This is a genomic window from Mitsuaria sp. GD03876 (assembly GCF_029840635.1).
Taxonomy (GTDB): Bacteria; Pseudomonadota; Gammaproteobacteria; order Burkholderiales; family Burkholderiaceae_C; genus Roseateles.
Map to the genome: position 1 here is coordinate 1 of NZ_JAOCCU010000026.1, position 55,542 is coordinate 55,542.

Sequence of the window (55,542 nt, forward strand, 5' to 3'; positions counted from 1 at the left end):
GCCTGTATCGCGTCGACGCGGCGGCCTCGCAGGTTCGCATCCACGTGTTCCGCGCCGGGCGGCTGGCCAAGGTCGGCCATAACCACGTGCTGGGCGTCGAGCGGCTCGGGGGCCAGGTGTTCGTGCCGGCGGACGGGGTCGCCGGCGCCGGCCTCGAGCTCGCTTTCCGCCTCGACGACCTTGGCATCGACAAGCCCGAATGGCGCGCCCCGCTCGGGGCGGAGTTCGCCAGCGTGCCGTCCGCCGGCGACATCGCCGGCACGCGCGCCAACCTGATCAAGGCGGTCGACGGGGAACGTTTCCCCGCCATCGCGATGCGCAGCACCGCCGTGGCGGGCGCGTTCCCGACGCTGGCGGTGACGCTCGCCGTGTCCTGGCATGGCCAGGTCCGGGAACTGGCGGTGCCGGTGCGCGCCGTCCGCCCTTCGGGGGACGCCGCGCTGCGGGCGCAGGGAGCGCTCGTGCTGCGGCAGAGCGAGTTCGGCATCACTCCGTTCTCGGTCCTGGGCGGGCTGCTCGCCATCCAGGACGAACTGAGCGTCGAGGTCGACGTGACGGCCCGGCCGGCATCGGCCTGCGAGTGAGGCGGACGCGGCCAGGCAGGCCTCGTCGCGTCAGGCGTGCCGCGCGAAGCGGCACACCGGCCGCCGGCGCGGCGGCAGCCAGGGCCAGGGGACGCCGGAGGCCCCCGGGCGCGTGGCCCGTCAGTTCAGCTTGAAGCTCGCGACGGCGTCGACGAGCTGCGCCGACTGGTCCTTGAGGGACTCCGCGGCGGCGGCCGATTCCTCGACGAGGGCGGCGTTCTGCTGGGTCATCTGGTCGAGCTGGCGCACGGCCTGGCCGATCTCGCCCAGCGTCAGCGACTGCGCGGCGCTGGAGGCCGAGATCTCGCCGATGATCCGCGTCACCCGTTCGACGCTGTCGACGATCTCGCGCATCGTCGAGCCGGTCTCGCCGACCAGGCGCGAGCCGCCGTCCACCCGTTCGACCGACGCCGAGATCAGCGTCTTGATCTCCTTGGCGGCCTCGGCGCTGCGCTGGGCCAGCGAGCGGACCTCGCCGGCCACGACCGCGAAGCCGCGGCCCTGCTCGCCGGCGCGCGCCGCTTCCACCGCGGCGTTCAGCGCCAGGATGTTCGTCTGGAAGGCGATGCCGTCGATGACGCCGATGATGTCGGCGATCTTGTTGGACGACTGCTGGATCTCGTTCATCGTCGCCACGACCTGCTCGACCATCTGGCCGCCGCGGCCGGCGACCTGCGACGCGGTCTGCGCCAGGCCATCGGCCTCGCGGGCGGCGTCGGCGTTGAGCTTGACGCCCTCGCCGAGCTGCGCCATCGCGGCGCCGGTCTGCTCCAGGCTGCTGGCGGCCTGCTCGGTGCGGTTGGACAGGTCGGCGTTGCCGGTGGCGATCTCGCTGGAGGCATGGCGGACCTGGTCCGCGGCCGAGCGCACGCCGGCGATGGTGCCGGCCAGCCGGGCCTGCATCTCCTGCAGCGAGCGGCGCAGCGCCGCGACCTCGTCGGTGCCGACGACCTCGCCAGTGCGCTGGCTCAGGTCGCCGTCGGCGATGGCGCGGCTCAGAGACTGCGCCTCGGCCAGCGGCTCGGTCACCGAGCGGGTGATCACCAGCGCGATGCCCACGCCCAGCGCGATCGCCACCACCATCAGCCCGATGACCAGGTGGCGGGTGCTCTCGGCCTCGGCCTGCGCCTCGACCCGCGCGGCCTGCAGCAGGTCGCGGTTGTGCTCGGCGAAGCGGTCGATCGCCACCAGGTAGTCGTTCATCGCCGGGATCAGCTGCGACGCGGCCAGCGGCTTGACGTCGTTGCCGGCGGTCTTCTCCTTGATCACCGCCTCGCGCGCGTCCTGGTACTTCTTGCGCGCCGCGCCGATCTCGTCGATCAGCTTGGAACCGGCGGGGTCGGTGACGTTCTCGTCGAGTTCCTTCTGGATCTTGTCGATGCGCGCCGACAGCTCCTTGGAGCGCGCGGTGAAGGCCTTGACGAAGTTCTCGTCGTCCATGACCAGCTGCACGATGCGGCGCTGGATGTTGCCCTCGGTCAGGCCGGCCCACTGGCGCGACAGCTCCAGCGTGTGCATGTCGACCTCGACCAGGCGCTCGATGCGCTGGTGCAGCACCGACACCCGGACCACGCCGACCGTCGAGGCCACCGCCATCAGCACGATCACCAGCGCGAAGCCGGCCAGCACGCGGCTGCGCAGCCGCCATCGATTCAAGTTGAGCATTTCCAGGTCCTTCTTCTTCGCGTTCGGGGACGGGGCGGGGCCCCGACCTATTTGATAGACGGTCGGAATGCTGCCCGCCAGCGATGAATTCCGATCGGGGGAAATGCGGGGTGGGCCGTGAACTACGGCGCGGAAGCGGCCGGCGCGCGCGGCGCTGTCGGGTTTTCGCGTCGAGCGCGGCATGAATGCGCCGTCAAGGCGGCCCGCCCGGGCAATGAAAGCCGATTGAAAGGCGCCGGAGGCCGACGCCGGCCGATGCCGGGCCGGCGCCCGGCCGCGCGCGCCGTGCAGCCGGCGCGTGCGAGGGCCGTCACCCGCGGGCGGGGGGCGGCGGGACGTCGAACAGGTTGATCGCCTGCGGCTGGTCCAGCACCAGGTCCGCGCGCGCGCAGGCCACGCAGGGCAGGATCCAGCCCTCGGCCTTCTCTTCGCGGGACAGGCCGGGCCACTCGATGCGGTACTCGATCCGCCCGGACACCAGCTTGGCGATGCAGGCGCGGCAGGTGCCGTTGCGGCAGGAATGCGCCAGGCGCAGGCCGTGGTCCAGCGCGGCCAGCAGCAGGGTCTGGTCCTCGGGCGCGTCGAAACGCCAGCCGTGGGGCAGGAGTTCGACCGAGTGGGAGGGCGAGGGAACGGGGGCGCCGCCGGAGTCCCCGGCGGCGTCAGGGGCGTGACTCATGGGCGCATGATGCCTGTGCGCTAAGCTGCCCCGATGCCCAACACCCCGATCCCCGGCTCCGACGCCGTCCCGGCCGCCCAGGCGTTCTTCGACCAGCTCAACCGCGATTACGTCGCGGTGCACAAGCGCAAGGAAGACCTGTTCTGGGCCACCTACATGGCCACCAGCGACGACCACGAGGGCTTCGGCCGCGCCGAGACGGCCTACAAGGCCTTCATCTCCGATCCGGACCAACTGGCCGCGACGCGCGCGCACCTGGCCGCCGTCGAGGCCGCGCCGGCGTCCGACGCGCGCGACGCGCTGGCCCACGGCCTGCGGGGCTGGCTGGGCGTGTTCGACGCCAACATCGTCGACAACGACGAGGGTCGCGCGCTGATGGCCGAGCTGATCGAGGCCGAGCGCATCCTCTTCGCCAAGCGCAAGGACTTCGCGCCCACGCACGTCAACGATCGCGGCGAGACCGAGCCGGCCACGCTGTCGATGCTGGCCACCAACGTGGCGACCAACCCGGACGAGTCGCGCCGCCGCAGCTCCTACGACGCCTTCCATGCGATCGAGCGCTGGGTGCTGGACAACGGCTTCCTGCAGATCGTCTCGCTGCGCAACCGCCTGGCGCGGGCGCTGGGCTTCAGCGACTACTTCGAGATGAAGCTGCGCAAGAACGAGCGCATGTCCAAGGCGGAGCTGTTCGGCATCCTCGACGACTTCGTCGCGCGCACCGAGGCCGCGCAGCAGCGTGCGCACGAGGCGCTGGCGGCCGCGCACGGCCCGTCCGCGCTCGAGCCCTGGAACCTGCGCTTCCACAGCACCGGCGACGTCACGCGGCGCCTGGACCCCTACCTGCCCTTCGGCCCGGCGCTGCGCCGCTGGGTCCGGAGCTTCCGCCGGCTGGGCATCCAGTACCGCGGCGCGACGATGCGGCTGGACCTGCTGGAGCGACCCGGCAAGTACCAGAACGGCTTCTGCCACGGCCCGCTGCCGACCTGGTTCGACGAGCAGGGCCGCTGGCACGCCGGCGAGATCAACTTCACCGCCGAGGCCAAGCCCGACCAGGTCGGCTCCGGCGCGCGCGCGATCAACACGCTGTTCCACGAGGGCGGCCACGCGGCGCACTTCGCCAACGTGACGCAGAACTCGCCGTGTTTCTCGCAGGAGTTCGCGCCGACCTCGATGGCCTACGCCGAGACGCAGTCGATGTTCTGCGACAGCCTGCTGGGCGACGCCGACTGGCTCAAGCGCTACGCCCGCACCGTCGACGGCCAGGCGATCCCGGACGCGCTGATCCGCGACCGCATCGCCGCGGCGCAGCCGATGCGCGCCTTCGACGAGCGCGCGATCGCGGTGGTGCCGTACTTCGAGGCCGCGCTGTACGCGATGTCCGAGTCCGAGCGCACGCCCGAGTCGGTGCTGGCGCTGGCGCGCGCGATGGAGCTGCGCATCCTGGGCGTCGAGCGCGCGCCGCGCCCGATCCTGGCGATCCCGCACCTGCTGAACCAGGAATCGGCCGCCTCCTACCAGGGCTACCTGCTGGCGCACATGGCGGTCTACCAGACGCGGGCCTTCTTCCTGCGCCGCGACGGCTACCTGACCGACAACCCGGCGATCGGGCCGGCGCTGGCCGCGGCCTACTGGGCGCCGGGCAACAGCCTGTCGCACGACCAGACGCTGCGCCGGCTGACCGGCGAGGGCTTCTCGGCCCGCTACCTGGCCGAGGCCTGCGACGAGACCGTCGAGCAGGCCTGGGCGAGCGCGCGCGACACGCTCGAGGCGGCCGAGCGCCGCGGCGAGCGCACCGACGACGGCCTGCCGCTGAACGCGCGGGTGCAGGTCGTGCACGGCGACGAGGTGCTGGCCGACAACGGCGACGGCTCCGAGGCCGCCGAGCGGGCGATGTTCGAGCGCTTCGAGGGCTGGATCGGCGCGCATTACGCCGTGCCGTCGAGCGCGGTGCCGTCGGCCGCGGCGCAGTAAGGCCGGCGCGTGAAGTACCTGCAGGGCTACGCGCCGGCGCTGGTCGCGCAGGCGCGGCAACTGCTCGAGGCCGGCGAGCTCGGGCCGCTGCTGGCGCGGAAGTACCCCGAGCCGCACGAGGTCCGCAGCGACAAGGCGCTGTTCGACTACACGCAGGACCTCAAGCAGCGCTTCATGCGCAACGCCGGGCCGCTGGCGCTGGTCCGCTACGACGCCAAGCTCAAGGTGATCCAGCACGCGCTGGGCACGCACACGCGGCAGACGACGGTGCAGGGCAACAAGCTGAAGTCGCGGCGCGAGATCCGCGTCGCCACGCTGTTCCGCGACGCGCCGGCGGAGTTCCTGCGGATGATCGTCGTGCATGAGCTGGCCCACCTGAAGGAGCTGGAGCACGACAAGGCGTTCTACGCGCTGTGCCACCACATGGAGCCGGCGTACGCGCAGCTGGAGTTCGACGTGCGGCTGTGGCTGAGCGTGAAGGATACCGAGGCCCGCGCCGGCGCGGCCGCGCCGGAGGCTCCAGCCGTTCCAGGCGCGCCGGACGCCTGAGCGGCTCCCGGACTGCCACTTTTTCGGGCAATCCGTAGGAAGCCCTTTGGGATCAACGGCTTGCGCGATTGCTGCGCAGCCTGTGCACGCGTTTATCCACAGGCGGTGTGGACGCCTTCCGCTATGCTCTCGGGCTTTCCAGATCCCGAACCGCGGCGTCACGAGCGCCGCGCCTTCCCCTCGCTCCCAATGATTCTGCTGGCGCCCATGGAGGGCCTGCTGGACCACATGCTGCGCGACACGCTGACCCGTGTCGGCGGCGTGGACCGCTGTGTCTCCGAGTTCATCCGCGTCACCGACCAGCTGCTGCCGCGCCGCGTGTTCACCCGCATCGTGCCGGAGCTGCTGACCGGCGGGCGCACGCGCGCCGGCGTGCCGGTGCGGGCGCAGCTGCTGGGCTCCGACCCGCAGTGCCTGGCCGAGAACGCCGCGCGCCTGGCCGAGCTGGATCCCGAGGGCATCGACCTGAACTTCGGCTGCCCGGCCAAGACGGTGAACCGCCATCGCGGCGGCGCGGTGCTGCTGGACGAGCCCGAACTGGTCGGCGAGATCGTCGCCGCGGTGCGCCGCGCGGTGCCGGCGCGCATTCCCGTGTCGGCCAAGATGCGGCTGGGCAACGAGGACCGCGCCCGCATGCTGGACTGCGCCCGCGCGATCGCCGCTGCCGGCGCGTCGGAGCTGGTCGTGCACGGCCGCACCAAGCGCGACGGCTACAAGCCCCCGGCCTACTGGGACCAGATCGCCGTCGTGCGCGAGGCCGCCGGCATCGACGTCGTCGCCAACGGCGAGGTCTGGACCGTCGAGGACGCGCTGCGCTGCCTGGAGGAATCGGGCTGCGCGTCGCTGATGCTGGGCCGCGGCATGGTGGCCGATCCCGGCCTGGCGCTGGCCGTGCGCGCGGCGCGCGGCGGGCAGGGCGCCGCGCCGCTGCCGTGGGCCGACGTGATCCCGCTGATGGAAGGCTTCTTCGCGCAGGTGCGGCGCAAGGTCGCGACCCGCCACCAGGCCGGGCGGCTCAAGCAGTGGTTGCACTACCTGCGCCGCCGTTATCCCGAGGCCGAGGACACCTACCAGCGCGTGCGCACGATCAATGCGCCGGACGCGCTGGCGCTGACGCTGTTCGGCCGCGCGCTGGATCCGGCCGCGCCGCCGCCCGAGGACGGCGACGACGGTCTCGTCGACGCCTCCCAGGCCTGCGAGGCCGACCTGGAAGCCGGGACCGGCCGCGACATCGACATCCATGGCGACGGCCACAACGACCACGACCTCGACACCGACCGTCCCCCCGTTCCCGATCGACAACAAGACAGCGACTCGCTGATCGCCGCATGACCGCTTACCGTCCGACCCCGCGCCTGCTGGCGCTCGCCGCCGTGCTCGCGCCGGCGCTCTCGATCGCCGCGGCGCCGGCGCCCGCCGCCTCCGCGGCCGCGGTCACGCCGCTGGCGCTGGAACGCGTCTTCGGCGATCCGCCGCTGCAGGGCCGCACGGTCCGCCAGGCCGAGATCTCGCCCGACGGCGCCTGGGTCAGCTACCTGCGCCCGTCGCAGGCCGACAGCGAGCAGCTCGAGCTCTGGGCGCAGCCCGCGGCCGGCGGCGCGCCGCGCAAGCTGGTCTCGGCGGCCGAGGTGCTCGGCGGCCGCAGCCAGCAGCTGACCGAGGCGGAACGCATGGCGCTGGAGCGCAAGCGGATCTCGCAGGGCGGCATCACCGGCTACCAGTGGTGCGGGCCCTCGGGCAAGACGCTGCTGTTCCCGTTGTCGGGCGACCTGTACCTGGTGCGGCTGACCGACCAGGGCCCGCAGGCCCGGCGCCTGACCACCGACGAGCAGGTGCCGGAGCAGGACCCGAGCTGCTCGCCCGACGGCAGCCGCGTCGCCTACGTCAAGGGCGGCGAGCTGTGGGTGCAGCCGGTGGAGGGCGGCGGCGCGGCGCGCGCGCTGACCCAGGGCGCGACCGAGACCCGCTTCTGGGGCCTGGCCGAGTTCATCGCCGCCGAGGAACTGAGCCGCCAGCGCGGCTACTGGTGGTCGCCGGACGGCAAGCAGTTGCTGGCGCTGAACGTCGACGAGGGCGAGGTGCCGGTGAAGACGCGGGCGCAGATCTTTGCCGACCGCACGACGATGACGCAGCAGCGCTACCCCGGCGCCGGCGAGAAGAACGCCCGCGTGACGGCCTGGACGCTGCAGGTGGCCGACGGCCGCGCGACGCCGCTGCCCCTGCCCGCGGACGCGGAATACGTCGCCCGCGCCGGCTGGTTCGGCGACGGCACGCCGTGGCTGCAGACGCTGACGCGCGACCAGCACAAGCTGGCGCTGACCGAGTACGCCAACGGCACCGGCCCGGGCCGCACGGTGATCGACGAACGCGATCCGGCCTGGGTCGAGGTGCACGACGACCTGCTGGAGATCGACGGCCTGACCCTGTCGGGCCAGCCCGCGCTGCTGTGGTCGAGCGAGGCCTCGGGCCGCCGCCAGCTGGTGCTGGTGGATCGCCGCACCGGCGAGCGCCGGCCGCTGACGAACGAGCCGGAGCCGGTCGCGCATCGCGTCTGCAGCGACGGCAAGACGGTGGTCTACGCGGCGGCGCGCGACCGCGGCCGCTCGCGCGAGTTGTTCGCGATCGACCTGGCCGGCGCGAGCCGGATGCTCGACGGCGCGCGGCCGCGCCAGTGGCGCGACGCGCGCGGCGACGGCGATTGCGCGCGCCTGCTGGTGACGCGCGGCGCCTGGGGCGAGCCGCCGGCGCTGTCGTTGCAGGCGGTGAAGCCGGCGACGCCGGGCGAGGCGCCGGTGGCGCTGCCGGGCGACGCGCCCGATCCGCTGCTGGCGCGCGTGGTGCCGGTGCCGCGCGTGGTCGACATCACCGCCGCCGACGGCCGCACGCCGCTGAACGCGCTGTACTTCGCGCCGCTGGACGGCCAGCCCGGCCCGCACGCGGTGATCACGATGGCCTACGGCGGCCCCGGCACGTCGACGGTCAACTGGAACTGGAACCGCGACACCGCGCTGATCGCCTACTGGCAGCGCCGCGGCTACGGCGTGTTCACGCTGGACACGCGCGGCATGCAGAACCGCGACCGCGACTTCACCCGCGCGCACCGGCACGCGTTCGGCGAGGTCGACGTGAACGACCTGTTCGCCGCGGTGCGCCAGCTGCCCAGGCAGGTGGCGGGCGTCGATCCGAAGCGCATCGGTTTCTTCGGCTGGTCCTACGGCGGTTTCCTGGCCGAGCGCGCGATGCTGGACAACGGCACGCCGCTGGCGGCGGCGGTGGCGGTCGCGCCGCCGACGGACTGGACGCTCTACGACACCGCCTACACCGAGCGCTACCTCGGGATGCCGCAGGACGGCAAGGGCGGCCAGACCGCGCCGTACCGGCAGGCCAACCTGGTCGGCCGCGCCAAGCTGCTCGACAAGCCGCTGCTGATCGTGCACGGCACCGCCGACGACAACGTGCTGTTCGAGCACACGCTTCGCCTGACCGAGGCGCTGCAGAACGAGTCGCGGCCGTTCGAGCTGATGGTGTATCCGGGCAAGGCGCACGGCATCGCCGGGCGCGGCGCCAAGCTGCACCTGTACCGCACGATCGACGCCTTCTTCGCGCGGACGCTGGCGCGCTGAGCGCGCCTTCGGGCAAGCGAGGGCAGGCGAAGGCGGGCGAGAGCGGGCGAGGGCAGGGAACGCAAGGCCGAGGCACGCACGCGGGCCGGGCAGCAGGAGTTCAGCGATGGCGCTGGTGTATTCGACGGAGGGCGGGCGCACCTGCCCGCAATGCCGGCAGGCGCTGGCCGACTGCCGCTGCAAGGCGCAGGCGGCCACGGCGGTGCTGGGCGACGGCAAGGTGCGGGTGCGCCGCGAGACGGCCGGCCGCAAGGGCAAGGGCGTCACGGTGGTGCTGGGCCTGGCGATGACGGCGGGCGAGTTGACGGAGGCGGCCAAGAAGCTCAAGGCGGCTTGCGGCACCGGCGGCACCGTCAAGGACGGGACGATCGAGATCCAGGGCGATCACCTGGACAAGGTGATGGCCTGGCTGACGGCGGCGGGATTCGCGCCGAAACGCGCGGGCGGTTGAGGCGGCGCGCCTGAGACGGCGCGGCTGACGCAGCCGCGGCATGGCGCGAGGCGGTGCGAGCACGTCGCCGGCATCGCGGCGGCGGCGCGCACGCCAACGGAGCGAATCCGCCGGGAGGCGGTGGCCGCGGGCCAGCCGAGCGGGCGAGCGCGGCAGGGACGGGGCATTGGCGCGCACGGGACCGGGGCCAAGACTGGCCGTCCCTTCAATGTCCTCGAAAGGACCCGCCATGCAAGCCGCGACTTCCTCCCCGTCCGAGATCGACTCGACCCAACGGCACCCGGCCGTGACGATGCTGCTGGACTGGTACGCGTGGGTGACGGCGCACCTGCCGTTCCTGCCGCTCCCCGCGATGCCGGTCATCGCGCAGTTCCTCGACACGCTGACCGCGCCCGCGGCACCAGCGGCATCCGCGGCATCCGCTGCATCCGCGTCACCGGCGGATTCAGCGGTTGCCACGCAGGCCACGGAGGCCACGGAGGCCACGGAGACCGGGACGATCGTGCCGACTGTTCTTGCGCCCGTTCACGACGATGGCGTGCCCACCGAACCCAACGAACTCAACGAACCCGGCGTTTCCGAGGAGACCGGGCCCGGCCAGGAGCAGGAGCAGGGGCAGGGGCAGGGGCAAATCGTCGAGCACATCGAGATCATTGAGGACGACAGCCCGCTCGGCGGGCTGCTCAACGAGTGGTACGAGGCCAACCGGCAGCACGAGGGCAACAGCCTGGCGCCGACCCTGGACATCGGTGTCGCGCGGGACCAGGCGACCTTCGCGTGGAACGAGCCGATCCTGCTGTCCCTGCGCGACATCCAGACCCTCGACCAGCACCACGTGCCCGTGGAGGAACTCCAGGCCTGGGCGCAGCGCCAGCAGCAGGACCGCGTGTACGAGCTGTCCGGCTACGACGTCGACATGCGTCATGCGCGGATCGGCGTGAGCGGGAGCGCGGGCGACCCGGGCCTCGGCGTGCTGCTGGAGATCCGCGGCGGCAGCGTTCGTCCGCTGGAAGTCCTGTCCAAGGAGGACGATGGCCGCGAGGAGCCCGAGGCCCTCATCTGGATCGCGCGCTCGATCATCGACGCGGGTTTGCCCATCGAGTTCCGCGGGGCTTACCCGGTGATGGGCGACTGGGTGGTCTGAGCCGACATCCGTGAATTCCTTGCGGCCCGCGCCGGCTTCATGGGCCCGGCGGGCCCTTGCCCAGGGGGAACGGCGCGTCGACGCCGCCTGGGCGCTGGTAGAGTGCGCGCCGCCTGAGAGCACCACGAGCGGCGCGACACGCCGCCTCATACCGCCTCACACCGCCTCACACCGCCTCAGGCGGCGCGATGCGCCGTCCCCCCTCACACCACACGCGGCGCGGAGCGCCGCCTCCAGGGAGTTCCCGTGTTCCATCGTTCCTCCGCCCGTCGCACGCTGCGCCGGGCCGCGCTGCTGTCCGTCTCGTCCGCGCTGTGCCTGCTCCTGAATGGTTGCGGCGGCGGTGGTTCCGACGATTGCGACCTCGGCAACGGCTGGGGCTTCAGCTACAGCCCCAGCGAAGTGGCCAATCCCGGCTTCGTGCTGACCTACAAGCAGGGCGTGGCCAACCGCTGGACGCTCAACGCCAACGCGATGAACGCCGCCTGCACGCGCGGCCTGAAGGTCACGATGCGTCCGAACAACGCCGAGCTGCCCGGCGGCGCCGGCCTGCCCAACGGCATCACGCTCAACGCCGGCACCGGCGAGTTCTCCAGCCCGGTGCTGACCGCGCCCATCGAAGGCATCTGCCAGACGCCGACCGGCGGCATCGAGGGCCTGTCCAAGAACCGCGTCTGCCCGGCCGGCCAGGTGCTGACCGACCGCCGCTTCGTCATCGACATCCAGACCGACGTGATCAACACCGGCGCCAACCCGGTGCCGACGCTGATCTACTTCCGCCCGGCGCCCTGAGCGCCACCGCTGGCGAGCGCCGCGCGCCGCCGCCGCCGTGACAGGCGGCCGGCGCCCGCGCGAGCGAGGGGGCCCGCTGGAAACAGGCGGCGCAAGCGCGACGTATGCACGCGCGTACCGCCGGGCGCGGGTCTAAGGTGGACTCGACCGGCCCGACCTCCTCCCCGGGCCTGGGAGTCCGTCCATGAGTCCGTCCCAGTTCGCCGCGCTCCAGCGCGACACCCCCGTCCGCGCCTGCTCCGGCCAAGGCCGTTTCCTGCTGCGCTTCGAATCGCTGTTCCACGCCGGCCGAGGCCTGTCCTTCCCGTGCGACGAGCGCGGCCAGGTCGCGCTCGACCAGCTCAGCGAACACGCGCGGGAGAACTACCTGTTCGCCCGCGCCGTCGTCGGCCACGAGTACGCGACGCCGGTCGTCCAGCGCTGCGACGAATGACGCGCCCGGGCCGGGAAGGCCCGGCGGGCTGGTCTTCCGGCCGACGAGTGGCGCGCCCGCCGTCGGCGCGCGGTCCTCAGCGCGCGGCGTCCCGCGCCGCGTCGTACTGCCCCAGCACCCACTGCAGCCCGGCCAGGTGCTGCTGGTCGTGGCTGCACAGGTAGTGGATCAGCGCCTTGAAGGTCAGCGGGCCGTAGCCCTCGAAGCGCGCCCGGCGCGCCAGCTGCTCCGGCGTGACCGCCGCCAGCATCGCGATCGTCTCCTGGCGCGCCCGCGCGAACGCGGCCAGCGCGGCCGCCGGATCGTCCTCGCCGTAGCGGCGCTCCCGCGCCAGCGCGTCCGTGTCCAGCGACGGCAGCAGCGGATCGTCCTCGGCCAGCGTGCGCCGGATGCGCTGCTGGTAGCCGTCGATCTCGATGTCGCGCACGTGGCACAGCTGCTCGATCGCGGTCAGCGGCTCGCTCGGGACGCCGTCCCACGACGGCGGCGCCCAATGGCGGGCCTCGGCCGGGAACAGCGAGAAATGCGCGGCCAGTTGGGCCGGGAAGGCCGCCAGCGCGTCGAGCGTGACCGCGTCGACCGCCGACGTGGCGGCGGTCGCGGGGAGCGAGGCCCCGGCCGCCGAGGCCGCGGTGGCAAATCCTGCGGTCGCAGATCCTGCGGCGGCGGCGGCGGGCAGGGTGGGGTTGGCGGGGTTGGCGAGCGGCGCTGGCTGACGGGTGTTGGCGTTGGCGTTCATGCGGCTGATGTTAGGACGCCGGACTGCGGGACAATGCCGCGTTTTCCGATTCCCCTGCATGACCCCGCCATGAGCGACACCACCCGCCCCGACCTGCCCGACCACCTGTCCATCGATCCGCGCAGCCCGCATCACAATGCCGCGGTCTTCGAGCACGACATCGGCATCCTCTTCAACGGCAAGGAACGCCGCGACGTCGAGGAGTACTGCGTCTCCGAAGGCTGGATCAAGGTCCCCGCTGGCCGCACGCTGGACCGCAAGGGCCAGCCGCTGATGATCAAGCTCAAGGGCAAGGTCGAAGCCTTCTACAAGTGAGCATGGCGCGCGGCGGTCGCGGCGGTCGATGCCCGCGCCGATCGCCGGCGCCGCGCGCGGATCCCGGGTCGCGGCTCAGGCGCGCGGCCAGCTGATCGCCACCCACAGGCCGCCGCCGTCGCGGTTGCCCATCGCGATGCGGCCACCGTGGGCCTCGGCGATCTCGCGCGCCAGCGCCAGGCCCAGCCCGCTGCCGCTGCGCTTGGTCGAATAGAACGGCAGCAGCGCCTGCGACAGCTGCGTCTCGGTCATGCCGGGGCCGCGGTCGCCGACCTCGATCCGCCAGTCGTCCCGCACCGCGGTCACGGCCAGGCACACGCCCTCGGGCGGGCTGCCCGACTCGTGCGCGTTCTTCAGCAGGTTGATCAGCGCCTGCTCCATCTGCGCCGCGTCGAAGCGGCCCGGCGCCGCGGGCAGCTCGCCCGCCAGCGCGAACGGGTAATGCGCCCCGAGCGACGCGATGAAGGCCGGCCAGTCCACCGGCGCCAGCACCGGCGCCGGCAGCTTCGCGAAGCGCGCGTAGCCCGACAGGAAACCGTGCAGGTGCTGCGCGCGTTCGCCGATGCTGGCGAACACGCCGGGCACGCGCTCGTGCTGGCCGCGCCGCGCCAGCTCCGCGCCGCTGTGCGCCAGCGACGAGATCGGCGCCAGCGAGTTGTTCAGCTCATGGCTGATCACGCGGATCACGCGCTTCCAGCTCGCGACTTCCTGGCGCGACAGCTCGCGCGTCATCCGCCGCAGCAGCCGGAGCCGGTGCGGCTGGCCCTGCAGCCGGAAGTCCCGCATCGACAGGTGGAAGCGCTCCTCCTGCCCGTCCAGCACGATGCTGAACAGCCCGTCCTGCGCGCCCGCGAAGGCCTGGCGCAGGTCCTCGGGCGCGTCGGCCAGCGCCTCCTGGATCGGCCGTCCGGCCAGGCTGCGGCCCTGGTCCATCAGCTGCCGCGCGGCGATGTTGGCGTAGGCGATGCGGTCCTGCGCGTCGGTCAGCACCAGCGCCACCGGCGTGTTCTGCACCACCGTGTCCAGCAGCAGTTCCCGCTGCGCCAGGTGGCGGCGCTGCTCGCGCAGGGCCAGGCCCAGCTCGCTGTGCAGCCGCATCAGGCTGGACAGCTCCGACAGGCCGCCGGGCGCGTCGGCGGCGATCGCGCTGCCGAACTCGCCGTCGCGGTAGCTCAGCACCGTGCTCTCCAGCGCGCGCAGCAGGCTCGCCAGCGGCATCAGCAGCAGGCTGGCCAGGCCCCAGACGATGGGCAGCATCAGCACGAAGGTCAGTCCGAGGGCGGCGGCGCTCCACGGCGCCGGCGCCGCGAGCGCCATCGGGGCGAGCAGCTGAGGCACCGGCCACAGCGTCAGCGTCATGTGAATCAGCATCGCCGCGACCGCCGAGGCGATCAGGCACAGCGCCAGGCGCAGGTGCAGCGAGCGGTGCCAGCCCGCGCGCCGGGGCCGTGGCGCGTCGATCATCCGGCGTCCAGCCCGTAGCGCTCCATGCGCCGGTACAGCGCCTGGCGCGACAGCCCCAGCGTCTGCGCCGCCCGGCTCACCACGCCGGAGGCCGCCTCCAGCGCCGCGACGACCGCCTCGCGGCTGGGTTCGTCGAGATTGCGCGAGGCGGCCGGCGACGCCGCGGGCAGCGCCAGGTCGGCCTCGCCGATCACGCGGTCGCGCGCCAGCAGCGCGGCGCGCTCGATCGCGTTCTTCAGCTCGCGCACGTTGCCCGGCCAGGGATGCGCCAGCAGCGCCTCGCGGGCGCCGTCGCTCAACGCCGCGCGGCCGGCCAGGAAATGCTCGGCCAGCGGCAGGATGTCGGCGGCCCGTTCCGCCAATCCCGGCAGCGCGACCTCGATCACGTTGAGCCGGTAATACAGGTCCTCGCGGAAGGTGCCCGCGCGCACCATCGCGCGCAGGTCCGAATTGGTCGCCGAGATCACCCGCACCGTGGTCTGCCGCGTGCGGCTCGAGCCCAGGCGCTCGAAGCGGCCGGTCTCCAGCACCCGCAGCAGCTTGACCTGGCCGGCCAGCGGCAGGTTGCCGATCTCGTCCAGGAACAGCGTGCCGCCGTCGGCCTTCTCGAAGCGGCCCTCGCGCGCGGCATGGGCGCCGGTGAAGGCGCCGCTCTCGGCGCCGAAGAGCTCGGCCTCGATCAGCTCGCCGGGCAGCGCGCCGCAGTTGATCGCGACGAAGGGACCGTCCGCGACCGCCGAGTTGGCATGCACGATCGCCGCGATGCGCTCCTTGCCGCTGCCGTTCGGGCCGGTCACCAGCACCGACGCGGCCGAGCGCGCGACCTGGCAGGCCAGTTCCAGGCAGCGCAGCAGCGCCGGGGACTCCACCACCAGGCCGTCGAGCCGGTAGCGGCGGCGCAGCTCGTCGCGGCGCTGGCGCTGCTCCAGGCGGCTCTCGCGCAGCGCGCGGCCGTTCTCGGCCAGTTCCAGCAGGTTCTCCACCGTCGCCAGCAGCTTGGCGTCGTCCCAGGGCTTGGCCAGGTAGTCGGCCGCGCCGGCCTTGACCAGCGCCACCGCCTGCTCCAGCTGCGTCCAGGCGGTCAGCAGGATGATGGGCAGGTCCGGGTGGCGCTCGCGCAGCTGGTGGAACAGCGCGCGGCCTTCCTCGCCCGAGGTCGTGTCCGCGCTGAAGTTCATGTCCTGGATCACCAGGTCCACGCGGCGTCGCGACAGCAGCGCGACGCCCTCGGCCGGCGAGGCCGCGTACAGCGGCTCGACGTCGTGCAGCGAGAGCAGCAGCGACAGCGCCTCGCCGACGCCGGCGTGGTCATCGATGATCAGGACGGTCCTCATGGGTGGCGCAGCATATCGGATGGGAAGGGGAGCGCGGCCGGCCCGGACGGGCGCGGCCGCGGAGGCTGGAGAAGGCGCGGAGCCGCGGAGGCGGCCGGGTCCTCAACCGCCGCGCAGCGCGGCGACCGGCGGCAGCGCCGCGGCCCGGCGCGCGGGCGCCAGCACCGCGACCTGGCCCAGCGCCCACAGCACCAGCGCGCCGGCGGGCAGGTAGACCAAGGGCAGGCGCGGCAGCTCGTAATGCGACATCAGCAGCAGGCTGATGCCGTAGGCGCCCAGCATGCCCAGCGCGATGCCGGCGGTGGACAGCAGCAGGTTCTCGGTCTGGAAGTAGCGCAGGATCTGGCCGCGCGTGGCGCCCAGCGCGCGCCGCGTGCCGATCATCCGGGTGCGCTGCTGCACCCAGAAGCTGGCCAGCCCGACGATGCCGAAGGCCGTCACGATCAGCAGGCCCACGCACACCCCGGCCAGCAGCAGCACCATCGAGCGGTCCTGCCGGTAGTAGGCCGAGCGCTGCTTGATCATCGTGTCCTGGTCGCGCACGACGCGGCGCAGCCCCGGGCTGTTGCCCAGCAGCTTGGCCGCGCTGGCCTTGAGCACCGCCTCCGGGTCGGCGCCCGGCGCGACGCGGATCAGGAAGCTGCCGCCGCGGAAGCTGGGCTGCACCGGCATCAGCATCGTGTCGAGCGCGTTGTCGTCCTGCGAGCCCGGGTTGGGCGAGGGCAGTTCCGCCAGCACGCCGACCACGCGCTGCGGCTGCTGGCCGTAGACGTACAGGCCCTTGCCCAGCGCCGATTCGCCGGGGAACAGCACGTTGGCGAGGTGCTTGTTGATGATCACCGCCGGCACGCGCGGATCGGGGTTGTTGTCCAGCGAGGAGCCGGCGACGAATTCCTCGGGCAGGAAGTCGCGGCCCTCGACCAGCTTGAGCCCGCTGGTGGCGATGAAGCCGGGGCCGGCGGTGTAGTGGCCCGCCACCGCGCGGCTGCGCGCCTGCTCGCCGGCCTCGAGCCGCACGCTCGAGTTGTTGGAGTTGCGGCCGTACGGGTACTGGTTGGTCAGTGCCGCCGAGACCACGCCGGGCACCTGCGCCAGCGCGGCGAGGTCGGCCCTGGTCTGCGGCTCGGGGTTCTCGACGCGGGCCATGCTGGACAGGGACAGCGTGATCAGCGCCTCCTCGGCCATGCCGGTGTCGGCGCTGATGCGGTCGATGCGCTGGAAGATCAGGAACAGCGCGTTGCACACGATCGCGCAGGTCAGCGCGATCTGCAGCACGATCAGGCCGGCGGCGGTCTTGTGACGCTTGAGCGTCGAGAGGATCGGGAGGATGTCCATCGAGGTCTCCTTGGCGCTCACTGCGTCTTGAGCTGGATCGCGGGGGTGATCTGGCAGGCGCGCCAGGCGGGCAGCAGCCCGGCCAGCAGGCTGGCCGCCAGCGACACGCCCAGCGTCGTGGCCAGCATCGACCAGTCCAGCTGCGCGAGCTGCGCGTAGTCCGTCGGGCTCTGGCGCACGACCCACAGGCCGCCCCAGGTCAGCACCAGCCCCAGCAGGCCGCCGACGATGCCCAGGCTGCCGGCCTCCACCAGGAACTGCAGGAAGATCTGCGAGCGCGGCGCGCCCAGCGCGCGGCGCACGCCGATCTCGCCGCTGCGGCGCAGGCACTTGGCCAGCAGCAGGCCCACCGTGTTGGTCAGGCACACCACCAGGAAACCGAAGGCCAGCCAGACCTGCAGCTTGATGTCGCTGGGCACCACCTTGCGGATGCTCAGCCAGGTCATCACCGGGCTCAGCCGGGGGTTGGGCGGACGCTCGAAGCGGCCGGCCTGGCGCTGCTGCTCGGAGTACTGCGTCAGGAAGGTCAGGTAGTCGGCCGTCTGCTGCGGCGTGTCCAGCTGCACCCAGTACTGCAGCCAGGCGCAGGGCGCGTTGAGCGAGCGCGGGTCGACGCCGTCGTTGCGGCCCCAGCAGTTCATGTTGCCCGAGCCGCCGAAGCGCAGCCCCAGCGACGTGGACAGCGGGATGTAGACGTCGGCCGCCTTCGCGTACTCGCCCAGCGTCAGGTCGAAGTAGTGGGGCGCCGGGCGCCAGGGCTTGAGCACGCCCACGACGGTGAAGTCCTTGTCGCGCAGCCGCACCGTCTTGCCGCGGCTGTCCTGGCCGCCGAACAGCTTGTCGTTGAGCGTGCTGGAGATCACCGCGACGCGGGCCTCGGCGGCGTCGTCGGCGGCGGTCCAGCCGTTGCCGTAGCGGAACGGCGGCTCGAACATCGGGAAGAAGTCCGCCGACGTGTAGCGCCCGCCGGTGAAGAACGGCGGTTGCGCCGCGTCGCCCGAGCCGGCCGGATCGATCGCGATGAAGGCGCCGGTCATCAGCACCTGGTGCACCGCGCGCTTGGCGCGCAGCAGCGCCTCGCCGTCGAAGCGGGTCAGCTGCTGCATCGGCTCCTCGCCGGGCTGCCAGTCGCGGGTCAGGTCGGCGTCCAGCTGCACGCGGAACAGCCGGGCGCTCTTGTGCGGGATCGGATCGCCGGACATGACGTGGAACAGCGTCAGCGTCGTCATGCAGGCGGCCACGCCCATCGCGATGGACAGCAGCATCAGCGCGGTCAGGCCGCGGTGGCTGCGGAAGGCCCGGAAGGCCAGTTCGAGGTAGTAGGTCAGCATCGTGGGTCCCCTCTCATCTCATTGCCGGGCCGGCGCCGCGGCGGGCGCGGCGCCCAGCAGCGTGTTCACGGCGGCCAGTTGCGGCTCGCCCAGCGCGCCGGCCGCCTGCTGCAGCAGCAGCTTGGACAGCACGTAGCGGTGGCGGGCCTGTTCCCAGGCGTTGCGGGCGTTGCTCTGCGTCTGGATCGCCAGCAGCAGGTCGGTCATCGTGCGCAGGCCCAGGTCCATGCCGCTGCGGGTCGAGGCCAGCGCCTTCTCCGCGGCCTGCACGGCGGTGCCGGCGGTGCGCATCTGGCTCAGCGACGACAGCACCGCCTGGTACTGCGCCTGCGTCTCGCGGGTCATCGCGCGGCGGGCGCCCTCGAGCGCGTCGCGCAGCTGCTCGCGCTGGAACACGGCCTGGCGCTTCTGCGATTCGACGGCGCCGCCGGCGAACAGCGGGATCGTCAGCTTCAGTCCGACGGTGGCGTTGTAGCGGCCCGCGGCGTCGCCGGCGGCCAGGCCCGACAGCCGCTGGCCGTCCAGGCCGGCGCTCAGCGTGGGCAGGTGCGCGGCGCGCGCGGCGGCCACGCGCTGGTCGCCGGCGTCCACCGCCAGCGCGGCGGCCCGCAGCGACGGGTTGTCGCGCAGCGCCTGCGTCACCCAGGCGTCGGGGTCGGCGGGATCGGGCATCAGCATCGCGAGTTCCGGCGCCAGCGGCGACAGCGTGCCGGGCATGCGGCCGGTGATCTCGGCCAGCGCCTGGCGCGCGTCGAGCAGCGATTCGCGCGTCTGCGCGGTGTTGCCGCGGGCCAGCTCGAAGTAGGCGCGGGCCTGCTCCACGTCCAGCGACGCCGACAGCTTGGCCTCGAAGCGCGACTGCGCCTGCGCGACCTGCTGGCCGTAGACGTCCTCGATCGCCTGCGCGGTCTCCAGCGCCGCCTGCGCGGTCAGCACGCCGAAGTAGGCGCGGGCGACGCGGGCGCACAGGTCGGCCTCGGCGGCGCGCACGCGCTCGTCCTCGGCGTCCACCAGCGTGCGGGCGGCGTCCCAGCTGCGCAGCCGGCTCAGGTCCACCAGCACCTGGCTCAGCGAGTGGGTCAGGCCGTGCTGGCGGGCGCCGGTGTCCTGGCGGCGTTCCTCGCTGAGCTGCGCGGACCACTGCGGCAGCAGCGGCGCGCGCGCCTGCACGGCGAGTTCCTGCTGCTGGCCGAGCACCGTGCGCGCGCCGGCCAGCACCGGGTCGGCGGCGCGGGCCTGCGCGTAGACCTCCAGCAGGTCCTCGGCGGCGGCCGGCAGGCAGCAGCCCACGCACAGCAGCGCCACCGATGCCAGCAGCGACAGCCGGGCCGCGCGTCGGCGCGCGCCGTGGGCCGGGGCCGCGCGCTCGGGCGCGGCGGGCGAAGGGGAAGACGGCTTCATGGCAGGGGAGCGGGGCAGCGTGTGGGGCGGTGTCGGCGTCATCAGGCCGAGGCCGGCGTGGCGGCGCGCAGCAGCGCGGGGTCCATGTGCAGCTCCGCGGCGATGTCGACGACCTGGCCGTCGATCACGTGCACGTTGCGCTGGGCGCGGGCGGCCAGCTGCGGATCGTGCGTGACCATGACGATGGTGGCGCCGTCGCGGTGCAGTTCCTCGAGCAGGTCCATCACGCTGCGCGCCATCGCGCTGTCCAGGTTGCCGGTGGGTTCGTCGGCGAGCAGCAGGCGCGGCTCGCCGGCCAGCGCGCGGGCGATGGCCACGCGCTGCTGCTGGCCGCCGGACAGCTCGGCGGGGTAGTGGCGCTCGCGGGCGGACAGGCCGACGCGGGCCAGCGCGTCGCGGGCGCGGCGCTGGCGTTCGGCGGCCTTCATGCCGCGGTAGCGCAGCGGCACCTCGATGTTGTCCAGCACATTCAGGTCGGGGATCAGGTTGAAGGCCTGGAAGATGAAGCCGATCTTCTCGTTGCGCATGCGCGAGCGCTGCGTGTCGTCCATGCCGCTGACGTCGACGCCGTCGAGTTCGTAGCGGCCGCCGGTGAAGGCCTCCAGCAGCCCGGCGATGGTCAGGAAGGTCGTCTTGCCCGAGCCCGACGGCCCGGTCACCGCGACGAACTCGCCTTCGCGCACGTCCAGGTTGAAGTCGCGCAGGGCGTAGGTCTCGATCATTTCGGTGCGGTAGACCTTGGAGAGCGATTGCATCTTCAGCATGAGGTTCCTCGCGGGCGTTGGTTCGGGGATGAAGGAAGAGGAAGGGGGAGGGCGCGGGCGCCGGGATCGATGTCGGTGGACGGGGGCATGGGCTCCGGGGCTCAGGGGCTCAGCGTCACGCGCTCGGCGCCGTCGAAGGCCTGCGTGCCGGACACGACGATGCGTTCACCGGGCTTCAGGCCGTCCAGGATCTCGACCTTGGACAGGCTCTGCGCGCCGAGCCGGATCGGGCGTTTCACCGCCTGGCCGTCCTGCACGACGTAGGCGAAGCGGCCGCCGCCGTCCTCGACGAAGGAGCCGCGGTTGACGCTCAGCACCTTCTCGCGGCGGTCCAGCAGCACGCGGACCGACAGGCGCTGGTTCTGGCGCAACTGGTCGGGCGTGGCGCCGTCGAAGCGGATGCGGGCGGCGACCTCGTTGTTCACCACCTCGGGCGACACCGAGCTCACCAGTCCGCGCCACTGGCGGCCGTTGCCGGCGATCTCGCCGGGCATGCCGATGGCGAGGTCGCGGGCGAAGCTCTCGGGCACCTGCATCTGCACTTCCAGCGCGCTCAGGTCCACGACGGTCAACAGCCCGGTGCCGGCGCCGACGTTGGCGCGCTCGGCCACCAGCAGCTGGCCGACCTGGCCGTCCACCGGCGAGCGCAACGCGAGCTCGGCGACCTGGCGTTCCAGGTCCTTCACCAGCAGCTGCTGGCGCTGCAGCGCCTGCTGCTTGGACTGCAGCTCGAACTTCAGCGAATCGTCCTTGAGGCCGAGGCCCGACTGCGCGTGGGCGGCGGTGATGCGGGCTTTCTCGAGCGCGTCGCGGGCCTTCTCCACCTGCATGCCGGCGACGGCGCCGGCGTCGTAGGCCTTGGTCTGGCGGTCGAGGTCGTTGCGGGCGGTCTGCAGGTCGATGGCGGCGTTCTCGTAGGTCGAGCGCAGGGCGGCGCGCTGCTCGCGGCCGTCGACCTCGGCGCGCAGCGCCTCGGTGCGCAGCGCGTCGGCGTTGCTCTGCTCCTGGGCTAGCTTGGCGCGCAGATCGGGGCTGTCGATCTCGCCGAGCAACTGGTCCTTGGCGACCTTGTCGCCGGCCTTGACCTTGAGCACCAGGTTGCCGCCGTGCAGCGCGTAGACGGTGGGGCTCATCGCGGCGACGACCTTGCCTTCGCCGGCGATGTCGCGCACCAGGGGGCCGATCTCCACGGTGGCGACCGACAGGCGCTGCAGGCTGACCGAGTTGCCGCTGCCCATCATCCGCTGCACGGCGGGCGCGGCGGCGAACGCGGCGGCGAGCAGGCCCGCGCCGCCCACCGCGAGCCAGAGGCGGCGGCGTCCGCGGGGTCGGGCGATGGGTTGGTCCTGGGCGGAGGTGTCGCGAATCATGGGGTGTCCGGGGGGCGTCTCATGTGATCGATGCCGCACTTGTTTGCAAGCCCCATGCCACCCCGCGCCAGCGAGGAAATCCCTTTCAGATCAACCACTTGTGCTACAGCCACCCGACGACCGGAGTGTCCGCGGACACTCGCACGGACAGCGCCGGACAGCGCCGGACAGCGCGGACAGCACGGACAGCACGGACGGCGCGATGCGGCGGCCACCGCAGCGGCGTGGCGCACGCGCACGGCGCGGTGGTGTTCAACGGGGAGTCAGCGAGCGTGTGTGGGGCCGGAATGGGGCTTGGGGGTCCAGGAGGGATCCCCCATGCCCCGTGAAGAGCCCGCGCTTGGCCGACCGGGGTGATCGGGGTGATGGGGTGTCGCGAGTTCCAGTCACCGTGGCTACTGGAGTCCGTGCTGGTTCCCCTGACGGCTACTGTTCGAGGCAGATGCGCGAAGTGGCTGAGGGGCAAACACTGGCGGTTCCCTGTTGCAACCTTTCTGGAGCTGCGATGAACCGATTCCGGGTGTTGAGGAAGCCGATGCTGGTGGTGGTGCGAGGCGAGGGTGGGAATGCCGGCGATGCCGCCGATCAGGGCGACGTCGCCGAGGAGGCCGAGGAGGCTGAGAAGGCCGAGTGGCCCGCGGACGTATCGCCCGACGAGGGGGATGGCGGCCCCTCGCTGGCTTGGCTCGCGCTGGGCGGGCTGGGCCTTGGCGCGGCGATGGCCGCGGGCGTGTCTGGCGGTGGCGGTGGCGGTGGCGGACGCGGCACCGGACTGCCGTCGACGAAGCTGATCTCGGAGGGCCCGGGCGCGTCGTCGACGCTGATGCCGTTCGATCCGGACGCGCGGATCCCGTCGTCGCCCGGAGGCACCGTGGTGCTCGGCCTGCAGGTGATCGCGCCGGTCACGCGGCCGGACGGGCTGCCGGTGACGAACGACGGCACGGTGCTGGTCCGGGGGCTCGTGCCGGGCGCGCGCTGGTGGTACCGCTTCGAGGGCGACGCCGACTGGACGCCCGGCAGCGGCGACCGCATTCCCGCGGCGGTCACGAAGGCGGCCGGTGGCGGCGGCGACGGCGTGCGCCGGGTGGCGGTCTACCAGCAGGACGTGGCGGGCCTGGACAGTCCTGCGGCGGGTTTGCCGTTCGCGCTGGACCAGACGCCGCCGGTGCGCCCGGCGCTGCGGCTCAAGAACGATACCGGCGTCGATCCGTCCGACGGCCACACCACCGATCCGACGATGGTCATCGACCGCCGCGATCCCGAGGCGACGCTGCAGTTGAGCATCGATGGCCGGCCCTTCGTCGACTGGGCCGGCGACGAGGTGCCGAAGTCCGCCTTCGACGGCCTCCAGGGCGAGGTGGATGTCCGCGCCCGCCTGGTGGACGCGGCGGGCAACGTCGGCCCGACCCTCAGCCTGCCGGTCTCGCTGCACGTGACGCCGCCGCCGGCGCCGCTGCTCGTCCTGGTGACGGCGCCGCCGCTGGCGGACGCCGTGCTGCCGGTCTGAGGCTTACTTGCCGAAGCTGTCCTTCAGCCCGGTGATCTTGTTGAACACCGGCGCTCCCGCGCGGTGGTCGACGCGGTCGGCGACGAAGTAGCCGTGGCGCTCGAACTGCACCTTGGTGTCGGGCGCCACGTCCTTGAGCGACGGCTCCAGGTAGCCGCGCGCGACGCGCTTGGCGTTCGGGTTCAGCAGCTCCAGGAAGTTGCGCTCGCCGGCATCGGGCTGTGCCTCGGTGAACAGGCGGTCGTACAGCCGCAGCTCGGTGGCCACGCCCTCGTGGACGCCGACCCAGGTGATGACGCCCTTGACCTTGACCGCGTCCGCGCCCGGCGTGCCGCTCTTGGTGTCGGGCACCAGTTTGGCCAGCACGGCGGTGACGGTGCCGTCGGCGTCCTTCTCGCAGCCGGTGCATTCGATCACGTAGCCGTACTTCAGCCGCGCCTTGTTGCCGGGGAAGAGCCGGTGGTAGCCCTTGGGCGGCGTCTCCATGAAGTCCTCGCGCTCGATCCACAGCTCGGGTCCGAGGCTGAACTGGCGGGTGCCGAGTTCGGGCACATGCGGATGGGCCGGCGCGGCGCAGGGCTCGCGGTGGTCGAGCGAGCCGAAGATCTCGGCGTAGTTCTCGAGCTTGAGCCGGACCGGGTCCAGCACCGCCATCGCGCGGGCGGCCTTGCCCTCGAGGTCGGCGCGCAGGTAGCCGTCCAGCACCGCGTAGTCGATCCAGGCGTTGGTCTTGGAGGCGCCGGTGCTCTCGACCATCGCGCGGATGGACTCGGGCGTGTAGCCGCGGCGGCGCATGCCGACCAGGGTGGGCATGCGCGGGTCGTCCCAGCCGTCGACGTGCTTGTCCTCGACCAGCTGGCGCAGCTTGCGCTTGGACGTGACGACGTAGCTCAGGTTGAGCCGGCCGAACTCGTACTGGTACGGCAGCGGGCGGGCCAGCAGGCCGCCTTCGGCCAGGCGCTCGAGCAGCCAGTCGTAGAACGGGCGCTGGTCCTCGAACTCCAGCGTGCAGACGCTGTGGGTGATGCATTCCAGCGCGTCCTCGATCGGATGCGCGTAGGTGTACATCGGGTAGATGCACCACTGGTCACCGGTGTTGTGGTGCGTGGCGCGGCGGATGCGGTACAGCGCCGGGTCGCGCAGGTTGATGTTGGGCGACGCCATGTCGATCTTGGCGCGCAGCACCATCGCGCCGTCCGGGTGCCGGCCGTCGCGCATCTCGCGCAGCCGGGCGAGGTTGTCCTCGGGCGAGCGGTCGCGGAACGGGCTGTTCTTGCCGGGCGTGCCGAAGTCGCCGCGGTTGGCGCGCATTTCCTCGGGCGTCTGCTCGTCGACGTAGGCCAGGCCTTGCGACACCAGGTACTCGGCGGCGCGGTACATGAAGTCGAAGTAGTTGCTGGCGTAGAACAGGTGGCTGGTCTCGTGGCCGGCGCCGTCCGGCGCGTCCCAGCTCCAGCCCAGCCACGCGACCATCTCCTTGATCGCGTCGACGTATTCCTGCTCTTCCTTCTCCGGATTGGTGTCGTCGAAGCGCAGGTGGCAGACGCCGCCGTAGTCCCGGGCCAGGCCGAAGTTCAGGCAGATCGACTTGGCATGGCCGATGTGCAGGTAGCCGTTGGGTTCGGGCGGGAAGCGGGTGCGGATGCGGGCCGGGTCCAGCGGGCCGGCGGCGTGGTGCGCCGCGTCGCCCGGGCTGCCGCCGAAGTGGCGCGCCGGCTGGAAGCCCTGCTCCAGGTCGCGCTCGATGATGGCGCGCAGGAAGTTGCTGGGCTTGACGGCGGGCTCCGTCTTGTCGGACGCGTGAGCGCCGGCGGTCTTGTCGTGGCTGGACATCGATGAATGGGGGCTCGAATGAGGCCGTGGATTCTACGTGGGGCCGTCGGGTCGATCCGGGGACAGGGACGTCCGCGACCCAGAGGGGTTTGGTCGCATCGCGGACGTGGTTGACTTGCTTGTTGAATCGACGACTTCGATGGGTGGAAGCTGTCGATAGGGTGGGCAGGTCGAGGTGATGGAACGGGCCGGGTGTCGTTTTGATACTCGCGGCTCCTCACAGAGCGATCCGTTGACAACCCATGTTGCACCCTGACACCCCGCCGACACCCCCTGGCCCTTCTTCCCCCGCACCTGCCGCGACGCCTGTCGCCGCGCGCCGCAAGCCGAAGCGACGTCATGACGCGGCGGATGACGACCCGGCGACCGACGCCTCGCCCGAGGAGGGCGGCGAAGGCCGCGAGGGCGGCGAGGGCCGCGAGGGCCGCGAGGGTGCCGAGGCTGGCGTGGCGGCGGTTGCCGCGTCGGACGACCGCTCCACCGAGAAGTCCATCGCGGCGATGGTGACCTGGCTGCTGGGCGCGGCGATCGCGGCCGGTTCGGCGGCGGCCCTGTCCGGCGGCAATGGCGCCGAGGCCAGGCCCGAGCCCGAACCGGGGCCCCGTCCGGAGCCCGAATCGAGGCCGAAGCCCGATCCGGAACCCCAACCGAAGCCGAAGCCGGATCCCGACCCACGGCCCACGCCCGATCCGCAACCGAAGCCGGAACCGGAACCGGAACCCGTGCCTCAACCGAAACCCGATCCGGAGCCTCATCCCAAGCCGGATCCCGATCCGAAGCCCGAACCCGAACCCGAGCTGAAACCGGATCCGAAACCGGACCCGCAGCCGAGACCCGATCCGGAGCCTCAACCCAAACCGGACCCCGATCCGAAGCCCGAACCCGAGCCGAAACCGGACCCGAAACCGGACCCGAAGCCCGATCCGGACCCTCAACCGAAGCCGGATCCCGACCCGCAACCGGTGCCCGCGCCCGCGGCACCGGGCCTGACGCTGGTCTCGCCGAAGGCGGTCCGCGCCGACTTGCTCGGCATCGCCGGCGAGATCCGCGTCGAGGGCCTCGAACCGGGCGCGACCTGGACCTACTCGCTCGACGGCGGCAAGACCTGGCACCCGGGCGCCGGGACCGCGCTGGCGCCGGCCGCGCTGGGCGCCGACGGCGCCAAGTCGCTGCTGGTCGCGCAGGTCAACGCGCAGGGCGGCCGCAGCGCCGAAAGCCCCCTGCGGTTCGACCTCGACACGGTCGCCCCCGGGGAGCCCGGCGTGTCGCTGGTGTCGGACACCGGCGTCTCGGCGTCCGACGGCGTGACGCGTGACGGCACGCTGCGCATCGACGGCCTGGAGCCCGGCGCGCGCTGGTCCTTCAGCGTCGACGGCGGGACGACCTGGCCGGAGGGCGTCGGCTCGACGATCGAGGCGCGCCACCTCGGCGCCGATGGCGCGAAGGAGATCTGGGTCCGCCAGACGGACGACGCCGGCAACGAAGGACCGGTCGCCAGGCTGCCCGTGGTGCTCGACCGCGTCGCCCTGGCGCCGGTGGCGACCCTGACGCGCGACACCGGCGCCAGCGCCACCGACGGTGTCACCAGCGAGGCGCGGGTGAGCGTGACGGGCCTGGAGGCGGGCGCGACCTGGAAGTACAGCCTCGACGGCGTGACCTGGACCGAGGGCCAGGGCGACTCGATCCCGTCGGCGGCGTTCGGCGCGGACGGCCTCAAGAGGGTCTGGGTCCAGCAGACCGACCGCGCCGGCAATGTCAGCGCGACCCAGCCGCTGGACTTCACGCTGGACCGCTCGGCCGAGGCGCCGACCGCGACGCTGCGCAGTCCGGCGCGGGACCATTTCGCCGCGAAGCTGCCGGACGGGTCTGACTTCTACGTGAGCAACCGGGTGAATGACGACACCTGGATCCAGCTGGGCCTGGCGCCGGGCGCGACCTGGTCATGCAGCGTCGACGGCAAGGCCTACGCGACGGGCAGCGGCGACCGGCTGAACCTCGCGGCGCTCGCCGACGGCGCGCATGAGCTGAAGATCCGCCAGCAGGACCTGGCCGGCAACTGGAGCGGCGACACGGTCCTGAACCTCACGATGGAGAACCAGGCGCCGACGGTGTCGGGGCTCTGGACCCATGATCGAACGAACCGGGAGATGTACTGGCGGCTGCAGACCGATGAGCAGGTACAGGTCGCGGTGATCCCGGTGGGCACCCCTAACACCGGCAGCGCGGAAAGCTATCTCGACGTTGGCCGGGCCGCGATGACGCAACTGGTCGTTCCAGGCCAGGATGCCAAGGCCCATGTCCTGACCTTGCCGAGCGACATGTACATGGTCGTCGCCATCGACCAGGCGGGCAACGCCGCCTTCGCCTCGATGCGCGGCGAGTCCACCCCCGCCGGCCTGTCCGCCAACGCGATCGAGGCGACGAAGCAGTCGTCGCCGCCGAACATGCAGATCGCTCACGCGGCGTTCAACGCCGGCCTCACTGCGTGGACCGCGACCTCGAGCCTCGACACCGACCACCTGTACGGCAGTGTGAACGCCGACCGGTTCATCTGGCAGCAACTGTCGAGTCGCGGCGGGATGGACTGGGTGCACGGCTACGACAAGCGGCAGGGCGACGTGCTCGAGATCGGCGGCCTGCGGGCGAACCCGAACGACACGTCCCCGGCGCAGCTCGCCCGGTTCTTCCGCAAGGAGGTGCTGGCCGACGGCACGGTGTCGCTGTGGATCGACAAGGACGGCCTGGGCCAGACCTATCCCGGCGACGACCGCACGCTCTTCGACCAGCGGATCCTGGTGTCCTCGGACAGCGGTCCGGACCTGACGATCCGCCTGTCGCAGACCGGCGCGACCTTCGTCCTTTGAGCGCCAAGGCGGCGCCCGGCGCCCTCGCTCAGGGAGCCGGGTTCACAGCGCCTTGAACAACGAGGCGTACATGCGGCTCACTGCCAGCCGCTCGGGCCGGCGGCGCAGCCGCAGCGTGAGCTTGCCGGTGTCGTCGCGGTGGACGCGGTCGATCGCGTCGACATGCACGATGTGGCCGCGGTGGACCTGCCAGAAGCGCTGCGGGTCGAGTTGCGGGAGCAACTCGCGCAGCGAGATCCGCACCAGGTACTCCTGGTCCGCGGTGAGCACGCGGACGTACTTGTCCGCCGCCTCGAGGTAGACCACCTCGTCCACCGGCAGCATCACGATCGCGTCGCCGACGCCGACCTGCAGGTGGCGCAGCGGCGCGGTCGCCGCCGGTCCCGCCACGGCGGACGCGACAGCGGGCGTCGCCCCGGCCGCGCCGCCGAGCAGGCCGCGCAACTGCTCGATCGCCGAGGCCAGCGCCGCCGGCGGCGCCTGCCGCTGCGCCAGCGCCGCCTGCAGCCGCGTCACCGTCTGGCCGAGCCGCTCGCGCTGCACCGGCTTGAGCACGTAGTCGACGGCCGCGCGCTCGAAGGCCTGCAGCGCGAACTGGTCGTAGGCGGTGACGAAGACCAGCAGCGGGAACGGCGTGTCGTCGGGCCAGTCGTCGGCCAGCTGCGTGGCGGCCTCCAGGCCGGTCATGCCGGGCATGCGGATGTCGAGGAAACACACCGCGGGCCGGTGCCGCAGGGCCAGGTCCACCGCTTCCTCGCCGTGGGTCGCCATCGCGACCACGTCCAGCTCGGGCCACAGCGCCCGCAGTTCCTGGCGCAGGTGGGCGGCCAGCAGTTCCTCGTCTTCGGCGATCAGGGCGGTGGGCATCGGGGACCTCAAGTCGGCGTGAAGGGGGTGGGCATCGGCAGGCGGATGCGCGCGATCGTGCCGCCGCCGTCGCGGCGGCGCACGTCCAGCGCGGCGTCCGGCCCGCAAGCGACCGCGAGGCGTTCGCGGACCTGCGTCGTGCCGAAGCCGCCGCCCGGCGTCGGCGCCGCCGCCGGGTCGAAGCCGGCGCCGTCGTCCTCGACGTCCAGCACCAGCCGGTCGCCGTCGCGCGCGGCGCGCACCGTCAGCGAACCGCCGCCGACATGCGGCTCCAGGCCGTGCTTGATCGCGTTCTCCACCAGCGGCTGCAGCAGCAGCGGCGGCACCGCGACCTCGGCCAGCGCCGGCGGCAACTCGAAGGCGAAACGCAGCCGCGCGCCCATGCGCACCTGCATCAGGGCCAGGTAGTCGGCCAGGCGCGCGAACTCGTCCTTGAGCGGGTGGCGCTCGGCCCGCGAGGCCGACAGCGTCGCGCGCAGGAAGGCGATCAGGTGGTCGAGCATCGCCTGCGCCCGTTCCGCGTCCAGGCCGATCAGCACCCGCAGGTTGGCCAGCGTGTTGAACAGCATGTGGGGCTCGAGCTGCGATTCGAGCAGCCGCAGCTGCGTCTCGGCGGCCTGGCGGCGCAGCGTCTCGGCGCGGGCCTCGGCATCGGCCAGGCGATGGCGGTGCAGGAAGAAGCCGGTGGCGGCGAAGCCCGGGATCAGCGACACCACCATCACGCCGACCGCGCGGCGCAGCGAGATCGACATCAGGCTGTGCTCGCGCAGCCCGGTGACGGCGTTGGCGATCTCCACGCCGAGCGAGTAACCGACCATCGTGCCCAGCACCAGGCTGACCACCATCAGCGGCCAACCCGGCCAGCCGTCGCGGTCGGCCGGTTCGGCCGGCGCCCGGCCCAGTCGCCGCAGCACCGCGCGGCGGAGCGCGCTCAGCGCGAAGCGCAGCCCATTGATGCAGGTGCTGCAGCACAGCGAGATGAAGAAGCAGTAGACCAGCGTCGAACCCAGCGGCTGCCCCAGCACCGCCACCAGCGCCAGCGAGATGACCACCGCGATGATCGAGACGACCATCAGCTGCTTGAGCCACCAGGCGAGGGTGAGGGGGCGGGCGGAAGCGGTCATCGGGTCGGTCGGGTGGTCGCGGGGGACGGCAGGCGGGCGGGGGCGGTTTCAGGCGTCAGGCGTCGGGGGCAAGGGCGTCCGCCTCAGGCGGCGACGGCGGCGGCCGGGCGGGGACGGGCGCTCAGGATGCTCAGCGAACGGCCCAGGAAGCAACCGCTGAGGAAACCGAAGGCGGCGCTGGTGCCGACGGCGAAGCCGAGCTGGTGGGCGACGGCCGGATGCACCGCCAGCGTCATCGCGGCATAGGCCTTGAGCACGAAGATGCTGAGCATCAGCCCCATCGGGATCCAGCTGCCGGGCACGTGGAAGCGGCGCTCGGCCACGTCGTAGCGCACCTGGCCGGGCCAGCGCAGCGCGCGGACCAGGCCCGCGCCGGCCAGCAGGCCCAGGGCCCAGGCGCCGCCGGCGGGGCTGAACAGGCCGGCGCCGCTGCGCACGCCCATCAGGCCGATCACCAGCCAGACGATGGGCAGGATCACGACGCGGCGGGTGGCCATCGTCGTGGCGCGGCTGAGCTTGAAGCCCATCGCCAGGATGGCGGCCAGGATGGCCCAGACGAACAGCGGGATGTGGTTCAGGATGTCGAGGAGGGAAGGGGCGGCGTGTTGCATGGCGGGCTCCAGGTCGTGTCGGAATGGACGCGACTGTCCCGCGCCGGGCGGGTGGGAACCATCGGGTTGCGACGAGTCGCCGGGCGGCGGCGCCAACGGCGGCCGGCGTTCGCCAGCGGTGCTCAATGGGAGGCGGCGATGCCCCCGCCCAGGCGTTGCTGGCGCTGGCGCAGGAAGGCTTCGGCCATGCTGGACTCGGGCTGCAGGCGCTGGCCGATGTAGAGCTCCTGGCGGCGCTCGGTGATCTGGGCGCGCAGCCGGTTGGCCATGATGCCCAGCGGGTCCAGGCCTTTCTTCTCGGCGCGTTCGATCGACTCGCCGAGCTCGTGCATCGTGTGGCTCTTCAGCAGCGCCAGGTGGGCCTGGACCACCCGCAGCCGGCCCTGGACCGCGCGTTCGGCGCCGCGCAGCCATTCCATGACCGCGTCGGCGTCGCCGCCGCGGACCTTGACCGGGCTTTCGCCGGCGGTCAGCAGCAGGGCTTCCAGCCGGCCGCGGTCGCCGGCGGCGTAGGCCTCGTTGACCTCGGCCATCTTGCGTTCGCGGTGGATGCGTTCGGCGTCGTCCGGCGCCAGGTCCGGATGCAGCCGCTTGGCGGCGCGCCGGTACAGCGTCTTGAGCGGCGGCGGGCCCACCTGGACCAGCCCGCCCTCGGGCTCGGCCGGGAGCGGGGCACCGGCGGGCAGCACCGGCAGCTGAGGCATCGCGCTGGCGCGGGGCGGTTCGGGCGCGCGGGTGTCCAGGCCGTTGCGGGCCAGGGCGTCGTGCAGGTAGCGCATCGCGCAGTAGAGCTGCGATTCGAGCGCGTCCAGCTCCATGTACAGCGGGCCCAGCGCGGCGACGTAGCGGTCGACGAAGCGCTGCATGCGCGCGCGGCAGTCGGCGTAGTCGGCTTCCAGGGACGACAGGTAGCGCTGGAGGTCGGCCAACTGCTCGCGGCGGCGCTCGAATTCGCGCGGCGTGATGGCCTGGCTGAGCATGTGGATCGGGTCCCTGGACGATGTCGTGTTGACTGCCGATTTTGCCGCGCGGCCATGACCCTTCAAAGCGCAAACAGGCCGCCGCCGGGCTGTTTTTCTCAGCGTTTTCACCAGGGGCCGGGCGAGCCTCGCCCAAGTCGGGTGGCGGATCCTCAGCGGGGAAGCTCGTGGATCAGGTCGATCAGGGCGCGCAAGGCCGCCGGGATGTGGCGGTGCCCGGCGTAGTACAGGCACAGGGGCGGCAGCGGGGCGGCCCAGCCGTCCAGCACCCGGCGCAGCCGGCCGGCGCGGAGGTCCTCCTCGACGTACCACTCGGCGACCTGCGCCAGCCCGAGTCCGGCGCGGGCCGCCTCCAGCATCAGCAGCGGCGAGTCCAGCACCATCGGCCCCGGGACGTCGACGGCCTGCGTGGCCGGCGCCTTGGCGCGCCGCGCCGTCCCGCCGTGCGTGGCGGCGAACTCCCAGGGCGACGCCAGCCCGCTGGGCAGGCGCGCCCGGATGCAGGCGTGGCGCGTCAGTTCCGCCGGCGCCGCCGGGGTGCCATGGCGTTCGAAGTAGTCCGGCGATCCGACGACCGCCAGCCGCGGGGGCGGCCCGATCGGGACCCGGATCATGTCGCGCGGCACCTGCGGCGCGAGGCGCAGGCCGGCGTCGAAGCCCTCGGCGACGATTTCCACCAGCCGTCCTTCGGTGACCACGTCCAGCGTGACGCCGGGATGCCGGCGCAGGAACTCAGCCAGCACCGGCCGGAACACCATCTGCGCCGCGCCCAGCGAGCTGTTGATCCGCAGCGGGCCGGTCGGCGGCCGCGCCCGGTCGCCCGCGGCGGCGACCGCCTCCTGGATCTGCGAGACCGCCGGCGCGATGCGCTCGACGAATCGCCGGCCCGCCTCGGTCAGCGAGACGCTGCGGGTCGTGCGATGGAACAGCCGCGCGCCCAGCCGCGCCTCCAGGCCCGCCACCGCGTTGCTCACCGCGGAGGTCGACATCTCCAGCTCCACCGCCGCCGGCCGGAATCCCTGCCGGCGCGCGACGGCCAGCACCACTTCGAACTCGGTCAGGCTGTCCTTGCGCATGCGGCGATTGTTCCGTGATCCGGGACGACGCGTCCAGCATTGACTGGCTTATCGGAATGGTGGCCGCTGCCTACAGTGGCGGCACCGATCCACCCGACCAGGACTTGCCATGCGGACTTTCGACCAGCACTACATCGACGGCGCCTTCGTGCCGGCGACCGGCGACGAGGTCGTCGAACTCCTGAACCCGGCCACCGGGCAGGCGATCGGGCGGGCCCGCCTCGGCCGGCGCGAGGACGCGCGCCGCGCGATCGAGGCGGCGATGCGGGCCCAGGCCACGTTCGGGCGATCGACGGTGGTGGCGCGGGTCGCGCTGCTGGAGCGGCTGCGGGACGCGATGCTGGCCAACGCCGACGCGTTGCGCGAGGCGTCGATCCTGGAGTACGGCGGCCCGATGGCCCGCTCCCAATGGGTCGCCCAGTACGCGGCGCAATGCTTCGGCGACGCGGCGCGCCTGCTGGCCGGTTACGCCTTCGAGCGGCCCGTGGGGGCCGACGGCGCCTCGACGCTCGTGATGACGCCGGTCGGCGTGGCCGGGCTCTTCGCGCCCTGGAACGCGGCGGCGGGAACCCTGGCCAGCAAGCTGGCCGCGGCGATCGCGGCCGGCTGCGCCAGCGTGCTCAAGCCCAGCGAGCTCAGCCCCTGGCAGGCCGAGATCTTCGCCCGCGCGGTCCACGAGGCCGGCGTGCCGCCCGGGGTCGTCAACCTGGTCATCGGTCGCGGCGAGGAGGTCGGCGACGAGATCGTCACCCATCCCGGCGTGGCCAAGCTGTCGTTCACCGGCTCGACGGCGACCGGCAAGCGCATCGCCCGCGCCGCCGTCGACACGATGAAGCGCGTCAGCCTGGCGCTGTCGGGCAAGTCGGCCTCGTTGTTGCTCGACGACGCCGACCTGGCCGCCGCGATCCCGCTGGCGCTGGGCGCCGCCTTCATGAACAGCGGGCAGGCGTGCGTGGCGGGCACGCGCCTGCTGGTGCCGCGGGGCCGGATGGACGAGGTCGTCGAGCGGCTGCGCGGCGCCGTCGCCGCGATGCGGGTCGGCGACCCCGGCGATCCCGCGACCACGATCGGCCCGATGGCCAGCCAGGCGCAGTTCGACCGCATCCAGCAGTTCATCGGCCGCGGCCTGGCGCAAGGCGCGACGCTGGTGGCCGGCGGACCGGGCCGGCCGGACGGCTTGCCGAAGGGCTGGTTCGCGCGGCCCACCGTCTTCGCCGACGTGCGCAACGACATGGACATCGCCCGCGAGGAGATCTTCGGTCCGGTGCTGTCGGTGTTGCCGGTCGACTCGGAGGACGACGCGATCGCGGTGGCCAACGACTCGCCGTACGGGCTGCAGGCCTATGTCTTCTCGGCCGACGCGGCCCGGGCGCGGCGCGTGGCGTCGCGGCTGGAGGCCGGGACCGTGCTGATCAACCGCGTGGCGCCGGACCTGCTCGCGCCGTTCGGGGGCGTCAAGCAGTCCGGACAGGGGCGCGAGTTCGGCCTGGCCGGCCTCGAGGCCTTCCTCGAGCCCAAGACCGTGACCCTGGGCTGAACGGCGGCCGCGGCGGGATCGGTGAAACCGAACCGCCGGCAAGGAAGTTCGGCATTGAGCCGCGGCGGGCGTCCGCCCACACTGCGGCCCGTCGTCCATTCCTTGATCGAAACGCCTTGAACGAGCTCAGTACCCCTGTCATCGCCGGCCTGCTGTTCACCGCCACGCTGGCCATCGTCGCGCTGATGGCCTGGAAGGGCGACAGCGAACGCCGCGACGTCACCTTCCTCGCCTCGGCGGCCAGCGTCGGCGGCGTGTGCACCGCGATCGCCGCGGTGTTCTGAGACCGCGCGGTCCGGCGCGGCCCGCGGCGCCGGCCGCGGCGACCCCCTCGGATACGCCCGGTTGCGAACTGGACGTCCCTGCCGCTGCCGGGTGATTCGGCCCCGGGCCAGAATCACGGCCGTTCCGGCTCGAGCAAGGGGAGGGCATGCGAGTTCTGCTCGTCGAGGATTCCGAGTTCGTTCGCACGCAGTTCCTGCGGCTGTTCGAAGGCCTGTCCTTCGTCGAGGTCGTCGGCTACGCGGACAGCGAGGAGGACGCGGTGCAGGCGATCGCGGCGCTGGCGCCCGACGTCGTGCTGGTCGACCTGAACCTGGAGGTGGGTTCCGGCATGCATGTGCTGCGGCGCGCCCGCCAGGGCGGCTACACCGGCAAGCTGTGGGTGCTCAGCGGCCGCGATCCCGATTTCTATCGCACGCTGTGCGAGAAGCACGGCGCCGACGGCTTCTACGACAAGGCGCATGAGCAGCTGCAGCTGATGGACGACCTGCGCCGGCTGGCGGGCGAGCCGCCGGTGTTCTGACCCGGCGGGGGCGCAACGCCTCCCGACGTCGCGGCGTCGATCGCGTCAGGGGCCGCAGCCGGCCATCGCCATCACGCCGTCCACCTGCAACAGCGCCACGCTGAGCGGGTCCGCCACCAGCGACGCGGCCATCGCGACCAGCCCCACGCCCAGCCGCAGCACGCGAGCCGCGCGCGGCAACGGCCGCAGCGCCGCGATCAGGAAGGGCGCGCTCACGCCCGCCATGAACAGCAGGTTCATCAGGGCATGCATCGCGGCGTCCACGGAAGCTCCGCCGCTTCAGCTCAGCGACGCGAGATCGCGGTGCTGCGCGAGCGGCACCGCCGATGCCGATGCCGGCTCCGGCGCCGGCTCGGGCAGCCCGTCCATCGCGCGGTCGAGGTCCTCCATCAGGTCGGAGACGTTCTCCAGCCCGACCGACAGCCGCAGCAGGTCCTCGCCGATGCCGGTCCGCTGGCGCTCGGCCAGCGAGAGCTTGCCGTGCGTGGTCGAGGCCGGGTGCGTGATCATCGTGCGGGTGTCGCCGATGCTGGTCGCGATGGAGATCAGCCGCAGGCCGTCCACCACCGACCAGGCGGCCTCGCGCCCGCCGCGCACGCGCAGGCTCAGCACGCCGCCGTAGCCCGACTGCTGGGCGACGGCCAGCGCATGCTGCGGATGCGTCGCCAGGCCCGTGTACGCCACGTCGAGCACCGCCGGCGAGGCCTTCAGCCAGCGCGCGAGCTGCAGCGCGTTGGACGAGATCGCCGCCATGCGCAGGTGCAGCGTCTCCAGGCTCTTGAGCAGCAGCCACGCGTCCATCGCGCCGAGCGACGCGCCGGTGACGCGCAGCACGCCGCGCAGGTCCGCCATCGGCCGCTCCGCGCCGACGACCAGGCCGGCGACGACGCGGCCATGGCCGTCCATGTACTTGCCGGCGGAGTGCATGACGACGTCGGCGCCCAGGCGCAGCGGGTTCTGCTGGTAGGGCGTGAGCAGCGTGTTGTCGACCACCAGCAGCGCGCCGCGCGCATGCGCCAGCAGCGAGACCGCCGCGATGTCGCCGACGCTCTGCAGCGGATTGGACGGCGTCTCCATGAAGGCGAAGGCGGTGGCGTCGTCGATCGCCGCGTCCCATTGCGCCAGGTCGGTCAGGTCGACGATCCGCACCTCCACGCCCAGCTTGCCGAAGTACTGCCGGAAGGCGGTGAGCGTGGTGCCGAAGACGTCGCGGGAGCAGACGATGTTCTTGCCGATGGCCACCCAGGCATGGGCCATCGCGACGATCGCGGCCATGCCGGAGGAGAAGGCGACCGCCGCCTCCGCCCGCTCCATCGCGGCCAGGCGGCGCTCCAGAGCCTGCACCGTCGGATTGGAGAAGCGCGAATAGACGTTGCCCGGCGCCGCGCCGCTGAACTTCTGCGCGGCGTCGGCGGCGGAGCGGAAGACATACGCGGCCGTCATCGCGATCGGCTCGCAGTGCACGTCGCCCAGGTCCTGGAACTGCGCGGTGCGGACCGCGGTGGTGAACGGTTGGTGATCCAAGGGACGGTTCCTCGCAAGGACTTCAACGGGATCGGGGCTCAGGCGGACGTGCCGTGGAGCGCCGGATGCGGGACGGGCGGTGCGGCGGCATCGCGCAGGAACAGCCAGTTCACCAGGCCGCCCAGCGCGGTCAGCGCCGCCAGCCCGACGATGAAGGGCTGGTAGCTGCCCCACAGGTCGTGGCTGAGCGCGCCCAGCTGCACCGAGGCGAACGCGCCGAGTTGGTGCGCCAGGAACAGGAACCCGAAGGCCTGCCCCTTGATCGCGGCGCCGTAGCGCTCCATGCAGAACATCGAGGTCAGCACGACGGTGCCCAGGTAGGTCGCGCCGAACAGCACGGCGAAGCCCAGCGTTCTCATGTCCTGCGACGCGCCCAGGAGCAGCAGCACCGCGCAGGCCCGCAGCAGGTAGAACGCGCCCAGCAGGCCGCGCTTGGACAGCCGGATCGCCAGCCAGCCGGTCAGCAGGCCGCTGATCAGTTCCAGCACGCCGAGCAGGCTCAGGCTCAGGCCCATCAGCGCGCGCGGCGCGCCCTGGTCCTGCCAGAACGCGACCAGGTGGACATCGATGAAGGCCATGCTGGCGCCGCAGCCCATGAAGCCGATCGCCAGCGCGTAGAAGCCGGGATCGCGCCGCAGCGTGGCCCAGGCGCGCGGCTTGGGCGCGGCGGTGCCGGACGTTGCCGCCGATGCCGGGGCGTCGAGGCCGGCCGCCCGGGACTTGGCCGCGGCGAACCAGGCCAGCCCCGCCAGCGGCAGCGCGAGGAAGGCGCCGGTCAGCACGAAGGTGGTTTCCCACGGCACCTGCGGCGCCAGCCACAGCCAGAACGGCGACAGCACGATGAAGCTGATCGCGGTGCCGTTGGTGACCACCGCGTAGGCCAGGCCGGACTTCTTCTGCTCGAAGAGCCGGTCCACTAGCACGCCCATCGGCACGTAGGTCATCGCCGCCAGTCCGAAGGCCGCCAGCAGCCCGTAGCCGAGGACGAAGACCGGCAGCGAGCGGTCGAACACGCTCGCGCCCGCCAGGGCCGCGCCGGCGGCCAGGCAGCCGATCACCACGGTGCGCAGCGGGCCGTGGCGGTCGCTCAACGCGCCCACCAGCGGCGACACCAGTCCGGTGACCAGCATGAAGACCGAGCCCGACCAGGCGAAGTCCGCGCGACCGCGGCCGAAGTGGGCGGCGAGGTCGGCGAAGTAGACCTGGTAGACGCTCTTGATGCTGGTGGAGAAGAACATCACCAGGAAGCCCACCGCCACGAGGCGGTAGACCAGGCCGCGGCTGGGCAGGGACGCGCTCATGCGGTCACCCCCGTCGCGTCGCGGCGCGCGGCCGGGCGGCAGTACGCGCGGTACATGCCGTCGTACATCGCGTAGAACAGCCGGCAGGTGTGGTCCACCGCGTGCAGCGCCTCCTGCTGCATCTGCTCGGTGGTGCACAGCTCGGCGACCAGGTTCAGTCCCTGCTCGACGTGGCCGACGTCCTCCGCCTGGTGGACGGAGAAGAACAGCAGGTCCTTCTCCGTCAGCCCGTAGGCCTTGCCCAGCAGCTCGTGGCGCGCCTCGCCGGCCTTCACCTCGAGGTTCTGGCCCTCGCTGGCGATCATCACCGCGGCGGCGGCCACGTGGTACCGGGCGCGGTCGCGCACCGCGAGCAGCCGGTACTCGATCAGGTCATGCGTCGCCGGCAGGGGCCGCGCGGCGTCGCGCTGCTCGTCGCCGATGCCCAGCGCGCGGATGAAGTCCTGCATCAGCGTCACGTGGTTGTCCGTCCTGGAGAGCCGGCCGGTCTCCTCCTCGTAGACGTTGATCAGCAGGCCGCGCTTGAACTTGGGCAGGGGGCAGTAGAAGAACAGGTGCTCGACGTAGTCCAGGAAGTGCTTCGTCAGCTGGTAGCCCTGCAGGGCGACCTGGCGCAGCAACTCGATGTCCCGCTTCCGCGGGTCCATCAGCGGCTCGAAGATCGGATGCGACAGCGTCAGGTGGCTGTTGAGCAGCGATCGCAGCTGCTCCTTGAAGACGGCCTTGGGTTGCAGCACGGTGCGGGGTCCTTTCATGGTCAATGGATCGGGGCGCCGTCGACGCGCTGGCGCAGCGATCGCACCGCCTGCGCCATGAAGTGGCCGCGATGGACCGCGCCGTCGGTGCGGGCGTAGTCGTCGAGGACGCCGTAGGTCTCGAAGCCGAAGAACTGCCACAGGCGATGCGCCCGGGTGTTCTCGCGCACGTCGAGCACCAGTTGCTCGACGCCCAGGCGCTCGGCGCGCCGGGTGATCTCCCGGAAGGCGAGCTGCACGAAGCGCAGGCCGCGGAAGTCCGGATGCACGACGCCCTTGGCCAGCTCGGCGCGGTGGCGGCAGTTGGCCATGGCGTTCAGGTGCAGCAGGGCCATGAAGGCGGGCCGGCCGTCGACGTGGCCCAGCAGCAGGTGGGTGCGGCCCGAGGCGAGGCCGTCGCGCAGGCCGGCAATAAACTGGACTTGCTGGTGCGGCGTCAGCGCGCGCTCGTAGCCTAGGGTGCCGCCGTCGGCCACGGTGCTGTTCACCAGTTCCACGATCTGCCCCGCGATGCGGGCATCGATCACCTCGATCCAGTAATAACTGGCGATGAATGGCAGTTCTGTGTGCATGCTTCCTCCTCCCCCGCAATCCTTGTTAAAGCCAGATTAACGAGGGCCCCGCGTGCTGCACAGCAACAAAGGCGCTCAGAACGACAAAAAACCGGACATGATCGGGGAGGGCAAATCCCGAGGAGCCGGCCGGCGATGAAGAGCGTCTATTTCCTGATGATCCCGTCGACGCACCTGCTCGACCTGGCGGGGCCGCTGCAGGTCATCCACTCGGTGGGCGAGGTCGGGGCCGGCACGGTGGAGCTGCGCTGCATCGGGCCGGAGGTCTCGGTCGGCGCGTTCCAGCCGCTGACGCTGACCGACATCCGTCCGTTGCCGCGCGTGTTGCCGCCGGACTCGGTACTGTTCGTCATCGGCAGCAAGCTGACGCCGGCGCTGATGCGTTCGCCCGCGTGGCGCAAGTCGGTCGACTGGCTGGCCCGGCTGCACCGCGACCGGCCCGCTGGGCTGCGGATCTGCGGCGTGTGCTCGGGTACCTTCCTGCTGGCGGATGCCGGCCTGCTGGACGGGCGGCTGTGCACGACGCACCACCGCTTCATCCCGCGGCTGCGCGCGGCGAGCCCGACCGCGACGGTGCTGGAGAACCGCGTGTTCGTCGAGGACGGCGACCTGCTGACCTCGGCGGGGGTGACGTCGGGGATCGACCTGGCGCTGCACCTGGTGTCGCAGGCCTTCGGGGAGGACGTGGCCATCCAGGTCGCGCGGGAGAACGTGGTGAGCTTCCGGCGCTTCGGCGCCGATCCGGCGTTGTCGGCGGCGACGCGCTACCGCTCGCATTGCAACCAGCGCATCCACGCGGTGCAGGACACGATCGCGGGCCGGCTGGACGACCGGGTCACGATCGACGACCTGGCCGCGCAGGCGGGGGTGAGCGGCCGTCATTTGGCCCGGTTGTTCCTGGCGGAGACGGGGGTGAGCATCAAGCAGTACCAGATCGCGCTGCGGATGGACCTGGCGCGACGGCTGATGACGAGTTCGCGGCTGTCGCTGGAGAACATCGCCGCCGCCTGCGGCTACAGCAGCGTGCAGGCCTTCCGCGCGAACTGGAACAAGCACGAGCGGGTGCCGCCCTCGCTGCTGCGCCGGGGCGAGCCGGATCCGCAGCGCCGCGAGGGCGCCGGCGAGACAGCCGGCGCGCGGGTACCCGGTTAGTCCTTCCAGCGATTCAGCAACCAGCGCAGCAGGACGGCGGCCGCGATGCCGCCCAGCATCACGCGCGCACGGTGCGTCGAATTGGCGGCGGCGAGCGCCACCGCGAAGAGGAAGCAGGTGAGGACAAGGTCTCTGTTCATCGCGACGTGGGTGGCCGGGCGTCGGATCGGCGGTTCGATGAGCAGGTGGCCTCGCGGAACCGCCGGGTTCCGTTCTCTCCTTAGAATCCCCGACTCCCAAGCGATGACGCCCCGATGACCGGGCGATGACGATGACAGCAGCTGTTCGGACCGACGCGGCGCGGGCGCCGGTGGTGATCGTGGGTGCCGGCCTGGCCGGATTGACGGTGGCGTTGCACCTGGCGGACCGGGTGCCGGTGATCGTGCTGGCCAAGCGCGAGTTGACCGAGGCCGCCACTGCCTGGGCGCAAGGCGGCATCGTCGGCGTGCTGGGCTCCGACGACAGCATCGACAGTCATGTCCGCGACACGCAGGAAGCCGGCGCCGGCCTCGTCGACGAGGCCACCGCCCGCTACATCGCCGAACGCAGCGCCGAGGCCGTCGGCTGGCTCGTCGACCAGGGCGTGCCCTTCACCCCCGACGAGCAGGGCCCGCTGGGCCTGCACCTGACCCGCGAGGGCGGCCACGCCGTGCGCCGCATCGCCCACGCCGCCGACGCCACCGGCAAGGCGATCCACGACGCGCTGCTGGCCAAGGCCCGCGCGCATCCCAACATCGAGCTGCGCCAGCGCTGGATGGCGCTGGACCTGATCACCTCGCGCCACGTGCAGCGCGAGGAACCGTCGCGCTGCTACGGCGTCTACGCGCTGGACATGGACGCGCAGCGGGTCGAGGCCATCGCCACGCGCGCGGTCGTCATGGCCACCGGCGGCGCCGGCAAGGTCTATCGCTACACGACCAATCCGGACACCTCCACCGGCGACGGCATCGCGATGGCCTGGCGCGCGGGCTGCCGTGTCGCCAACATGGAATTCATCCAGTTCCACCCGACCTGCCTGTACCACCCGCAGGAACGCAGCTTCCTGATCACGGAGGCGCTGCGCGGCGAGGGCGGTCACCTGAAGCTGCCGGACGGCACCCGCTTCATGGCCGCGCACGACGAGCGGCTCGAGCTCGCGCCCCGCGATGTCGTCGCCCGCGCGATCGACTTCGAGATGAAGAAACACGGCCTGGACCATGTGTGGCTCGACGCCACGCACCTGGGCGAGGCCTTCCTGAAGGAACACTTCCCGACGATCCACGCGCGCTGCCTGGCCCTGGGCATCGACATCGCGCGCCAGCCGATCCCGGTCGTGCCCGCCGTCCACTTCACCTGCGGCGGCGTCGTGTCGGACCTGCGCGGCCGCGCCGACCTGCCCGGCCTGCACGCCGTCGGCGAGACCGCCTACACCGGCCTGCACGGCGCGAACCGGCTGGCCAGCAACTCGCTGCTGGAGTGCGTGGTGCTCGGCCGCAGCTGCGCCACCGACATCCTCGAGCAGCCCGAGCCGGACCCCGCGCCGCTGCCCGCCTGGGACGAGAGCCAGGTCGAGGACGCGGACGAGCAGGTCGTCATCGCCCACAACTGGGACGAGCTGCGGCTGCTGATGTGGAACTACGTCGGCATCGTGCGCACGACCAAGCGGCTCGAACGCGCGCTGCACCGCATCGACCTGCTGCGCGCCGAGATCGACGACTACTACGCCAACTTCCGCGTCAGCCGCGACCTGCTGGAGCTGCGCAACCTGGTTGATTGCGCCGAGCTCATCGTGCGTTCGGCGCTGCTGCGGCACGAGAGCCGCGGGCTGCACTACAGCCGCGACTACCCGCGCACGCTGCCGGCCAGCCTGCCCACGGTGCTGGTGCGCAACGGCAACGCGCGCTGATCAGCGCGGCTTGGCCCGCAGCGCCATGCGCGACTGCACGAAGGTGAAGGCGTAGCTGACCGCCTCCTTGATCGCGGCCTCGACGTCCTCGCGCTCCTGCTCGGTCAGGTAGAACGAGTAGTCGACCTCATGCCGGATGTAGCGCGGCGGCAGCCGGTTCAACGCCACGCAGGCGATGTCGGCGAGCAGCTCGCCGTCGTTCTCCGATCCCGGGAGGTGCTCGTGCGCGTACGCCTGCACCGCCGCGATGACTTCGCGTTCGTGATGGTTGTAGAGCGAGGTGAAGTCCATGGGCGCGTCCTGCGGAAGAAGCCGGGATGACCGGGGGTGAACCACAGCATCGCGCGCGGGCGCCCAAATGAAAAGCCCCCGCGGACACTCGTTCACGCGGGGGGCTTCGAGGGACCGGGGACTCAGGCGGCGCCGATGCCCGGCACCAGCGCGCCCGCGGCGTGGGCGGCCTTGCGGGCCTTGAGCTGAGCGGTGAAGTCCAGCATGCGCTCGATGCACGACAGCGCCTGCGCCCGGGTCGGTTCCTCGACGAAGATCTCGCCGGTGCCGCGCTCCAGGCAGTCGACCAGGCCCTGCAGGCCGTTCATCGCCATCCACGGGCAGTGCGCGCAGCTCTTGCAGCTGGCGCTGTTGCCGGCGGTCGGCGCCTCGATCAGCACCTTGTCCGGCGCCAGCTGGCGCATCGCGTGCAGGATGCCGTTGTCGGTGGCGACGACGTATTCGCGGGCCTTGCCCTCGACCACCGCCTTGATCAGCGCCGAGGTCGAGCCCACGACGTCCGCCTGCGCCACGACCGAGGCCGGTGACTCCGGATGGACCAGGATCAGCGCGTCCGGATGCTGCTCGCGCAGCAGTTCCAGCTCCAGGCCCTTGAACTCGTCGTGCACGATGCAGGCGCCGTTCCACATCAGCATGTCGGCGCCGGTCTGCTCCTGGATGTAGCGGCCCAGGTGGCGGTCGGGCGCCCACAGGATCTTCTCGCCGCGGGCCTTGAGCTCGCTGACGATCTCCAGCGCGCAGGAACTCGTGACCATCCAGTCCGCCCGCGCCTTCACCGCCGCGCTGGTGTTGGCGTAGACGACGACCGTGCGGTCCGGATGCGCGTCGCAGAAGGCGGCGAACTCGTCGGCCGGGCAGCCCAGGTCCAGCGAGCAGGTCGCGTCCAGGTCCGGCATCAGCACGCGCTTTTCCGGGCTGAGGATCTTGGCGCTCTCGCCCATGAACTTCACGCCGGCGACGACCAGCGTCTGGGCCGCGTGATCGCGGCCGAAGCGGGCCATTTCGAGCGAATCGGAGACGATGCCGCCGGTTTCCTGCGCGAGGTCCTGCAGGTCGCCGTCGACGTAGTAGTGGGCGACCAGCACGGCCCCCTTGGCCTTGAGCAGTTCGGCCGCGCGGGCCTTGAGCTGTTGGCGCTGGCTGGGCGTCAGCGGTGCCGGCACCTTGGCCCATGCGTGGGCGGTGCAGGTGGCGCCTTGCGCGTCCTGGCGGGCGAAGTCGTAGAGAACCTGTTCCATAGGGCGCGAATTCTAGGTCTGGCCGAAAAACCGGCTCGGCGGCATGCCCACCGTCCGGGTCACCATCGCGGTGAAGGCGCTGGCGCTCGCGTAGCCGAGTTCCGCGGCGATCAACTGCATCGGCTTGCGCTGCGCGGCCAGGCGCAGCGCCTCGGCCAGCAGCGCCTGCTGGCGCCACTGGGCGTAGCTGCTGCCCAGCTCCTGGCGGAAGAGCCGCGAGACGGTGCGCGCGCTGGCGCCGACCTCGGCCGCCCAGTCGTCCAGGCTGGCGTGGCGCATCGGCGCCGCGAGCACCGCCTCGCACAGCCGGCGCAGCCGCTTGTCGGTGGGCAGCGCCACGCCCAGCTGCAGGCTGCGGGCGCGGCCGATCTCGTCCAGGATCAGCCGGCCGATCCAGACCTCGCGCTCGAGCACGGCATCGCCGTTCTGCGGATCGTCCAGCGCCAACTGCACCACCAGCTCGCGCAGCAGCGGCGAGACCTCCAGCACGCGGTTCTCGAGCCAGACCGCGGCGCCGTCACCATCGCCGCCCCGCGTCGCCGGCGGCCGCAGCAGGTAGAGCGTGCGCAGCTCGCAGCGCTCGACGGCGGTGACCGCGTGGACCACGCCGGCCGGGATCCACACGGCGCGCGAGGGCGGGACCAGGAAGGTCGCCCGGTCGGTGCTGACGCGCACCACGCCCGAGACCGAGAACACCAGCTGTCCCCAGGTGTGGAAATGCGCCTGGATGTCCATGTTCCCGTCCATCGAGCGGGACTTGGCGCGCACCGGCCGCTGCTCGCTGGGGGCGTAGCGGCGCGGGTCCAGCGGCGGCACGCTGGCGCGGCCGGGCACGAGGCCGTCGCGAGACGGCACCAGCTTGCGCGGGCGGATCGGCGCGGGACGGCAGGTGGCGCCGGCGGGGCCGGGGGCGGAAGCGGAGGAGGGCGAGGGCGAGGGCGAGGGCGAGGCGCGGGCCATGGCTGGAACTCGACAGAAGTTGTCCGGCTATCGTAATTCCGACGCCGAGGCCCTGTCACCATTCCGGCCATGAACACCGCCACCACCACCGCCGACGGGGCCGGCCTCGCGGCCGGCGCCGCGCAGAGCGCCAAGCAGGACATCCAGACGATCAGCCTGATCGGGCTGGCGCACGGCACCTCGCATTTCTTCCACATGCTGCTGCCGCCGCTGTTCCCGGTGTTCATGAAGGAGTTCGGGCTGAGCTATTCGGAGCTCGGCCTGCTGGTGACGGTCTTCTTCGTCATCTCCGGGGTGGGGCAGGCGCTGTCGGGGTTCCTGGTGGACCGGACCGGCGCGCGGCCGGTGCTGTTCGTGGCGCTGGGCTGCTTCGTGGCGGCCTCGCTGGCGGCGGGCACGGCCCAGGGCTTCGCCGGGCTGGCGCTGGCGGCGGCGCTGGCGGGGCTGGGCAATTCGCCCTTCCACCCGGTGGACTTCACGATCCTCAACAAGCGGGTGTCGCAACAGCGGCTCGGCCATGCGTTCTCGGTGCACGGCATCACCGGCAACCTGGGCTGGGCGGTGGCGCCGGTGCTGCTGATCTCGATCCACCAGGCCACCGGCCAGTGGCGGCTGGGCTACGTGGCGACGGCGGCCTGGGCGCTGTTCGTGATCGCGCTGCTGGCGTTCAAGCGCGACGCGATCGACGACAGCCAGGGGTCCTGGGGCCACGAGAAGGCCGGCGCGGCGAAGGCGCCGGTGGACGAGCATCCGATGGCCTTCCTCAAGCTGCCGTCGGTGTGGCTGTGTTTCTCGTTCTTCTTCTTCAGCACCGCGGCGCTGAGCGCGATCCAGAGCTTCGCCTCGCCGGCGCTGTCGGCGATGTACGGCGTGAGCCTGGCGAGCACCGCCTTCGTGGTGACGGGCTACATGCTGGCGGGCGCGGCGGGGATGATCGTGGGCGGCTTCCTGGTGGCGAAGTCGCAGAACCTGGAGCGCAACATCGCCGGCGCGATGTTCGTGGCGGCGGCGCTGCTGGCGCTGACGGCCACCGGCTGGCTGCCGGCGACGGCGGCGCTGATCGCGGCGGCGACGGCCGGTTTCGGCACCGGCCTGGCAGGCCCGTCGCGCGACATGCTGATCAAGCGCGCGGCGCCGCCCGGGGCGACGGGCCGTGTCTACGGCACGGTGTACTCGGGCCTGGACACCGGCTTCGCGGTCGCCGCGCCGGTCTTCGGCGCGCTGATGGACCGGCATTGGACCAACGGCGTGTTCTTCGGCGCGGCGCTGGCGCTGCTGATGGGCATCGGGGCGGCGAGCCTGGTGCGCGGCGGAAAGCGTTGATCACCCCTGGGGAGGCGCGGGATTCGTGCCTCTCAGTCCGAGGGATCGGATGACTGGGACGAGGAACGTCCGGGTCGAATCAGATGCATCGAGGCCGGTCGTCCGGCCTGTATCGCATCGCGCGCGCAACAGCGCAGCAGCCTTCGTTTGCGACGGAATGGCAGGGGACTAGAGTCGTCGGCTCTGTCCAGGAGCCAACCGGCCATGCCCCATCCCGCCGTCATCGTCGCCAATGCGGTCCTCTATCGCGCGAAGCTCAGGGGCCTGGCCATCAGCCATCTCAAGCTTCAGAAGCTGGTCTTCTTCACGCATGCCTGGCGCCTGGCTGTCCACGGCGTTCCGGCTGTCGACGAGCGTCCCGAGGCGTGGGAGTACGGGCCTGTCTTCAACTCGCTGTACTACCGGCTCAAGGGCAGCGGACACGAGCCGATCACGACGTTCATCCAGTCCGTCGATGTCAGCACCAACGCGTATGCGGCCCTGATGCCATCGCCCGAGGAGAAGGATTTCTGGAGCATCCTCGACCAGGTCATGGACCGGTATGGCCACATGACGCCGTTGGAGTTGTCGACGTTGAGCCACGAGCCGGGCGGCCCGTGGGATCTCGCCAGGCAGGCGAATCAGGCGTTGATCCTGGATGACGCGGTGAGTCAGTTCTACAGGGGCAAGCTCAAGTGATCGAATCGCTCCATACGCCGGCCTTGCCCCTGCCTCATGTCGCGGTTCCGCCGGTGGACACGCCGGCGACGAAGGAGTCGACCAAGTTCGACGATCGCGTGCTGGACTACAAGATCAAGCGCGCGGGCACTTTCGGCGGCCTGGGCGTCGCGGGATGTCTCTACCTGGTCGGCGTGATTGCCATCCTGAAGGTGCTCGGGATCTGGCCATTCGATTGCTCGCCGTTCGTCGAGGTCACGGAAGACTTCTCTCGTGTCCTGGAATGCGCCGTGCCAATGATTGGGGAGAACTCGTGGCATGGATTGGCCGGGGTCATGCTCGCGTTGTTCTCGGTGCCGACAGTGCTGCTGATCTCGATCCTTCGCACGATTTCGCCAAAGCGGGAACCGCTGCCGGACACGCTCTACACCGCCGTGGCCGACAAGCTGTCCGTCGTCCTGGAGCGGTTTTTCGACGCAAGGAAATAGCGCCCGCAAGGCCTGACCCCGACCGACTCGGATCGGGGATCCGACCGCGCGATCCGATGGATCGAGGTCGGTCCCCAGCGGCCGACGCATCCGCGCCGCAACAGGGGACATCGCTCCGGCTTGCATTGACGGGCCTGCTCGCTACAGTCGGCGGCCATGGATCAGCACAGCACCGTCTCCCGTCCCGCCGGTCACGCGCTCGTCGAGGCGCTGATCGAACAAGGCATCACCGATGTCTTCGGCGTTCCCGGCGAAAGCTACCTGGCCGTCCTCGACGGGCTGCATGAGCACCGCGACCGCATCCGCTTCGTGGCCTGCCGGCAGGAAGGCGGCGCCGCCTTCATGGCCGAGGCGCAGGGCAAGCTGACCGGCCGCCCCGGCATCTGCCTCGTCACCCGCGGACCCGGCGCCACCAACGCCAGCATCGGCCTGCACACCGCGTTCCAGGACTCCACGCCGATGATCCTGCTCATCGGCCAGGTCGCCTCCGACCAGCGCGACCGCGAAGCCTTCCAGGAAGTCGACTACCGCCAGATGTTCGGACCCGGCACGCTGGGCATGGCCAAGTGGGTCGGCGAGGTCCACGACCCGCACCGTCTGCCGGAGTACGTCGCCCGCGCCTTCCACACCGCGATGCAGGGACGCCCGGGGCCGGTCGTGTTGGTGCTGCCCGAGGACATGCTGACGCAGCCCACCGACGCGCCGGTGCTGCCGCGCGCCAGGCCGGCCGTGGCCTGGCCGTCGCCGGCGGACCTGCTCGAGCTGCAGGCGCGGCTGGAGGCGGCGCAACGGCCCTTCGTCATCGCCGGCGGCGGCGGCTGGACGCCGCAGGCCTGCGCCGCGCTGCAGGACTTCGCGCACGCCTGGCAACTGCCGGTCGGCTGCGCCTTCCGCTTCCAGGACCTCTACGACAACCGCGACCCGCTGTATGCCGGCGACGTCGGCATCGGCATCAACCCGGCGCTGGCCCGCCGCATCGGCGAGGCCGACCTGGTCCTGGCCATCGGCCCGCGCCTGGGCGAGATGACCACCGGCGGCTACACGCTGCTCAAGGCGCCGCGGCCGGCGCAGCAACTGGTGCACATCCACGCCGGTCCCGAGGAACTGGGCCGCGTCTATGCCGCCGACCAGATGATCCAGGCCAGCATGAGCGGCGCCGCGCTGGCGCTGCAGCAGCTGCGCCCGCCCGGCGGCGCGCAGGAACTGCCCTGGCTCGCCTGGACGCGCGAGGCGCATGCCGACTACCAGCGCAACCAGCAGGCGCTGCCGGTCGGGCCGATGGACCTGGCCGAGGTGATGCACCTGCTGGACCGGCTGCTGCCCGCGGAAACGATCTTCACCAACGGCGCCGGCAACTACAGCGGCTGGCTGCACCGCTTCCACCGCTACACCGCGCTGCACCAGGGCGGTCGCACCCAGCTCGCGCCGACCAGCGGCGCGATGGGCTACGGCTTCCCGGCCGCCGTCGCGGCCAGCCTGCTGCAGCGCGACCGCTGGGTCGTCAACATCGCCGGCGACGGCGACTTCCTGATGACCGGGCAGGAGATGTCCACGGCGATGGCGCAGGGCGCGAAGCGGCTGATCTGCGTGGTCGTCGACAACGGCAGCTACGGCACGATCCGCATGCACCAGGAACGCGAATACCCCGGCCGCGTCAGCGGCAGCGAGCTGCACAACCCGGACTTCGCCGCGCTGGCGCGCGCCTACGGTTGGCAGGCGTTCAGCGCCTCGCGCACCGAGGAGGTCGAGCCCGCGTTGCGCCAGGCGATCGCGACGCAGGTGCCCACGCTGATCCACCTGACGCTGCCGGTGGAGATCTCCACCAGCCGCGCCACGCTGAGCAGCATCCGCGAAGCGGCGCTGAAGCGCCGCGCCGGCTGACGGACAATCCGCGGATGTCCGCATCCGCCATCCCCTTCGCCCTGCGCGGCGACTTCATCGAACTCGACAAGCTGCTCAAGGCCACCGCGCTGACCGGCAGCGGCGGCGAGGCCCGGCACTTCATTTCCGAAGGCCAGGTCCGCGTCGACGGCCAGGTCGAGCTGCGCAAGACCGCCAAGATCCGCGCCGGCCAGGTCGTCGAGTTCAACGGCGAGCGCATCGAGGTCCAGGCTCCGGCCTGAGCCCCGCCGGCCCGCCGGTCCACCGGTCCGCGAGGGCCGGCGCTTCCGCGCCGCGTGTCGCCCTCCGGGACGACCTGCCTCAACTTCAAGGAGTGACCCGATGACCAGCCCCAGCGCCGCCAGCCGAGCCGCGATCCGTTTCTCCACCTGCGACCTCTGCGATTCGCTGAAGGCCGACACCAGCGGCGACACCCGCTGGCTGCCCGGCAGCCGGTACCGGAGCTACGGCGCGCATCCGCGCTTCGCCGGCCCGGTGGCGACGGTGCGCTGCCTGGAGGACAACTCGCAGGTCAAGGCCGCGGTCGAGAGCTTCGGCGCCGGCCGGGTGCTGGTGGTCGACGGCGGCGGCTCGCTGCGGCGTTCGCTGCTGGGCGGCAACCTCGCCGCCAGCGCGGCGAAGAACGGCTGGGCCGGCGTGCTGGTCCACGGCGCGGTGCGCGACCTCGAGGAGCTGCGCGCCGCCGCGATCGGCCTCTTCGCGCTCGGCCACGTGCCGATGCCGACCGAGCGCCGCGAGCAGGGCCTGGCCGATATCCCGGTCCAGGTCGACGGCGTGTGGATCCGCCCGGGCGACTGGCTCTACGCCGACGAGGACGGGATCGTCATCGCGTCCAAGCCGGTGCATCCGGCCGGTTGAGCAAGGCGCCGGCCCGGGCGACGGTCAATCCCGCCGGACCAGCCGGCGCAGGGCCGTGATCAACGGCGAGCCGCGGGTCCTGCCCACCACCCGGCCCTCAGCGTCCACCCAGTCGACATCGAGCAGCCGCGACCGGCACAGGCGCCGGAAGTCGTCGTCCCTGGCCCACTCGCGGGGCGCCGTCACGCGCCGCAGGTGCCGCATCGCGGCCAGGTCCGCGCGGAACGACGGCAGGTGCGCGCGGAGGTCCAGGCCGCCGTCCTTCAGGGCCGACAGGTCCAGCCGATGGACATGCGGGGCGGCGACGCCCCGAGGCAGCCGACCCTGCCGGGTGGCCGCCACCTGCACCGTGGCGCGCGACACCGCCCGAAGGCTCCGCGCGAAGTCCGCCGGCGCCTCCACCGCCTCGCCGTTGACCCGCAGGACCAGCGGCAGCCGGGCCTTGACCAGGCGGCTGCGCGCCAGGAGTTCCGGCGGAGGCAATTCGAGGCGATAGGCGACGTCCTCCCCGACGACGTCCTGGATCGTGACGTGGCGGACCGCGTGGCCGCCTTCGGCCGAGTCCAGCGCCAGGGCCGTCGCCAGGCGGCCATAGCAGCGGCGGACCGGCAGCGTGCCCTCCTGCTGCGCGAGCGCCCAGCAACACAGGTCGTCGATCAGTCGATCCGCGGATCGGGCGCGCGGGCCGCCACCGCCCTGGGCCAGCCGCTTGTCGACGCTGGCCTTCACCGCGTCCAGCAGCAGGCCCAGGTCCTCCCCCCGGGGCTCGCGCGCGGGTCGCCGGCCGACCTCCGCCAGCCGCAGCCCGATGCTCGACAGACGGGGGTAGGGCGCGGGCGACGGCGGCGGGCTGGGCTCGCGCGGCCCCGGCGCCTCGATCGGACGGACGTCCCGGCGCTCCGCGACCGGGCGGTCCGTCCGGGCGGCGGCCGGCGCGGCGTCCGCCGCGATGCCGGCGCGCGGGACCCACACCGGCTCCTGCCATCGGGGATGCGCCGCGGGATTCGTGCGGATGCGCGTGGGCGTCACCGCGCGGAAGGTGGGACGGGGCGACCCGGAACTCGACGCGCAGGAGGAGCGGCTCAGGCTCGGCGACGAGTCGCGGTCCGGGCAGGCGTTCTGAAGCGCACCGGGCAGGCGCCGGCGGGTCATCGGATCGGTCCGGACCAGGCGCGGCCGGAACGTGGGGTTCAGCGCCAGCGCCGCGTCGCCGCCGACGCCTCGCACCGACAGCGATCGCAGATCGGGCAGCGCATACGACAACAGGCGCAAGGAGTCGCTGCTGATGCCGGTGGGCAGGATCAGCGATTCGGCGCGGCGGAAGGGGTCGAGGTCGGAGACGCGCAACTGGTCGAAGAACCCGCCGGGAATCGCGCTGAAGTCGACCTCCGGCGAGGGATCCCGTCCCAGCCGTCGAAACAGCTCGGCGGCCTCGGCCTCGGGGTCGGGCGGGTCCGGCCAGGGGTCGGCGGGGGAAGACAGGGCGCCGGTCGAGGCGCCGACGTGGTGCTGGACGCGATGGTCGTGCATGGGACCCAAGGGATGGGGGGATGACAGGCCGCTCAGGCCGAGGCCGAGCGCATGAACTGCACGGCGCGGGCGATCCGCCCGGGCTTCTTCGTGCTGGCGATCTCCACGCCCTCGTCGAGGACCCAATGCACCCTGAGCTTGCACTGCTGGAGCGTCCTCCCGAGGACGTCGTCGGCGGTGTTCCAGGAGGCCGGTGCGTAGACGTCGGCCAGTTGCGGCATCGCGAAGAGGTCCTTGCGGAACGCGCGGGTGTGATGCCGAAGATCGTCGCCGTCGTCCTCGAGCTTGTTCAGCCACAGGCCGTGGACACGGGGAACGGCCGTCCCATGCGGCAGCTGGCCGAACTGCGTGCGGTCCACGAAGAGCATGGTCCGGTGGCTGGCGCCCAGGCTGGCGGCGAAGGCCCGGGGATCCCGCACGCGATCGTTGTGCACGCGCAGCAGCAAGGGCAGATGGTCCCGGCACAGGCGGGAACGCGCCAGCATGGCCTTGGGCGGCAGGTCGATCAGGTGCCCGGCGTCGCCGCGCGCGTCCTCGATCGTGACGGACCCGTCCTGGCCGCGCTCCGCCTTGTGCAAGGTCAGCGCCGCGTGCAAGCGATCGAGACCCTGGGGTGTCACCACGTCCCCTTCGGTCGCGCCGAGGGCCCAGCGCAGGAGCTCGTCGCTCAGCGAGGTGGCCGGGTCGGAGCCCTTGGCGCCGGACGGGCATTCCGCCTGCCGCAGGGACTCCGCCAGGTAGTCGTCGATCAAGGCGCACAGGCGCTGCTTCGAGTCGTCGCGCGCGATCTCGGATCGAGCCGCGGGTCGCGGCGACGGCGGCGAGGTCGGCGAGGTCGGCGAGGTCGGTGAGATCGGTGAGATCGGTGAGATCGGTGAGATCGGCGATGGCGGCGACGGCGGCCGCGGGCCTGGATGCGCGATGGGTCCCTGCGGAGATGGACCGCGCGTTGGCGCCACGGGGCCGGTGCGGACGGCGCTCGGGGACGGCGCGCGCGCGATCGGCGGCGCGTCCAGGCTCAGTCGGGGCAGGCGCAGGCGAATCGCCTGGAGCCGCGCCAGCGTGTCCTCACGCAGCTGTTTCAGATCGGCAGCGGCCGGCCGGAGCGGCTCGCAGGTCGGTGAGGAGTCGGGGTGGAAAAAGCGCGCGGTGGCGATCTGATGGACGACGGAGGCCATGGGAAGGAAGCCGGGAGCCAAGGAAGGCCGCCTCAGTCTGCGACCGCTCCGGGATGTTCCCGGCTGCCATCGGCCGTGACCGGCCCGCGATCGGCCCGTCACCGGTCCGTGATCGACCCGTCATCGGTCGGGCGCGCCCGCGTCGGCCGGGCGTCGCGCGTCAACCGGGCGCGCGCGGCGCGGCCCACTCGGCCAGCGCCTCGGCCGCCATCGGCCGGCCGAAGAGCCAGCCCTGCGCCGCGTCGCAGCCCATGGCCAGCAGGATCTCGCGCTGGCCGTCGGTCTCCACGCCTTCCGCGACCACGACCAGCCCCAGCGAGCGCCCGATGCCGATCACCGCGCTCGACAACGCGCGGTCGTCCGCGTCGTGCTCCAGGTCGCGCACGAAGCTCTTGTCCAGCTTGAGCTCGGTCACCGGCAGCCGCTTCAGGTAGCTCAGGCTCGAGTAGCCGGTGCCGAAGTCGTCCACCGACACTCCGACGCCCATCTCGTGGAGCTGCTGCAGCTGCTCGCGCGGCCGGCTGGTGTCGTCCAGCATCAGCCGCTCGGTGACCTCCAGCGTCAGGTCGGCGGCGGCCAGGCCGTGACGGGCGATCAAGGCGCGCGCATGCGCGGCGACGTCGTCCTGGTGGAAGCGCTGCGGCGAGACGTTGACCGACAACCCCGGCACGTCGACCCCCTGCGCGCGCCAGGCGGCCAGCTGCGCGCAGCCCTGTTCCAGCACCCAGGCGTCCAGCGCGTTGATCAGGCCGCTTTCCTCGGCCACCGGGATGAAGCGGTCCGGCGGCACCCAGCCGCGCTCGGCGTCGTGCCAGCGCAGCAGCGCCTCGACGCCGACCAGCCGCCGGTCCGACAACCGCACCTTGGGCTGGAAATGCAGCTGCAGCTGGCGATGCGACAGCGCATGGCGCAGCGCCGCCTCGATGTCCAGCCGCTCGTCCAGCGCCTGGTTCATCGCATGCAGGAAGAAGCGCGCGCAGTCGCGGCCGGCGCGCTTGGCCTCGTACATCGCGATGTCGGCGTTCTTGAGCAGCTGGTCCAGGTCCTGGCCGTCCTTGGGGAAGGCGCACACGCCGATGCTGGCGGTCATCTGGACGCGCGCGTGGCTGCCGTCCAGCGGGATCGGCGCCTCCAGCGCCGCGCGCAGCTTGTCGGCGACATGCATCGCGTCCTCGGCGTTGCAGCCGGGCAGCAGCGCGACGAACTCGTCGCCGCCCAGCCGCGCCAGCGAGTCGCTGTCGCGCAGCGCGCCCAGCAGCCGCCCGGAGATGTGCTTGAGCACCTGGTCGCCGACCGCATGGCCGAGCGAGTCGTTGACCGTCTTGAACCGGTCGATGTCCAGCAGCAGCAGCGCCGCCGGCGCGTCGGTGCGCGAGGCCAGCAGCAGCGTCTGGCGCGCGCGGTCGGCCAGCAGCGTGCGGTTGGGCAGGCCGGTGACGCCGTCGAAGTAGGCCAGCCGCTCGATCTCGCGCTGGTGGCGGTCATGCATGAAGGCGATCTGGCACAGCTGGGCGCAGGCCTGCACCATGCGGCGGTGGAAGGGCGCGGCGCCGCGGGGCTCGCGGTAGTACAGCGCGAAGGTGGCCACGACCTGGTCCGCGCCCAGCAGGATCGGCGTCGACCAGCAGGCCGCCAGGCCGTGCGGCAGCGCCAGCGCGCGGAAATCGGCCCACAGCGGATCGGAGGCGATGTCGGTGACCTCGACCGGCTCGCGCCGCCAGGCCGCCGTGCCGCAGGAGCCCGCCTGCGGGCCGATCGAGAAACCCTCCAGCGCGGCGCTGAACGCGGCCGGCAGGCTGGGCGCGGCCAGCGGATGGACGTGGCCGTCGGCGTCCACCGCCAGCACCGAGCAGATCACCTCCGGCGCCAGCGTCTCGACGCCGCGGCACAGCAGGTCCATGACCGCCGCCAGCGGACGGCCCAGCGCGACCGCCTCCAGCACGTTGCGCTGCAAGTGGTCGATGACGGCCTGCTCGTCGGATCTCGTCGCGTGCTGTTCCCGCATCGCTGCTCCCTGTCAACCCGGAAAGCATCGCAGGGAAGGCGCGGCGGTTCAAGTCGGTACTGTGACGAATGGCGCGTTGGCCGCCATGGCATGGGGCCTTGGCGGCAAGCGCCAAAACCCCGCGCCATGCCGTCCCCGGCCAGCGCCGTGCGTCCCCGGTTCGGGACCGGGGCTGGCGAAGGTCGAGCGAAGCGTGTCAGCGAAGGACGTCGAGCAGCCGGTCCAGCCCGCCGTCGTTGATGGCGACCATCGCCTGCGCGCGGACCTTGGGCTTGGCGTGGTACGCGACCGACAGGCCGGCCGCGCCCATCATGGGCAGGTCGTTCGCGCCGTCGCCGACGGCGATGCACTGCGCGGGCGTGGCGCCGACGCGGTCGGCGCAGGCCAGCATCATGCGGCGCTTCTCCTCGCCGTCGCAGATGTCGCCCCAGTCCTGCATCACCAGGCCGCCGGTGAGCCGGCCGTCGACGATCTCCAGCTCGTTGCTGCGCACGAAGTCCATGCCGAGCTCGGCCGCGACGAAACGCGTGAAGTAGGTGAAGCCGCCCGAGACCAGCACCAGCGTCAGGCCGGCGGACTTCAGCGCGGCGCAGAGCTCGCGCGCGCCGGGATTGAACCGCAGCCGCTCGCGCAGGACCTGCGCCAGCGCGTCCTCGCCGACGCCTTGAAGCAGCGCGAGCCGGCGGCGCAGGCTGTCCTTGAAATCGGTGATCTCGCCGCGCATCGCGGCCTCGGTGATCGCGGCGACCTCGTCCTTGCGGCCCGCGGCGGCGGC

At 72.2% G+C, this 55,542-nt stretch carries 51 protein-coding genes and 1 pseudogene (1 of these 52 only partly in view); 23 read left to right on the forward strand and 29 right to left on the reverse strand.

Annotation, left to right across the window (positions count from 1 at the left end; translation table 11 throughout):
- Positions 1 to 584: YceI family protein (locus N5D62_RS16820; RefSeq protein WP_279759011.1), on the forward strand; the 584-nt coding region annotated here is incomplete at its 5' end.
- Positions 585 to 704: 120 nt separating this feature from the next.
- On the opposite strand, the gene N5D62_RS16825 is transcribed toward N5D62_RS16820, so the two are convergent.
- A complete protein-coding gene (locus N5D62_RS16825; protein ID WP_279759012.1) occupies positions 705 to 2,249 on the reverse strand; it encodes a methyl-accepting chemotaxis protein in 1,545 nt (514 codons plus the stop codon).
- Between the two features lie 310 nt (positions 2,250 to 2,559).
- Positions 2,560 to 2,928, reverse strand: a complete 369-nt coding sequence (locus tag N5D62_RS16830) for a 2Fe-2S iron-sulfur cluster-binding protein (protein WP_279759013.1) — start codon at positions 2,926 to 2,928, stop codon at positions 2,560 to 2,562.
- Between the two features lie 33 nt (positions 2,929 to 2,961).
- Between N5D62_RS16830 and N5D62_RS16835 the strand changes: the two genes are divergently transcribed.
- From N5D62_RS16835 to N5D62_RS16870, 8 genes and pseudogenes are all read left to right on the forward strand, one after another.
- Positions 2,962 to 4,899, forward strand: a complete 1,938-nt coding sequence (locus tag N5D62_RS16835; RefSeq protein WP_279759014.1) for a M3 family metallopeptidase — start codon at positions 2,962 to 2,964, stop codon at positions 4,897 to 4,899.
- Positions 4,900 to 4,908: 9 nt separating this feature from the next.
- Positions 4,909 to 5,448 carry a M48 family metallopeptidase gene (locus tag N5D62_RS16840; RefSeq protein WP_279759015.1) on the forward strand — a complete coding sequence of 180 codons (540 nt, stop codon included), beginning with the start codon at positions 4,909 to 4,911 and terminating at the stop codon, positions 5,446 to 5,448.
- A gap of 207 nt (positions 5,449 to 5,655) precedes the next feature.
- A pseudogene (locus tag N5D62_RS16845) lies at positions 5,656 to 6,546 on the forward strand (tRNA-dihydrouridine synthase); the annotation flags it as partial.
- A gap of 230 nt (positions 6,547 to 6,776) precedes the next feature.
- Positions 6,777 to 9,071 (forward strand): DPP IV N-terminal domain-containing protein, encoded by a 2,295-nt coding sequence (locus tag N5D62_RS16850; RefSeq protein ID WP_279759016.1) that lies wholly within the window; start codon positions 6,777 to 6,779, stop codon positions 9,069 to 9,071.
- Between the two features lie 106 nt (positions 9,072 to 9,177).
- Positions 9,178 to 9,522, forward strand: coding sequence for a translation initiation factor Sui1 (locus N5D62_RS16855; protein ID WP_279759017.1), 345 nt, complete (start codon positions 9,178 to 9,180; stop codon positions 9,520 to 9,522).
- A 229-nt stretch (positions 9,523 to 9,751) separates the two neighbouring features.
- Positions 9,752 to 10,666, forward strand: coding sequence for a hypothetical protein (locus N5D62_RS16860; protein WP_279759018.1), 915 nt, complete (start codon positions 9,752 to 9,754; stop codon positions 10,664 to 10,666).
- A 246-nt stretch (positions 10,667 to 10,912) separates the two neighbouring features.
- Positions 10,913 to 11,458, forward strand: coding sequence for a hypothetical protein (locus N5D62_RS16865; protein ID WP_279759019.1), 546 nt, complete (start codon positions 10,913 to 10,915; stop codon positions 11,456 to 11,458).
- Positions 11,459 to 11,642: 184 nt separating this feature from the next.
- A complete protein-coding gene (locus N5D62_RS16870) occupies positions 11,643 to 11,891 on the forward strand; it encodes a hypothetical protein (RefSeq protein ID WP_279759020.1) in 249 nt (82 codons plus the stop codon).
- 76 nt (positions 11,892 to 11,967) lie between these two features.
- Here N5D62_RS16870 and N5D62_RS16875 read toward each other — a convergent pair whose 3' ends face one another.
- Complete coding sequence (locus N5D62_RS16875) at positions 11,968 to 12,630, reverse strand: DinB family protein (protein WP_347881820.1); 663 nt, start codon at positions 12,628 to 12,630, stop codon at positions 11,968 to 11,970.
- Between the two features lie 69 nt (positions 12,631 to 12,699).
- Between N5D62_RS16875 and N5D62_RS16880 the strand changes: the two genes are divergently transcribed.
- Positions 12,700 to 12,945 carry a DUF3297 family protein gene (locus N5D62_RS16880; RefSeq protein ID WP_279759021.1) on the forward strand — a complete coding sequence of 82 codons (246 nt, stop codon included), beginning with the start codon at positions 12,700 to 12,702 and terminating at the stop codon, positions 12,943 to 12,945.
- Positions 12,946 to 13,020: 75 nt separating this feature from the next.
- Here the strand turns inward: N5D62_RS16880 and N5D62_RS16885 are convergent, their stop codons facing one another.
- From N5D62_RS16885 to N5D62_RS16915, 7 genes are all read right to left on the reverse strand, one after another.
- Positions 13,021 to 14,409, reverse strand: coding sequence for a HAMP domain-containing sensor histidine kinase (locus tag N5D62_RS16885; RefSeq protein WP_279759022.1), 1,389 nt, complete (start codon positions 14,407 to 14,409; stop codon positions 13,021 to 13,023).
- Positions 14,406 to 15,743 carry a sigma-54 dependent transcriptional regulator gene (locus N5D62_RS16890; RefSeq protein WP_279759023.1) on the reverse strand — a complete coding sequence of 446 codons (1,338 nt, stop codon included), beginning with the start codon at positions 15,741 to 15,743 and terminating at the stop codon, positions 14,406 to 14,408. Before N5D62_RS16890 ends, N5D62_RS16885 begins: the two co-directional genes overlap by 4 nt.
- Positions 15,744 to 15,845: 102 nt before the next feature.
- Positions 15,846 to 17,078: an FtsX-like permease family protein gene (locus N5D62_RS16895; protein WP_279759024.1), complete on the reverse strand. Its 1,233-nt coding sequence runs from the start codon at positions 17,076 to 17,078 to the stop codon at positions 15,846 to 15,848.
- A gap of 17 nt (positions 17,079 to 17,095) precedes the next feature.
- Positions 17,096 to 18,409, reverse strand: coding sequence for an ABC transporter permease (locus N5D62_RS16900; RefSeq protein ID WP_279759025.1), 1,314 nt, complete (start codon positions 18,407 to 18,409; stop codon positions 17,096 to 17,098).
- Positions 18,410 to 18,427: 18 nt separating this feature from the next.
- Complete coding sequence (locus N5D62_RS16905) at positions 18,428 to 19,810, reverse strand: TolC family outer membrane protein (protein ID WP_279759026.1); 1,383 nt, start codon at positions 19,808 to 19,810, stop codon at positions 18,428 to 18,430.
- Positions 19,811 to 19,851: 41 nt separating this feature from the next.
- Complete coding sequence (locus N5D62_RS16910) at positions 19,852 to 20,574, reverse strand: ABC transporter ATP-binding protein (RefSeq protein ID WP_279759027.1); 723 nt, start codon at positions 20,572 to 20,574, stop codon at positions 19,852 to 19,854.
- A gap of 101 nt (positions 20,575 to 20,675) precedes the next feature.
- Positions 20,676 to 21,944, reverse strand: coding sequence for an efflux RND transporter periplasmic adaptor subunit (locus N5D62_RS16915; RefSeq protein ID WP_279759028.1), 1,269 nt, complete (start codon positions 21,942 to 21,944; stop codon positions 20,676 to 20,678).
- Positions 21,945 to 22,449: 505 nt separating this feature from the next.
- On the opposite strand from N5D62_RS16915, the gene N5D62_RS16920 reads away from it, so the two are divergent.
- Positions 22,450 to 23,451 carry a hypothetical protein gene (locus N5D62_RS16920; RefSeq protein ID WP_279759029.1) on the forward strand — a complete coding sequence of 334 codons (1,002 nt, stop codon included), beginning with the start codon at positions 22,450 to 22,452 and terminating at the stop codon, positions 23,449 to 23,451.
- Positions 23,452 to 23,454: 3 nt separating this feature from the next.
- Here N5D62_RS16920 and N5D62_RS16925 read toward each other — a convergent pair whose 3' ends face one another.
- Entirely contained in the window at positions 23,455 to 25,284 is a 1,830-nt protein-coding gene (locus N5D62_RS16925; protein WP_279759030.1) for a glutamine--tRNA ligase/YqeY domain fusion protein, read from the reverse strand.
- Positions 25,285 to 25,526: 242 nt separating this feature from the next.
- Between N5D62_RS16925 and N5D62_RS16930 the strand changes: the two genes are divergently transcribed.
- Positions 25,527 to 28,148 (forward strand): Ig-like domain-containing protein, encoded by a 2,622-nt coding sequence (locus N5D62_RS16930; protein ID WP_279759031.1) that lies wholly within the window; start codon positions 25,527 to 25,529, stop codon positions 28,146 to 28,148.
- A 42-nt stretch (positions 28,149 to 28,190) separates the two neighbouring features.
- Here the strand turns inward: N5D62_RS16930 and N5D62_RS16935 are convergent, their stop codons facing one another.
- From N5D62_RS16935 to N5D62_RS16955, 5 genes are all read right to left on the reverse strand, one after another.
- Positions 28,191 to 29,015, reverse strand: a complete 825-nt coding sequence (locus N5D62_RS16935; protein ID WP_279759032.1) for a LytTR family DNA-binding domain-containing protein — start codon at positions 29,013 to 29,015, stop codon at positions 28,191 to 28,193.
- 8 nt (positions 29,016 to 29,023) lie between these two features.
- A complete protein-coding gene (locus tag N5D62_RS16940) occupies positions 29,024 to 30,139 on the reverse strand; it encodes a histidine kinase (protein WP_279759033.1) in 1,116 nt (371 codons plus the stop codon).
- Positions 30,140 to 30,222: 83 nt separating this feature from the next.
- Positions 30,223 to 30,750, reverse strand: coding sequence for a DUF6622 family protein (locus N5D62_RS16945; RefSeq protein ID WP_279759034.1), 528 nt, complete (start codon positions 30,748 to 30,750; stop codon positions 30,223 to 30,225).
- Between the two features lie 122 nt (positions 30,751 to 30,872).
- On the reverse strand, positions 30,873 to 31,730 hold the full coding sequence (locus N5D62_RS16950) for a hypothetical protein (protein ID WP_279759035.1): 858 nt from the start codon (positions 31,728 to 31,730) through the stop codon (positions 30,873 to 30,875).
- Between the two features lie 152 nt (positions 31,731 to 31,882).
- On the reverse strand, positions 31,883 to 32,806 hold the full coding sequence (locus N5D62_RS16955) for a LysR family transcriptional regulator (protein ID WP_279759036.1): 924 nt from the start codon (positions 32,804 to 32,806) through the stop codon (positions 31,883 to 31,885).
- A gap of 109 nt (positions 32,807 to 32,915) precedes the next feature.
- On the opposite strand from N5D62_RS16955, the gene N5D62_RS16960 reads away from it, so the two are divergent.
- From N5D62_RS16960 to N5D62_RS16970, 3 genes are all read left to right on the forward strand, one after another.
- Positions 32,916 to 34,343, forward strand: coding sequence for an aldehyde dehydrogenase family protein (locus tag N5D62_RS16960; RefSeq protein ID WP_279759037.1), 1,428 nt, complete (start codon positions 32,916 to 32,918; stop codon positions 34,341 to 34,343).
- A 116-nt stretch (positions 34,344 to 34,459) separates the two neighbouring features.
- Complete coding sequence (locus N5D62_RS16965; protein WP_279759038.1) at positions 34,460 to 34,627, forward strand: hypothetical protein; 168 nt, start codon at positions 34,460 to 34,462, stop codon at positions 34,625 to 34,627.
- A gap of 146 nt (positions 34,628 to 34,773) precedes the next feature.
- Positions 34,774 to 35,148, forward strand: coding sequence for a response regulator transcription factor (locus tag N5D62_RS16970; RefSeq protein WP_279759039.1), 375 nt, complete (start codon positions 34,774 to 34,776; stop codon positions 35,146 to 35,148).
- Positions 35,149 to 35,193: 45 nt separating this feature from the next.
- Here N5D62_RS16970 and N5D62_RS16975 read toward each other — a convergent pair whose 3' ends face one another.
- Genes N5D62_RS16975 through N5D62_RS16995 form a run of 5 tightly spaced genes read right to left on the reverse strand, consistent with a single transcriptional unit; the run spans position 35,194 to position 39,300 of the window.
- Positions 35,194 to 35,400: a hypothetical protein gene (locus N5D62_RS16975; protein ID WP_279759040.1), complete on the reverse strand. Its 207-nt coding sequence runs from the start codon at positions 35,398 to 35,400 to the stop codon at positions 35,194 to 35,196.
- A gap of 27 nt (positions 35,401 to 35,427) precedes the next feature.
- The gene (locus N5D62_RS16980; RefSeq protein ID WP_279759041.1) at positions 35,428 to 36,672 is read right to left on the reverse strand and encodes an aminotransferase class I/II-fold pyridoxal phosphate-dependent enzyme; all 1,245 of its coding nucleotides are present in this window, start codon (positions 36,670 to 36,672) and stop codon (positions 35,428 to 35,430) included.
- A 38-nt stretch (positions 36,673 to 36,710) separates the two neighbouring features.
- Positions 36,711 to 37,973, reverse strand: coding sequence for an MFS transporter (locus N5D62_RS16985; protein WP_279759042.1), 1,263 nt, complete (start codon positions 37,971 to 37,973; stop codon positions 36,711 to 36,713).
- Positions 37,970 to 38,728 (reverse strand): iron-containing redox enzyme family protein, encoded by a 759-nt coding sequence (locus tag N5D62_RS16990; protein ID WP_279759043.1) that lies wholly within the window; start codon positions 38,726 to 38,728, stop codon positions 37,970 to 37,972. The genes N5D62_RS16985 and N5D62_RS16990 overlap by 4 nt, the downstream gene beginning before the upstream one ends.
- A gap of 2 nt (positions 38,729 to 38,730) precedes the next feature.
- Entirely contained in the window at positions 38,731 to 39,300 is a 570-nt protein-coding gene (locus tag N5D62_RS16995) for a GNAT family N-acetyltransferase (RefSeq protein ID WP_279759044.1), read from the reverse strand.
- A 135-nt stretch (positions 39,301 to 39,435) separates the two neighbouring features.
- Between N5D62_RS16995 and N5D62_RS17000 the strand changes: the two genes are divergently transcribed.
- Positions 39,436 to 40,452, forward strand: coding sequence for a helix-turn-helix domain-containing protein (locus N5D62_RS17000; protein WP_279759045.1), 1,017 nt, complete (start codon positions 39,436 to 39,438; stop codon positions 40,450 to 40,452).
- Here the strand turns inward: N5D62_RS17000 and N5D62_RS17005 are convergent.
- Entirely contained in the window at positions 40,449 to 40,592 is a 144-nt protein-coding gene (locus N5D62_RS17005) for a hypothetical protein (protein WP_279759046.1), read from the reverse strand. The genes N5D62_RS17000 and N5D62_RS17005 overlap by 4 nt on opposite strands.
- Positions 40,593 to 40,723: 131 nt before the next feature.
- Here N5D62_RS17005 and nadB point away from each other — a divergent pair, with 131 nt between their 5' ends.
- Entirely contained in the window at positions 40,724 to 42,337 is a 1,614-nt protein-coding gene (gene nadB, locus N5D62_RS17010) for an L-aspartate oxidase (protein WP_279759047.1), read from the forward strand.
- Here nadB and N5D62_RS17015 read toward each other — a convergent pair whose 3' ends face one another.
- The 3 genes from N5D62_RS17015 to N5D62_RS17025 form a co-directional block, all read right to left on the reverse strand.
- Complete coding sequence (locus N5D62_RS17015) at positions 42,338 to 42,628, reverse strand: late competence development ComFB family protein (protein ID WP_279759048.1); 291 nt, start codon at positions 42,626 to 42,628, stop codon at positions 42,338 to 42,340. It abuts the gene before it with no gap.
- A 122-nt stretch (positions 42,629 to 42,750) separates the two neighbouring features.
- On the reverse strand, positions 42,751 to 43,866 hold the full coding sequence (gene nadA / locus N5D62_RS17020) for a quinolinate synthase NadA (protein ID WP_279759049.1): 1,116 nt from the start codon (positions 43,864 to 43,866) through the stop codon (positions 42,751 to 42,753).
- 12 nt (positions 43,867 to 43,878) lie between these two features.
- On the reverse strand, positions 43,879 to 44,826 hold the full coding sequence (locus N5D62_RS17025; protein WP_279759050.1) for a helix-turn-helix transcriptional regulator: 948 nt from the start codon (positions 44,824 to 44,826) through the stop codon (positions 43,879 to 43,881).
- Between the two features lie 69 nt (positions 44,827 to 44,895).
- On the opposite strand from N5D62_RS17025, the gene N5D62_RS17030 reads away from it, so the two are divergent.
- The 6 genes from N5D62_RS17030 to rraA all read left to right on the forward strand — a co-directional run bounded on the left by N5D62_RS17030 (position 44,896) and on the right by rraA (position 50,054).
- Positions 44,896 to 46,149 (forward strand): MFS transporter, encoded by a 1,254-nt coding sequence (locus N5D62_RS17030; RefSeq protein ID WP_279759051.1) that lies wholly within the window; start codon positions 44,896 to 44,898, stop codon positions 46,147 to 46,149.
- A gap of 204 nt (positions 46,150 to 46,353) precedes the next feature.
- The gene (locus N5D62_RS17035) at positions 46,354 to 46,827 is read left to right on the forward strand and encodes a type II toxin-antitoxin system antitoxin SocA domain-containing protein (RefSeq protein ID WP_279759052.1); all 474 of its coding nucleotides are present in this window, start codon (positions 46,354 to 46,356) and stop codon (positions 46,825 to 46,827) included.
- Positions 46,824 to 47,294: a hypothetical protein gene (locus N5D62_RS17040; protein ID WP_279759053.1), complete on the forward strand. Its 471-nt coding sequence runs from the start codon at positions 46,824 to 46,826 to the stop codon at positions 47,292 to 47,294. Before N5D62_RS17035 ends, N5D62_RS17040 begins: the two co-directional genes overlap by 4 nt.
- 156 nt (positions 47,295 to 47,450) lie before the next feature.
- Positions 47,451 to 49,175 (forward strand): thiamine pyrophosphate-binding protein, encoded by a 1,725-nt coding sequence (locus N5D62_RS17045; RefSeq protein WP_279759054.1) that lies wholly within the window; start codon positions 47,451 to 47,453, stop codon positions 49,173 to 49,175.
- A 14-nt stretch (positions 49,176 to 49,189) separates the two neighbouring features.
- Entirely contained in the window at positions 49,190 to 49,417 is a 228-nt protein-coding gene (locus tag N5D62_RS17050; RefSeq protein ID WP_279759055.1) for an RNA-binding S4 domain-containing protein, read from the forward strand.
- 100 nt (positions 49,418 to 49,517) lie between these two features.
- Positions 49,518 to 50,054, forward strand: a complete 537-nt coding sequence (gene rraA / locus N5D62_RS17055; RefSeq protein ID WP_279759056.1) for a ribonuclease E activity regulator RraA — start codon at positions 49,518 to 49,520, stop codon at positions 50,052 to 50,054.
- 24 nt (positions 50,055 to 50,078) lie between these two features.
- On the opposite strand, the gene N5D62_RS17060 is transcribed toward rraA, so the two are convergent.
- The 4 genes from N5D62_RS17060 to serB all read right to left on the reverse strand — a co-directional run.
- Positions 50,079 to 51,584, reverse strand: a complete 1,506-nt coding sequence (locus N5D62_RS17060) for a hypothetical protein (RefSeq protein ID WP_279759057.1) — start codon at positions 51,582 to 51,584, stop codon at positions 50,079 to 50,081.
- Between the two features lie 32 nt (positions 51,585 to 51,616).
- Positions 51,617 to 52,336: a hypothetical protein gene (locus tag N5D62_RS17065; protein ID WP_279759059.1), complete on the reverse strand. Its 720-nt coding sequence runs from the start codon at positions 52,334 to 52,336 to the stop codon at positions 51,617 to 51,619.
- A 586-nt stretch (positions 52,337 to 52,922) separates the two neighbouring features.
- Positions 52,923 to 54,767, reverse strand: coding sequence for an EAL domain-containing protein (locus tag N5D62_RS17070; protein ID WP_279759060.1), 1,845 nt, complete (start codon positions 54,765 to 54,767; stop codon positions 52,923 to 52,925).
- A 196-nt stretch (positions 54,768 to 54,963) separates the two neighbouring features.
- A protein-coding gene (gene serB, locus N5D62_RS17075) for a phosphoserine phosphatase SerB (protein WP_279759061.1) crosses the window boundary here: on the reverse strand, positions 54,964 to 55,542 show its 3' portion. It continues 156 nt past the right edge of the window; 579 of the gene's 735 nt are visible here — the last part of the coding sequence; its start codon lies off the right edge, out of view — the gene reads right to left on this strand; its stop codon occupies positions 54,964 to 54,966.

Bases quoted from the DNA above. Each gene is read 5' to 3' on its own strand.
- N5D62_RS16825 (WP_279759012.1), bottom strand. From the start codon at position 2,249: ATGCTCAACTTGAATCGATGGCGGCTGCGCAGCCGCGTGCTGGCCGGC.
- N5D62_RS16830 (WP_279759013.1), bottom strand. From the start codon at position 2,928: ATGAGTCACGCCCCTGACGCCGCCGGGGACTCCGGCGGCGCCCCCGTT.
- N5D62_RS16835 (WP_279759014.1), top strand. From the start codon at position 2,962: ATGCCCAACACCCCGATCCCCGGCTCCGACGCCGTCCCGGCCGCCCAG.
- N5D62_RS16850 (WP_279759016.1), top strand. From the start codon at position 6,777: ATGACCGCTTACCGTCCGACCCCGCGCCTGCTGGCGCTCGCCGCCGTG.
- N5D62_RS16855 (WP_279759017.1), top strand. From the start codon at position 9,178: ATGGCGCTGGTGTATTCGACGGAGGGCGGGCGCACCTGCCCGCAATGC.
- N5D62_RS16860 (WP_279759018.1), top strand. From the start codon at position 9,752: ATGCAAGCCGCGACTTCCTCCCCGTCCGAGATCGACTCGACCCAACGG.
- N5D62_RS16870 (WP_279759020.1), top strand. From the start codon at position 11,643: ATGAGTCCGTCCCAGTTCGCCGCGCTCCAGCGCGACACCCCCGTCCGC.
- N5D62_RS16875 (WP_347881820.1), bottom strand. From the start codon at position 12,630: ATGAACGCCAACGCCAACACCCGTCAGCCAGCGCCGCTCGCCAACCCC.
- N5D62_RS16880 (WP_279759021.1), top strand. From the start codon at position 12,700: ATGAGCGACACCACCCGCCCCGACCTGCCCGACCACCTGTCCATCGAT.
- N5D62_RS16885 (WP_279759022.1), bottom strand. From the start codon at position 14,409: ATGATCGACGCGCCACGGCCCCGGCGCGCGGGCTGGCACCGCTCGCTG.
- N5D62_RS16890 (WP_279759023.1), bottom strand. From the start codon at position 15,743: ATGAGGACCGTCCTGATCATCGATGACCACGCCGGCGTCGGCGAGGCG.
- N5D62_RS16895 (WP_279759024.1), bottom strand. From the start codon at position 17,078: ATGGACATCCTCCCGATCCTCTCGACGCTCAAGCGTCACAAGACCGCC.
- N5D62_RS16900 (WP_279759025.1), bottom strand. From the start codon at position 18,409: ATGCTGACCTACTACCTCGAACTGGCCTTCCGGGCCTTCCGCAGCCAC.
- N5D62_RS16905 (WP_279759026.1), bottom strand. From the start codon at position 19,810: ATGAAGCCGTCTTCCCCTTCGCCCGCCGCGCCCGAGCGCGCGGCCCCG.
- N5D62_RS16910 (WP_279759027.1), bottom strand. From the start codon at position 20,574: ATGCTGAAGATGCAATCGCTCTCCAAGGTCTACCGCACCGAAATGATC.
- N5D62_RS16915 (WP_279759028.1), bottom strand. From the start codon at position 21,944: ATGATTCGCGACACCTCCGCCCAGGACCAACCCATCGCCCGACCCCGC.
- N5D62_RS16920 (WP_279759029.1), top strand. From the start codon at position 22,450: ATGAACCGATTCCGGGTGTTGAGGAAGCCGATGCTGGTGGTGGTGCGA.
- N5D62_RS16925 (WP_279759030.1), bottom strand. From the start codon at position 25,284: ATGTCCAGCCACGACAAGACCGCCGGCGCTCACGCGTCCGACAAGACG.
- N5D62_RS16930 (WP_279759031.1), top strand. From the start codon at position 25,527: ATGTTGCACCCTGACACCCCGCCGACACCCCCTGGCCCTTCTTCCCCC.
- N5D62_RS16935 (WP_279759032.1), bottom strand. From the start codon at position 29,015: ATGCCCACCGCCCTGATCGCCGAAGACGAGGAACTGCTGGCCGCCCAC.
- N5D62_RS16940 (WP_279759033.1), bottom strand. From the start codon at position 30,139: ATGACCGCTTCCGCCCGCCCCCTCACCCTCGCCTGGTGGCTCAAGCAG.
- N5D62_RS16945 (WP_279759034.1), bottom strand. From the start codon at position 30,750: ATGCAACACGCCGCCCCTTCCCTCCTCGACATCCTGAACCACATCCCG.
- N5D62_RS16950 (WP_279759035.1), bottom strand. From the start codon at position 31,730: ATGCTCAGCCAGGCCATCACGCCGCGCGAATTCGAGCGCCGCCGCGAG.
- N5D62_RS16955 (WP_279759036.1), bottom strand. From the start codon at position 32,806: ATGCGCAAGGACAGCCTGACCGAGTTCGAAGTGGTGCTGGCCGTCGCG.
- N5D62_RS16960 (WP_279759037.1), top strand. From the start codon at position 32,916: ATGCGGACTTTCGACCAGCACTACATCGACGGCGCCTTCGTGCCGGCG.
- N5D62_RS16970 (WP_279759039.1), top strand. From the start codon at position 34,774: ATGCGAGTTCTGCTCGTCGAGGATTCCGAGTTCGTTCGCACGCAGTTC.
- N5D62_RS16975 (WP_279759040.1), bottom strand. From the start codon at position 35,400: ATGCATGCCCTGATGAACCTGCTGTTCATGGCGGGCGTGAGCGCGCCC.
- N5D62_RS16985 (WP_279759042.1), bottom strand. From the start codon at position 37,973: ATGAGCGCGTCCCTGCCCAGCCGCGGCCTGGTCTACCGCCTCGTGGCG.
- N5D62_RS16990 (WP_279759043.1), bottom strand. From the start codon at position 38,728: ATGAAAGGACCCCGCACCGTGCTGCAACCCAAGGCCGTCTTCAAGGAG.
- N5D62_RS16995 (WP_279759044.1), bottom strand. From the start codon at position 39,300: ATGCACACAGAACTGCCATTCATCGCCAGTTATTACTGGATCGAGGTG.
- N5D62_RS17000 (WP_279759045.1), top strand. From the start codon at position 39,436: ATGAAGAGCGTCTATTTCCTGATGATCCCGTCGACGCACCTGCTCGAC.
- N5D62_RS17005 (WP_279759046.1), bottom strand. From the start codon at position 40,592: ATGAACAGAGACCTTGTCCTCACCTGCTTCCTCTTCGCGGTGGCGCTC.
- nadB (WP_279759047.1), top strand. From the start codon at position 40,724: ATGACAGCAGCTGTTCGGACCGACGCGGCGCGGGCGCCGGTGGTGATC.
- N5D62_RS17015 (WP_279759048.1), bottom strand. From the start codon at position 42,628: ATGGACTTCACCTCGCTCTACAACCATCACGAACGCGAAGTCATCGCG.
- nadA (WP_279759049.1), bottom strand. From the start codon at position 43,866: ATGGAACAGGTTCTCTACGACTTCGCCCGCCAGGACGCGCAAGGCGCC.
- N5D62_RS17025 (WP_279759050.1), bottom strand. From the start codon at position 44,826: ATGGCCCGCGCCTCGCCCTCGCCCTCGCCCTCGCCCTCCTCCGCTTCC.
- N5D62_RS17030 (WP_279759051.1), top strand. From the start codon at position 44,896: ATGAACACCGCCACCACCACCGCCGACGGGGCCGGCCTCGCGGCCGGC.
- N5D62_RS17035 (WP_279759052.1), top strand. From the start codon at position 46,354: ATGCCCCATCCCGCCGTCATCGTCGCCAATGCGGTCCTCTATCGCGCG.
- N5D62_RS17045 (WP_279759054.1), top strand. From the start codon at position 47,451: ATGGATCAGCACAGCACCGTCTCCCGTCCCGCCGGTCACGCGCTCGTC.
- N5D62_RS17050 (WP_279759055.1), top strand. From the start codon at position 49,190: ATGTCCGCATCCGCCATCCCCTTCGCCCTGCGCGGCGACTTCATCGAA.
- rraA (WP_279759056.1), top strand. From the start codon at position 49,518: ATGACCAGCCCCAGCGCCGCCAGCCGAGCCGCGATCCGTTTCTCCACC.
- N5D62_RS17060 (WP_279759057.1), bottom strand. From the start codon at position 51,584: ATGCACGACCATCGCGTCCAGCACCACGTCGGCGCCTCGACCGGCGCC.
- N5D62_RS17070 (WP_279759060.1), bottom strand. From the start codon at position 54,767: ATGCGGGAACAGCACGCGACGAGATCCGACGAGCAGGCCGTCATCGAC.